This window comes from Planococcus sp. 1R117A (genome assembly GCF_051417975.1).
Classification (GTDB): domain Bacteria; phylum Bacillota; class Bacilli; order Bacillales_A; family Planococcaceae; genus Planococcus; species Planococcus shenhongbingii.
The window spans coordinates 230,687-288,357 of record NZ_JBPRLO010000005.1; the positions used below are offsets into that span (position 1 = coordinate 230,687).

The following is a 57,671-nucleotide window of genomic DNA, read 5'->3' on the forward strand; positions in this document are numbered from 1 at the left end:
GGATATCTTTGTGGACGTTCCGGGAGCAATTGCAGTATGGGAAATCAGTTACTTCTATTTACGCTTATCATATAGCTGATTGCCAATAAAATACATTGAATGCACTCGGCGAACCTTTAAAGAAATCATCGGTTGTCCATATTTCGGACACGAAAATAAAACCGGCAGCCCATAAACTGAGGCTGTCGGTTTTATTTGTATAAGTCTTTGTTCATAGGTATCAACGTGAAAAATCGAATTCCACGCCCGTCAATTTTTCAGAAACTTCCCAAAGCCTTTTGGATACAGCTGCGTCCATTGCCACAGCATGCGGTGTTTCCAAAGTCGGGTAACCTTTCCGGTAACCTTTGCCGTCAGGGCCCACGTATTCGCCTCCAACCAAAGAAAAATTGGTGGCCGCATATACAGTCGCAAGTGCACCAATTTCCGGTGGCTGAAGATAGAAATTGGCAAGCCTTCTCAGGGATTTTGGCGCGTCCCGTTTTCCGAGTTTAAAAATATTGGTAGCCGAAATGCCGGGATGGCAAGCAACGCTGATGGTCTGTTGGCCATGCTGCTTCAGCTTTTTATCGAGCTCCAGTGCAAACATCAAGTTTGCCAGCTTGCTTTGGTTATAAAATTTCTTTGCCTTATAACCTTGCGAACCATCAAGATTATTAAAATCAATGGCTCCGCGATTATGAGCTAAAGAGGCAATGGTCACAACGCGCGAACCGGCTGTTTTTGTAAGCAGCGGCAATAACAGGCCAGTCAATGCAAAATGGCCAAGATGGTTGCCGCCGAATTGCAGTTCAAAACCGTCTTTGGTTTTCGTATAGGGAGGCATCATGACGCCGGCATTATTGATCAACAAATCGAGTGAATTGTTTTCACTTTGGAATCGTTCCGTAAAAAAACGTATATTGTTGAGATCTGTCAAATCGAGCGGCATCAATTCGACTTGGGCTTCAGGATAGGCATGAATGATTTCCTGCCGAGCAGTTTTGCCTTTTTCCATATTGCGGATAGCCATGACAATCCGGGCTCCTTGACCGGCAAGAACTTTTGCTGCTTCCAAACCGATGCCGCTATTGGCTCCCGTAATGACGGCTGTTTTTCCTGTCAGTGATTTTGTTTCCACAACATCAGCTCCTGTTTCTCTGTCTGGATGATTATATTTTAAAGTCCTTTTCAACTTATCACGAGAGTGGAATCCAAGCAATCAAGGCTGAATAAGAGATTTATTTATCGGAAGGAATGTTGTAAGATGAAGGTGTTAATAATCTGATTATTTTAATAATTATACATAGCCGCTCCTTAAATACAAATTGACTTTTGGGAAGGAAGGAGAACAGCATGGCAAATAAGATTCAAAAAATCACTGCTAATTTCTGGTTTGATACACAAGCGGAAGAAGCAGCAAATTTCTATGTTTCCATCTTTAAAAATTCGAGCATCGGGCGCATTACGCATTATGTAAAAGAAGGGCAGGAAATCCACGGCAAACCGGTAGGTTCGGTCATGACGGTTGAATTCCAAATTGAAGGGCAGGAATTTTTGGCCTTAAATGGAGGTCCGGAATTCAAATTTTCAGAAGCCATCTCGTTTATCATCAATTGCGAATCTCAGGACGAGATCGATTATTACTGGGATAAACTGACCGAAGGTGGCGATGAAAAAGCGCAAATTTGCGGCTGGTTAAAAGATAAGTTTGGCGTTTCCTGGCAAGTTACGCCGATTGCTTTAAACGAAATGCTGATGGATTCTGATACCGAAAAAGTGGAGCGAGTAATGAAGTCATTCATGCAAATGAAGAAGATCGATCTTACGGAGCTGCAAAAAGTGTTCGAAGGCTAAAAAAGTTTCTGGAGTGGCTTGCTTGCATTAAAAAGTGGCGAACTATCGAGGCACTTTCAACACAGTGTTTTTAGCACAAAAAAATCAAGCTCCTTTAGAAAAAGGAGCTTGATCTGGCATTCTTATTGATTGAATCAGTCGCAATCGTCATCATATTTATGATGCTTTTTGTAATGTTTGCCGTGTTTGTGTTTTTTATGATGTTTATGGTGTTTGCCGTGTTTGTGATGTTTGTGATGTTTATGGTATTTATGGTGTTTGCGATCGTATTTGTCATCTCTGTCGTAATCATCACGGTCTTTATACTTTTTATGATGGTCTCTGTCATAGTCTTTGTCATCATCGTAATCTTTGTACTTATGATGGTAACCATCTCTGTCGTGTCCGTCGTGATCATCGCCACCTGCGAATGCTGCAGTTGAGGAGAATCCGAAGACTAAAAAGAATGCCATTAAAATCGTAAGGTATTTTTTCATGTTTTGTCTCTCCATTTCATAATTAGATTTTGTTTATCCTCTGGACATAAGTGTCATGGAGTTATAAACTTGCCTATTTATATACTTTTAGAGAGTATAACCTCCTTCTCAGGTGTATGTATTGGAGTTACAAGAAATTTCTAAAAATGTTTATTTAATAGAAATATCTTGTCCTTGAAGCTATTGTACAACAGATATCAAAAATTTACTACAATTATTCGAAAAATTTTAAAAATTTATTTAATTTAATTTATTCAGATTGGAAAACCGCAGTGTTTCAAGGTGAATTTGCATATAGAAACTCGTTCTGTTTAATAAAGATTCTTGTTTTTAGATCCATACCGGTCTGGCTCTTGGAAAAATGGTGAAAAGTGTTGTGTTTGAAAATATGCTGGGACATTTGGATACCATACTTGGTGAAATAAAGCGGTTAAGCGATGAATTTTACGACTTAGTCCGGCAGTGCAATACTCCAACGCCTTCAATAAATCAACTTGCCGAGTACACGTATGGCATCAAAGAACCGATGGCTTTCGGACAAAAGAACATTCCTCTTCGCTGGAATGCCATATACGGCATTGCCATCATCGGCCCGCCATGCAAAAAAACATCATGAAATAAAAAACAGGCTCCTCTTAGGAAGGAGCCTGTTGCTTTAAATTAGTGGCGCTTTTTGCCTTTGTCTTTCCCATGATCTTTGTCTTTTTTCTCCCATTTGCCGTGAGTTGTTTCTACATCCACGACTTTTTTATCATAATAAGTTTTTTCGTTCTTTTTGAATGTTTCTTTTTCTTTCGTTACTTCTTTTGTAGTTTTACCGTATTCTTTATCTACGAACGTTTCCGTATTCTTGCTAATGATTTTGCCATTGCTACCCGGTTTGCCTCTATGCTTAATAGTAGTTACAGTTGTTTTAGTGATTTTAACTGGGGTAGTGAATGTTGTAATTATGTGAATTGCTGTCACTTCATCCCAAGTGGTTGTTTTGGTGATTTTATAAGTGGTTTTAACGTACACGTCTCTATACCAATCGTGTTTTGGATGTTTTTCTCTTTTCTTTTCAACTTTAGTTTCATAATAAGTGTTTGTTTTGGATTTTTTCTCAGTTTTGTATTTAGTGTCTTTTTCCACTTTGACGATCTTGTCATAGCTTACTTCTTTTGTCGTTTTTACAATAGTCGTGATGCCTTTATGGAAAGTCACTTTTTCAGTTGTATTGCTATCTCCTTTATCATCATTACTGCCTGCAAATGTCATGGAGGTAAAACCGAATACCAAAATGAAAGTCAGTAAAAGCATAGCAAACTTTTTCATGTCCTATTCTCCCTTATTTAAAATTTGATTTTCTGTTAGTCTCCTCATAAAGTGACGCAAGAGATTAAAACAAACATCAGCATTTTAAGGTATTTTTTGAGAGAAAATTGACCCCCTTTTTAAGTGCCTCGCAACAGTAACGGATTCGCTTGCACGATAATTATACTATAAAGGTCAAAAAAATCATATAATTTAGAATAAAAAAATTTAATTTATTTACTTATATCAAGGAGGTAGTTAATAGGCTAAATGTTATGCTTTTCAGGGAAGTTTGGAAGTAACATAGATAAATGGGAGAGGTTTGAACAAGTCTAGAAGAAATTCTTTTCATGCATTCATTAATGAATATTGCTGTGGACGTCATTGGTATGTAAAATTTTCAGTTTCATGCGGTTTCCTCCGGCTGACAGATTTCTTTTTGATTAATACGTTTCTCCTGACTATAAAGTTTCCAGAATGCTTTCACAATTTTTAATGTAGAATGGACAGTAAGAGAGAAATTACCTCAATACAGAAAGGAGCACATACATAATGAAGCAAAATTTCCCTTTTTCTAAAGACATAGATTTGGCATTTAAAAATGATCCGCCAGGGCTGTGGATGTCGGCCGTTCCAAAAGGATGCATCCGTTTGAATTCTGGTTATCCCGAACCGGCACTCGTTCCATCAGAAGAGATAAAAGAGGCGGTTGGCCGGCTGATTGATGAAGAACAGGACTTGCCGCTCCATTATATCGGCAGCCCGAGAATCCCGGCGCTTAAGAAATTTATCCAGCAGCGGATGCTAAAACGCGAAGCCGAAATTTCAGAAGAAGAACTTTTGGTCACTTCCGGAGCTTGTCAGGCGATCGACTTGATCTCACGCATTCTGTTGGATGACGAAGCAGTTGTGGCAATCGAGTCGCCGACCTATATGGAAGCGTTGGAAGTGTTCCGGAATTATACGGAACATTTCATGAGTGTGCCAACTGACGCAAATGGACTCGACACCGACTGCTTTGAACAAATGTTGGCTGATAGAAAAGAGCAGGGACAAACTTTGCCGCGCATACTTTATACAATCCCCACTTTCCAAAATCCTACGGGGACAACGATGACGCCAGAACGAAGAGAACATGTACTGAAGTTGGCGGAACAATATGATTTTCTTATTTTAGAAGATGATGCGTACGGTGAATTGGGATTCGAAGAAAAGCCGCGATTGCTAAAAGCGACGGATGCAAATAACCGTGTACTGTATGTGGGTTCATTGTCCAAAGTTGTGGCACCAGGCATGCGTATCGGCTGGGTAGCAGGAGCAGAAAAACTGGTCACGGCAATGAAATGGTTCAAAAAGGATTTGGATCATCCGTTTGCACAGGCTACTATGGCTTCTTATATAGAAGGAATTGATTTTGACGGCCACATTAAAGAACTGACGGACGCCTATCGAAGAAAAAGCAGCACCATGATTGCAGCATTGAGAAAATTTCTGCCGACAACGGTTTCCTGGTATGCACCGGAAGGAGGGTATTTTGTCTGGGTCAATGTTCCAGGAGCCGATACAGCCAAAATGCTGCCTCAAGCTCATGCGGCCGGTGTGGCTTATGTGCCGGGCAGATACTTTTTCTTGAACCAAGAGGAAGGCACCGAATTTCTTCGTCTGTCGTTCAGCTATGCGAATGAACAGCAAATAGTGAAAGGAATCGAGTTGTTGGGACAGGTCATTGCGACGAACATTGAGCAAAAGGTTGAGTAGAATGCAAAAGGAGCGGTCAGCTTAGGCTGCTCCTTTTGCCAGCTTGTTAAGAAAGTTAAAATTTGTATTAGGTATCATCCTTAACCGATATTCCGCCAACCAGCTCCGCTTGCCGCGAGCGAGCGCCAAGCCGCTTCGTCGCTTACACTCCTGCAGGGTCTCGGCTGTCTCGCTATCCCGCAGGCGTCTCCGCTGGTTGGCTCCATATCTAGAAAGCAGGTACAAACATTAGATCGCTCCTTTTGCATTGCTCTTCATTCCACTATATATTCAGTTTCAGTGCGAAATGCCGGCCCTTGTTCCGGCGTCAGCCAAGCTTCAAGTGTATATGTGCCAGGCTCAAGATCAAGTGGCGGCACTTCGAGTTGATAACTCAATTCTTCTGCTTGTTTAATTGTTTCTTCACCCAGTGCCTGAGCATACATGCTGACAGAAGACTGCAGGAAAACCTGATCGCCCGATTCATCCAATAATGCAAAATCATAGCGCTGGCTGCTGGTAAAATCAAAAGTCAGGGGCTTTTCTGTTTGGTTTTTGACGGTATACAAATAGGTTTTGTCATCCAGCTGTTTAATTGCCGGTTCCGGTGCACCAGCTGCAATCCCTCCGGAAGTGCCTTCATTTGTTTCCGGTTTTTCGGGCGGGTTTTCCGCTGAGTTTTCGTTAGCGCCGCACGCTGCCAGCAGCAACAGGGATGAAAGTAGCAGCATTAACAGCCATATTCGTTTTTGCATACTTGTTCCTCCTTAAGGTTAGATGTTTGGCGTCATGTTTCATATATTGCTAAAAAAATAGAAAACCGATTTATTATAAGACCGTTATTGGAACAGAAAAGTTACAGTATAAAAAGGCGTCTCCAGCAACCTTGCAAAAGGTCACTGAAGACGCCTTTATTGATCATCAGCTTACGTAATGGACGCTTCGTAAATCGTCTGAATCGAATCAGCGATCGCTTCGTTGAACTCATCGTCGCTCTGATCAGCGCTGACTCCTTCGGATAAGCCACGTGAGAAGCTGGCTATCAGCCCGTTATTCGCTGCCAGTTTTTCATTGGCTTCCTGCCGTGTATAGCCGCCGGAAAGGGCTACTACCCGTACCACGCGCGGATGCTCAATCAATTCTTTATAGAAGTTATCGGCCGTTGGAATCGTCAGTTTCAGCATCACTGGCTGATCTTCGCTTAAGCCGCCCAAATGAATCAGAATTTCTTCTTTTAACAAAGCTTCGATTTTTTCTTTCTCGGCACTATGGATATCGACTTCAGGCTCGATGATTGGAACCAGTCCGGCTTCGATGATCTGCTTGGCGACTTCAAACTGTTGGACCACGACGCTTCTGATGCCTTCGGCGTTCGGTTCTTTAATGACTGAACGCATCTTCGTGCCGAAAATATTCCGTTCATTGGCTCTTGTTAATAGTTCATCTAAATTAGGGATCGGTTTCATCAATTGGACGCCGTCTTCTTCATCTGCCAAGCCTTTATCGACTTTTAGGAAAGGGACAACGCCTTTTTCCTCCCATAAATAATCAGGTGTGTATTTTCCTTCAACTTTACGGTCCATCGTTTGCTCGAATAGAATAGCTCCGAGAATTGAATCTGAATTGAATGCCGGAGCGGTCATGACGCGCGTCCGCATTTCGTGGATCAAATCGTACATTTCCTCTTCGTTGGAGTAGGCATCTTCTGAAATGCCATACAGTTTCAACGCCTTCGGTGTACTGCCGCCGCTTTGGTCAAGCGCTGCAATAAACCCTTTTCCGTTTTTCACCAGATCAAATTGCTCTTTGTTCATCTTCCCAGCTCCTTAACAAATTTTTTACACTTATACTTATACCCTTTTATCAGCGTATAAATCATCAGCCCGTGCCAGGCTTGTTCTCCTAATGAAAGTATCTCATACAATTCAGAAAAGTAGTCAAATAATTGTCGAAATTATTTATCAATAGTTCGCTTCTTTGTGTTAGAGTAATGAAATAACTAAAATCAAAAGGGTGATACAGATGACAAGAAGCAACACCACAGAGCTGGAAAGAGTATCAGAATTGGCAAAAGTGACAGTGGAGGAAATCATGGTGGCGAATCAGGCGTTAAAAGATGTTGTAGTAAAGACACCGCTTCAGCGGAATGAAATTCTGTCCACCCGTTATGGCTGCAACGTATTTTTGAAGCGGGAAGATCAGCAGATTGTCCGCTCATTTAAATTGCGGGGCGCTTATAATTTTATCCGCAGCATGACGATGGAAGAACGCAACAGAGGCGTCGTCTGTGCGAGTGCCGGCAATCATGCCCAGGGAGTAGCGTATTCCTGCAAGGCGCTCGGCATTGAAGGCAAAATTTTCATGCCGCTCACGACACCGAGCCAAAAAGTTTCCCAGGTCAAGCGCTTTGGCGGCGATCAAGTGTCCGTCGTTTTAATAGGCGATTCCTTTGATGACGCCTTTGCGGCAGCGATGGAAACATGTACGGCTGAAGGCAAAACATTTGTGCATCCTTTTAATAGCAGCCATGTCATTGCTGGACAAGGCACGGTTGCCGTAGAAGTGTTGAATGAAATGCAGGAACCGGTGGATTATCTATTCTGCGGAATTGGCGGAGGAGGATTGGCTTCCGGTGTCGGTTCTTATTTGAAAGGAATCAGTCCATCCACCAAATTGGTCGGTGTTGAACCGGCAGGAGCAGCCAGCATGAAAGCTTCGCTCAAGAACGGGGAAGTAACTCGTTTGGACGAAATCGATACATTTGTTGACGGTGCAGCTGTTAAGCAAGTCGGAGATTTGACGATGACAATCTGCCAGGAAGTCATTGATGACATTATCGTGGTGCCTGAAGGCAAAGTATGTACGACCATTTTGGAATTATACAACGAGAATGCCATTGTTGCAGAACCGGCTGGGGCGTTGTCAGTGGCCGCGCTGGATTTCTATAAAGACGAAATCAAAGGGAAAAATGTCGTCTGTGTCATCTCGGGTGGCAATAACGACATCGAGCGGATGCAGGAAATCAAAGAGAAATCCTTGATTTATGAAGGATTGAAGCATTATTTCATCGTCACGTTCCCTCAGCGGGCAGGGGCGCTTCGCAAATTTATGGAGCAAGTGCTTGGTGAAGAAGATGATATTACCCATTTTGAATACACAAAACGAACAAACCGTGAACACGGGCCGGTACTCGTCGGCATCGAACTGAAGCGCCGCGAAGACTATGAGCCATTAGTGAAACGAATGGCGGAAAATGGCTTTCCTTATAAGGACATCAACAACGATTCATTATTGTTCAATTTATTAATCTAATCAAAAACCCCTTTTGGATAAAGGGGGTTTTTACCGGCTAGAAATACGTTTGTGATCATTTGGTGATTTTTTCACTATTGCTCTTTTCTTTTGTCCTGCTTCAACTGATAATGTAAAAGGACAACATCCACTCAAGACGGATCTTATTGAATAGAAGCCCAAAAGGACGAAACTCATTGCATAAATTAATTCTACGAAAAACTTTATTGGTGCTGATGGCGGCACTTTTTGCATTTACTTTGTTTGCCGCTTACGGCATTTGGACATACGCCGCGGAAACAGAAAACATCAAAACCGATGCGGCAATAGTGCTTGGCACAAAAGTGATAGGCGATCAGCCATCCCCGATGCTGCGGGAACGCATCAATCATTCGGTATGGCTCTACGAAAATGGTTTCGTTGATAAGATCATTTTCACCGGCGGCAAAACGGACGGCGTAGACATGGCGGAATCGGAAGTATCGCGCAATTATGCGCTGAAACTGGACGTGCCAGCGGAAGACATCCTCATTGAAACCGAATCGATGATCACGGAAGAGAACTTTTTATATGCCAATGAAATTGCAGAAGAGCATGGGTTGGACAGCTTTCTTGTCGTCAGTGACCCCTTACATATGAAACGGGCATTATTGATGGCGCAAGTTGCGGGCATCGATGCGTATTCTTCGCCGACGCAAAGTTCGATTTTCCAGACGTTCAGCAGCCAATTGCCATTTTTTATCCGGGAAACGGTTTGTTATGTCGCTTATGTGCTGGCCTTAGCATTTCTCCATTAGATCATAAAAAGAAGAGCGCCCCTGTAAGCAAGGGCGCTCTTCTTTTTTTCATCGTTATACGATTCTCCGTCCGCTTTTTCCTAAGGCATAATAAATGCCGTGCTGAAGTGATTGCAGGCATTCAAATTTTTTCAGGCTTGTCAGAGTCTGTGTAATCAGCAATGCCAGTTCAGGAGAGACGCCGACTAAAATCACTTCTGTTCCCAGAAGTTTAGCAGACGCCCCCAATTTATCGATCAGTTCGGCAGTATGCGCTGAAATGTTTTTATTCAAGCCGGTCAAATCCAGCAGCAGGTAGCTGGCTTGATGCTTCGGCAGGTGGCTGAGTGTTTTATGAATTAAGTCTTCGGCCCGTTCTTCGTCATAGCTGCCAATCATCGGAACGACGATAATGCCTTCAAGGACAGGAATGATCGGAGACGAAAGTTCCCTTACAAGACTTTGCAGCGTTTTGGTATTCTCGTTGACTAACTGCTCCAATTGCCTGATTTGGTCTGCTTCTTGGCGTCTTGACAGTTCATGGATATTCCGTTGTACGGTCACATCAGAAGGAAAGTACTCAACGATGCTGTACGGATTTTCATTGTTTTGATATTGAATGATTTTGTACCAGAAATTGATGCCGAAAATGCCGGTCAATACACCCGCATAATGCGAAGGAACGAAAATCCCTTCCGTGTTTGCATCATCCAGTTGATTTAATTTATATTCCCAGTCGTTCTGGATGTGCATCGTGAAAGTATTGTTTTGTGCATCCATCTTGGTGATTTCAACTTTCCCCCATCCAGCTGGAGCGTAGGTATCAGAAATCCACTCCACAATATTAGAGGTATCGATATGCTTCATTTCCCCGAACCCTTCGCCTACAATTACACCTTGGCGAAAGCCCGTAGTTTCCAGAACCAAATTGGTTGCTTCAACGCCGGATATTTCCTTGATGGTATCAAAAAAGGTCTTCATTGCCGTAATCCAAAAAAATACGACATCTCCGCCTTCAAACAGAACCTCCCCTGTTTCAAGATCCCATTTTAATTCTATTCCGCCGACTGTTATGTCTTTCTTCTCCATAAATACCGTTCCTCCGATTTAATACAAGATAGTTTAAGTATATAAGGTCGTTGGAGTCTTGTCTCTTTTAATGGCAAAGAGAAGGACGTGGGCATTTACACAAGGAAAAATAACTGAATAAAAAGAAAATATACTGTTCTTTTTGTTGAATCCGGTATATAATATAAAGTATAAGAACGCTTGTTCTGTTAAATGTTATTCATTGCAAAAAGAAACGTACACCAAGAGGAAAGATAACTTCGGAGTGGCCGATTTTATTTTGAAATTTCGTGCCGTTTTGTTGAAGAGGACTCATCAAAATAAGGCATGGAAAATATAAAAAAGGATCAAACGAAGGGAGAGTTTAAAGTGCCAGTGCATGCGTACATGGTGTTTAACGGGAATTGCGAAGAAGCGGTCGGGTATTATGCAGAGGTTTTTGGAGCAGCGAAGCCGGAAATTATGCGTTTTGGGGATATGCCTCCGGAGGAAGGCTTTGAAATGGATGAAGACATGAAAAAGCTGGTCATGCACACCAATTTGAATATCATGGGCAGCGAAGTGATGTTTTCAGATGCCATGCCAAATTCGCCTGTAACTTTCGGACAAAATTTCAATTTGACCGTTGTTTCGGACAATATGGATGAATTGAAATCCCAGTTCAACCGTTTGGCGCAGGATGGCAAAGTGACAATGGATATGCAGGAAACTTTCTGGAGTCCTGCGTACGGAGCGCTTGAAGATAAGTTCGGAGTCGCTTGGCAATTCAGTTGTGATGATGGTTCTTACGGACAACAGCAATAAGAGAATATAACGGGGGGAATCGGGGGAAATGAAAAGCGCATGCTCAGTCGTGAGCATGCGCTTTTTTTATGCGTCTGTACAATTCAACAATGGAATGCTGCTTGCTTAAGTTTGCTTGGACAAAGGGAGCTGTAGACCATGTAGGTTTAACGTTTTGACTTGCCGGCAGTTAGGGTAACTAAAAAGAAAAAACTAAAACTGCGTACACATCGCGCTTTTTGATTTAGGAGTGGATTCTTTTTATGCCGCATATCACTATCAATCAATCTGTTTCGCTTTATTATCATCTAAAAGGCCAAGGAATGCCGATTGTCTTTATCCATCCTTTTGTCATGGCCCATAATGTATTTAAACACCAAGAACCGCTCGCTGAACAATATCAGCTTATTTTTTACGATATCGCGGGGCATGGGCACAGCACAAGAGGAGACCAGCCCTTGACTATCAGCCTTCTGGCGGAACATTTAAAAAAACTTCTTGATGAAATAGGGATTGAAAAAGTCGTGCTTTGCGGTTATTCGCATGGTGGTTTGATTGCCCAGGAATTTGCGCTGAACTATCCGGAACGGACAATCGCTTTGATCATGTCCGGTGGTTTTTCAGAAATAAACAACTTCACCCCAAAATTCTTTATCAAGTCGGTGATGTATATGGCCAAGTTCCGGCAACTGCCGATGGCTGCAAAATTACAGGCGAAATTGAACCGGAAACTTCCCGGCGATGAACAGGCCATCTACAGTTTGGCCCGAAAGTCGGATGCGCAGGCTGCCTATGAATTTTGCAGAACGGGCCTGGACTATGTCTCTACGCATTCTCTTTATCGCTTGAAAATGCCGATACTGCTTGTCTATGGGACGCTTGAAAAACCGATGCATCATTACCAGGTCCCATTTTTAAAGGCTGCTCCCCAAACTCAAGTAGCTTATATCGATAAAGGGACGCATCAATTGCCGCCGCGCTCTTTCTGGGAATTTAATGCAGTCGTGAACCAGTATTTACAGCCGATCAAGAAACAACATTGGCTGGAAGCAACCGAGCTGGAATCTGGAAGGCTACTATGAATAATTTTTTACTAATGATCGGTCCGACGGCAATGATTTTTATTGGATTGCAATTGCTTGAAAACGTCGCCATCACGTTTTTGCTGTTCTATAGCTGGCTGCTTTTTGTGCCGCTGGCTGACAAGGCGTTTCCAAAAGAGCAACTGAAGTTGGACAAGCAGGGAGTAATATTGGGGATTGGCAGCGGCTTGCTTTTTTTCGTTTTTATCTTCGGTGGGTTGAGTTGGCTGCATATCTATTTATTGGATATCGAATATCTTCGCGCGCTGCTGCTTGATTGGGGATTTTCAGGTCCAGGAGAAGTAGGGCTGGTACTCGTACTGCTATTGGCGAATCCGCTGCTTGAGGAATTGTACTGGAGAGGTTACATCTATAACAAGCTGAGAGCGAAACGGAGAGCACTGTATGCCATCGGGATATCTGCTGCTTTTTATACGCTGTACCACTTGCTGTCGATTATCCCGATTTTTGAAACAGGATTTAGTTTTGTCGCGGTGCTGCCTGTTTTTATTGCAGGATTATTTTGGGGATATATCCGGGAAAAAACAGGTTCCATTACTGCGACGATTATCAGCCACGCGCTGTCGGACTTCGGAATTGTTTGCGTCTATTGGTTTATTGTGAGGTAAATGAAGGTCTTTTGGGAATCGGATGATTTTCAAAAAGGCTTTTTTCTGTGGACTCAATCCGATGGGCAGCTTGTGAAACCATTCCATAAATGAGATAGTCAGCATTGGTGAAATTGAACAATACAATTCTGTGCAGAACCTGACACAAGAATGGGGCTTGTAAACAGTATTTTTCGAATATTGGATACGGTATCGTATAAGAAGGGAGAGGATAAAAGATGTTATTGGATGAGAGAAGCGCAGCTTTACTGATACTTCTTCAACATTCACCTATATCTAAAATGAGTGACTTGGAAATTCAGACAGGTTTGACGAGAAGGCAGATTCAATATGCTATCGGGAAAGCCAATGATTGGCTTGAATTTAACAGCTACTCCGCAATTCAATTCGATCGGCAAAAAGGTTATTTTTTAACTCAACCGATCAATGAAGAAGCCTTAGATGTCAAGATGACCAAGAATACATATACTTTTTCCGAAAAAGAAAGGGAGAGTTTATTCTACCTGATGATTTTATTAGGGCGGGAAGAATTATCCGTCTATCATTTTCAATCCATAACCGGGCTGTCCCGCAATACAGTATTGACGGATCTGCGGCGGCTTAAGAAAAAAACACAGCAGCTCGACTTAACACTCGAGTATTCGAAGCAAAAAGGTTATGTGATTTCAGGAAATAGCCTGGCAAAGAGGTATGCAGCTGAATACTTGGTCAGTGAGGTATTTAGTAATCCGAATAGCCGGGCCATTGTTGAGTGTATTTGGAAAGACGATGAGCAGCAAATCAAAGCCATTAAAGTTCAACTTGAACAAATAGAGCAGAAGCTGGGTGTAACATTCACCGATGAACGGCTTAATGAGTTAAGTTATTTATTTCTTTGCGCCGATTTGCTGATCCGAAGAGGCGAGGGCTTGCAGAATGATGATAGTTGGAATCAACTGGTAGCTACGGATGAATATCGGATGGTTGAACAAATGGCTAAAACATCGGCTTTTCAAGCTCATTGGAGCCAGACGGAAAAACAGTATGCTACGTTGCATTTGTTAAGTATGAACCGGACAAAGGATCTGTCTCCTTTAAAAGAAGACGAAACCATTCAAGTGCTGCTGCAACAGATAGTGAAAGAATTTGAACGGCTGGCTTTTGTTCATTTACAAGATAAGGAATTATTGTACGAACAGCTTTATATCCATTTCAAACCGGCATACCACCGGTTGAAATATGGTCTTCCACAAGTCAATCCCATCACCGGCCGGGTACAAAAAGTTTATCCTGAATTGCATCATCTCGTCAGAAAAACTCTTCAAATACTGGAGAGAAAACTGGGGAAGGCCGTGCCTGAAGATGAAGTGGCCTATTTTACCATTCATTTTGGCGGCTGGCTGCGAAGGCAAGGAACGGCACTTGATGACCGGAAGCGGGCGATCGTCGTATGCCCAAATGGGGTAGGGATCAGCAATATCCTTATCTACACCTTAAGGGAATTGTTCCCGGACATTTTGTTTTTGGATGTCCTGTCTGTCCGTTCAGCCGCAAATTATCAGCTGCCTTATGATCTGGTTTTTTCGACTGTTCACATGAGGACCGATGCCCTTCTTTTTGTCGTACCGCCCATTTTGGAAGTGCAGGAAAAGCATGTGCTGCGTCAGCAAGTGATGCAGGAATTGTATGGCTATACAACTGGAAATATTGATGTCGGTTCTTTTTTAAAAATTATTTCCAAGTATGCCACTATTCACAATGCATCTGAGCTTGAAAAGGCATTGCAATCCAATTTGTACAGCCCTTCACGAAAGCAAACAAAATTTTCATTAAAGGAGGCTGAAAAACCAGTGTTAGGAGAATTACTCACTTTGCAGACGATTCAATTGCAACCCTCTGCGGCGTCTTGGCAGCAGGCCATTCAATCTGCAGCGCAGCCGCTTGTTGAATCAGGAACAGTTGAAGAATGTTATGTTAAGGCAATGATTGAAAGCATCGAAGCGAATGGCCCATATGTCGTCATCACTCCAGGCGTGGCTATTCCACACGCAAGGCCGGAACAAGGAGTCAACTCCTTGTCGATGAGCTTATTGAAATTGGAAGAGCCTGTGGAATTTGCATCGGACAAGCCAGTGCAGTTGATTATCGTATTGGCAGCATCTGACAGTGACTCGCATTTACGTGCACTGATCCAGCTGACGCAGTTACTTAATGAACCCGCTAATATTAAGCGGATGCTTGAAATCTCAGATAAAACCGAACTTATGGAATTCATTCATGAAAATTCAAAGGAGGAAACACAATGAAGAAAATTATGGTAGTATGCGGAAACGGTTTAGGAAGCAGTTTTATCATGGAGTTGAATGTCAAGAAAGCCTTGAAAGAAATGGAACATACAGCAGAAGTGGACCACACGGATCTAGCTTCTGCCAAATCGGAGCAGGCAGATATCTTTATTGGAGCAGGAGACATCATCGGTCAGCTTGATGATGGAAAACGGACGCTTGTATCACTGGAGAATATGATGAGTATTCCCGAGATTAAATCTAAATTAGAACCGCATTTCCAATAAAATTCATTTCAAAGGGATGAGAATCAATGCTTGAGCTAATTATGACAGACATTTTAGGGACACCTTCCATTCTCGTCGGGCTGTTTGCGCTCGTCGGGCTGCTGTTGCAAAAGAAGTCCAGTGCGGACGTAGTCTCCGGAACGTTAAAAACAGTGATGGGTTTTATCATTATTGGCGCAGGGGCGGCAGTATTAATCGGGGCACTTGATATATTCGGCAAAATGTTCGACCATGCCTTTAATGTGCAGGGAGTTATTCCAAATAACGAAGCCATCGTAGCGACAGCCCAAGGCAGCTATGGAACATCAACTGCTATGATCATGGTTTTTGGGATGATCTTCAATATTATTTTGGCTCGTATCACGCCATTTAAGTATATTTTCCTGACAGGCCACCATACGCTGTTTATGGCTTGCTTATTGGCTGTTACCTTGTCAATCGGTGGATTATCCGGCATACCGCTTATTGCAGTCGGATCCGTTTTGCTGGGGGCGTGTATGGTTCTGTTTCCTGCCTTGCTGCAGCCATTCGTACGCCAAATCACAGGAAGCGATGATTTTGCCATCGGCCATTTTGGATCTGTCGGCTACTTCATTTCTGCAACAGTCGGAAAATGGGTAGGCAATAAGGAAAAGACGACCGAGCAAATCAAAGTGCCGAAATCATTAGGGTTTTTACGGGATACATCGGTTGCGGTATCTTTGACGATGACAGTGTTCTTTGTAATCGTGGCATTATTTGCCGGACAGGAATATATTGAAACCAATCTTTCCGGCGGTTCCAATTTCATTGTATTTTCTTTCATTCAGGCCATTACATTTGCTGCAGGTGTATACATAATTCTTGCTGGAGTACGGATGCTAATCGCTGAAATCGTTCCAGCATTCCAAGGAATTGCCGATAAACTAGTGCCGAATACCAAACCGGCATTAGATTGCCCGACAATTTTCCCATTTGCTCCAAACGCTGTAATCATCGGATTCCTATTCAGTTTCTTAGCCGGTCTTTTGGCGATGTTCGTTCTTCCTTCGCTTAGTCTGAGTGTGATTGTTCCGGGACTCGTTCCGCATTTCTTCACGGGTGCCGCTGCGGGTGTGTTCGGAAATATCACAGGCGGCCGACGAGGCGCTATGGCCGGGGCCTTTGCGAATGGGCTCTTGATCAGTTTTATCCCAGCAATCCTGCTGGTATTAATGGGAGACATCGGCTTCGAAGGAACAACATTCGGAGATTCTGATTTTGGCGTTATTGGGATAATGATTCTCAGCATTATGAATTTTTTAGGACTCTCTTAATTTCACAAAAAACCACCAACTTCGTTTTTGAAGGTGGTGGTTTTTATTATGAGTGGCAGCGGGCTATTTGGGTATAATAAAATAAAGAGATTTACTGAAAAGGAGTTTTAGAATGGGCTACGTCGAGGAATTGAGAGAAATGATCGGGCGACGGCCGGTGATATTTACAGGGGCTGTGACGGTCATTACGGATGATAAGGGAAGAATGCTGCTGCAGGAACGGAGATTTCCAGAAGGGACTTGGGGGCTGCCTGGCGGATTGATGGAACTGGGTGAATCGACTGAACAGGCAGCACGTCGAGAAGTTCTGGAAGAGACGGGATTGACAGTCAACGGACTGCACCTCATCAATGTCTACTCCGGTCCGGATCATTTTGTTGTGGCTGAAAACGGGGACGAATTTTATCTCGTTACCATAGCGTATTATTCAGAAGGCTATGAAGGCGAATTGGTAATTGAAGAATCGGAATCGGTGAGTTTTGAGTTCTTTTTTCCAGATCAATTGCCGAAAAAGATGATTGGCAGCCACCGGGTGATTGTGAAAGAATTTCTGGATAAGCATTATTCAGTTGAGGAGCATAAGAAATAATAAACGGCACTAAAAAAACTTTTATTGAGAGGTATTTCTTGTACATTCCTTTGGATTAAGTTTACGATTTAACCAAATCATACTTTTAGAAGGAGGAAGAATTTATGGTGACTGTTGAAAAAAGCATCTTGATTGAGCGTCCGATTGATGAAGTTTATCAATATGCAGCAGATCCAACCCGGTGGTATCAGTGGTATGTGGGTTTGTCTGAACCACGCAATTTAAAAGGGCAAGGCGAAACAGGAACTACCATGGATTTGGACTTCAACATTCTTGGAATGCAGCTGCCTGTTATTGTTGCCGTCACGGAAAACTCACAGAACGGCAACGGATATACCTGGAAAGGCATGGTTAAAGGTTCAATTGATTCCCTTCAAAACTGGACTTATACGCCTGAAGGAAACGGGACGAGAGTCGACTATTTTGAAGAATACGAAGTCCCGCATAGTTTATTGATGAAAATGGCTGATAAGCTGATTATTAAAAAGCTGATGAGTAATGCCATGGACCAATCATTGAAAAATTTGAAAGATGTTTGCGAATCATCAAAGACGACAGCTTTATAAACTATCAGCTGCTCCTGCCAGTAAGTTTGAGGGGCGGCTGTTTCCTTTTCAACGAATAAAATCCGGGGGTTAGGTATATGTTTAACAATTTAGGAAGTAGGCGAGGCGATTAAATGATCAAAGAGAATACAAAAGTCGGCATCACCGTCTTGCTGCTGGGTCTCGGTCTTGGGATTGCGGCTCTGTTCCTTGTCATATTTACAGAATTGGCTGAAGAAGTTATGGAAAATGAAATGAGAAGATTCGACGGAGCGATTATCGGTTATTTTAAAGCGATTGATCATCCTATTTTAGACAATGCGATGATTTTTATTACCGAGATGGGGTCGGTGTGGTTTTTGACGACTTTGTCGGCAGTAACGGTTTTGGTCCTGTGGGTTAAGTATAAAGATAAATGGGGCATCCTTTTTTTTCTGGTGGCAGTCGGAATCGGTGGTTTATTAACCACTATGCTTAAAGAGCTTTACGAGAGAGGGCGTCCTTCCATCAATCCCGAGATTGATGCAGTTGGCTTTAGTTTTCCAAGCGGCCATTCCATGGGCTCCCTTATTTTTTACGGATTTATCATGTATCTGGTAATGCGCGGCAATGGAACCACTCTCTTCAAACGGATGTCCGTCTTTTTAATGGCTATTTTGGTATTGTTGATCGGCATGAGCCGGGTTTACCTGGGGGCACATTTTCCGAGCGACGTGCTGGCCGGTTTTATAGCAGGCGCCATTTGGCTGATCCTGTGTTTGATTGCGCTGGAGTGGATTCAGTGGCAAAGCAAAAGCAGCGTGCGGCCAGTGCACGCCATCCGTAATATGCTGGGATCCATATTAAAGGCAGTTAGAAAGAGGGTTGCTGCGAATAAATGAGAAAAAAGGGAGAGGTTCCGGCACTCGTCTTTTTTGTTGTAAAGAGTCATTGCTTCCTCTACTCTTAATGTAGCAAGAGATTACAAAGGAGGAGTTGGATGAAAGCTTTATCAAAAAAACGTTCTAAAGCAATGTTTATCGATTTTATTGCGGCGACTGCAGCGCTAGCTGCTCTGGAAGCCGCGGTGCCAAAGAAAATTAAAAGCAATCCTGTATACTCTGTAGTAGTGCCGACGCTTGTGGTTTGGGGACTGGAGTATGCGCAATTAGCCAGATCTGGTCAGACGCTCGGATACAAAGCACAAGGGCTGATACTGGAAAGTGAAGATGGCCATAAACCGAGCGGCAAACAAATCGCCAAGCGTTTTCTTTATCGGGATATCAAAAGCCCGATCGATTTGATCAAAAATCGTGAAGGCTTTGAAAAACTGGAAGGTGCGAAACTTCCGCATGATGTCTATGCCCATACTGTGGTCAAGGTACGACAGTCTATTTGAACATTGAACGGTTTTGCCTCTGATTTTGAGATTTATCAAAATCAGCGGCATTTTTTTATTTGCAGAGACAAGTCATCGGTTCGGCGGGCGGCAACAACCTGGAAGTCGCGTTCCGGGTATGAATTTGCCCCGTTCGTCAAGTAAACGAAATAAACAGGAGCGGCTTTGTTCTGCAGTAATTCATCAATCATTGCCATACCTCCTAAAGAATAATTTTATTAACAGACTCACGTCAGCTTTCAGCTCTTATAACAATAAGAAAAATCAAACTGTGCCAGCCAAAATAGAGGGTCAGAAGATGTTCTGGGAATATCGGCTAAAGTAAGCGGGAAGAAGGAATTAGCTGATTAAAATGAAAAAAAGAATTAAAAACACAGGATAAAAGATTAAAAGACGAACGATAATTAGTTAATTATTATTAATAGTTCGTATTTAGGTTGACCACATCTTCTCTTACTGCTATATTAACAAAGTATTAAAATACATAATAATTCTCGTATATGCTCGGTAATATGGTCTGAGCGTTTCTACCAAGTTCCCAAAAATGAACTGGACTACGAGTTGAAGTAGTTGGCATTCCTTCGGGTTACCAAGCCATTATACTTTGACTTTGCGGGTCCGGAAGGTAGAGCATATGCAGCCTGTTTCGGCCTTTTTCTATTGGTCCAGACACGAGAGTAATTGACAACTAGGAGGAAGACAGCGTGAAAAAAGTAAAAGCCCATCAGATTTTAGCCATGATCATGGCCGTATTGCTGGTTCTTGCAGGATGCAATACAACTGCCGAAACTGAAGCAAAAGAAAAGCCACAGCGCCCTATTTTAATCCAAGGCCCGATGCCGATTGAAGCGGAAAAATTTGCGGAACGGCTGGAAAATGTGAAAGTAGAAGAATCGGGGTCCACTTTTGAATTTTACATCGGTACAGTGGAAGATTATCCGGTAATTGTAACGAAGACAGGAAAAGGTTTTGCAAACACAGGTGCCGCTACAGCTATGGCAATCGAAAAGTACAATCCAGCTGCAATCATCAACCAAGGAACATCAGGTGGACACGATCCGGCATTAAACGTCTTTGATATTGTCCTCGGTGAGCGTTCTGTAAATATAGGGGCTTTGAAAACAGGTGAGTTGGCAAAAGGCCAAGGCATTGAGCCGACGGAATGGAAGCCTATGGACTTGATGGCATCAGAAGGCAGTGCAGGAGAAGATCCAGATGCTGAAAATATCCGTTACTACGAAGGTGACGAAGGATTATTGGCTGCAGCCAATGCAGTGAAAGATACGTATACAAAAGGAAAAGTTGTAGAAGGCACAATCGGTTCTGCTGATTTTTGGAACAATGAAGTGGACCGCATCAACTGGATTCATGAGAAATATGGCACTTCTGTAGAAGAAATGGAAACTGCAGCTGCTGCCCAAATTTCTGCAGCATATGACATTCCGTTTCTCGGAATCCGGGTTTTATCGAATAACAAAACAAACAACGGGGCCTACAATCCGGATACAGCTGCAGCTAATCAGGATTATGTTTATGAAGTTGTGAAAGAATACATCTCCGTTCTCTCGAACAAATAATACTCACATTCCATGGCTAATTGTTACGGTTACTGTCCTTTCGGTTCCATTTGCAACATGATTTACCTATCACTCTAAGAGCCTAATAGAGTACCATAAATAAAGGCAAAAGCCTTCCAAGGATGAGTATCCATTGGAAGGCTTTTTCAGTTAGTATTTTTGGAAGAAAAGGAAAGCCCTTTTTCAGCCAGTGCCTCGCGTATAATGCCGGCTGCTTTCGGGCCGACGCCGTGCAGCTTTAAAATATCTTTTCTGAAACAGTGGTGAATTGCTCCAAACGCGCAAAACCGGCTAGCAAAAAGGCACGTGTTGCAGGTTTCCCTATTCCGTGCGGTAAGCTATGTTCGATTTCTGTTTGATTGTCTGCCATTCTCTATCCCTCCATTTAAATTATTAACAAAAAGCGAAAGACTACGTCCCTAGCTATGGCTTTCTATTTAATATTCTTATGAAGATTCAACTGTGCGGCTTGAATGCGTACGCTGGCTCTTTCTGCTTAGCACATTGACAATCAGCACACCGGAAATCGCGATGACTCCGCCAATCAATGATAGGGAAGTTGGAAGTTCATGCAGCCATATCCAAGCTACAAGTATTGCGACTGCAGGCTCCAGGTAAATCATGCTTGCAACGGAACTGGCGTTGCTCAAAGACAAAGCCATTGACCAAGTTACGTAAGCGATGGCAGCCGGAAAAATACCGACATACAATGTTGATAAATGAGCTTCCAGTGAAGCGTTTTGCAGCGTTGTGAAGATTCCCGGTGAAAAAATAAAGAACGGCAAAGTCCCAGCCCACGTAAAATAGGCAGTCAACTCAATAGCTGTATAGCGAGTCAATAGATTCTTTTGGAAAACGAAGAATACGGACGTGGCAAAAGCGGCGATCAAGACGAGCAGCGCGCCCTTGTTAAGTGTCAACGAAGCTCCGGCAGCTCCAAAAGCGATCAGCACAATTCCGATAAATCCGATGCCGAGGCCAAGCCAGCCAAGCGGAGTCAAACGTTCTTTTAAAACAATAACTGCAATCAATGCAGTGAAAATAGGACCCGAACCGATCAGCATGCCGGCTGTACCTGCTGATATTGTTTCCATTCCGAACGTGACACAAAGGTGGTATACGCTGATGCCAATCCAGCCCAGTGTTAGAATGCTGACAATATCGCCTTTACGCGGCAGCCGGAATTTTGTTCCTGGCCACAAGGCATAGACAAGAAATAACGCTGAGGCAATTACAAAACGTACGAGCACTAATTGACCAGCACCATATCCCTCTTGGAGGCTGACGCGAATGGCCGCAAAAGATGAACCCCATATTAAAACTGTGAATAAGGCCAAAGAAAAAGCTTTTGTATTCAAGAAAATTCCTCCATTGATTATTAGGTGGCTACTTATTCAGCTTTCCCAACTGCATAAGAAAAACAGCCGACTATTTAAAAACAATAGCTTTTATTATAGTCTCAATCTGACCGAATGTCTTTCATTTCAAATGAAGTTTCCCGTAAAAAATCACCTTCACCAGTAATATATTCCAATAGTTCTATTTTTTTATCCTGCCTTTTCCTCTATACTTTAAAGGGAATTGAGAGATATGCCAAAGGGGATGGGAATCGATGACAAAAGAATTTACAGATACAGAGACCAAAAAATTCATCGATGAATTATTGGAAAAGACCAATCATCAAACGGCTGCGAACTGGGCATCGGATTGTGCCGAACGTGTGCTTTCCTATTACGAACAGCAGCGTCCGCAAGACGAACGGTTAAAAAGAGCCATTGAAGCTTCCAGGCGATGGGCTAGAGGCGAAATCCGGGTAGGCGATGCCCGAAAAGCAGCGTTTCCTGCGCATGCGGCAGCGCGAGAAGCAATCGGTGAAGCGGCAATAGCTGCTGCCCGAGCAGCGGGACAAGCCAGTTCCACTCCTCATATGATTGGCCATGCCATTCATGCTTCAACATATGCAGTCAAAGCTGTAGCTTTTGAAACAAATTTTGAAGAAGCGGCAATTGCGGAAGAAAGAAATTGGCAATATGAACGCCTTAAGGAATTGGTACGTCCTTAAAATTAAAATTCCAAAGAACGGCATCCTTCAGAAGCGCAATGAAGGATGCCGTTCTTTTTATAGTTCGTGCAAAATTTTTAAACCTGCCATCCTTATCGTGTTACAAGCTGTTTGTGGCTTTCGAAGGCGGGTATTTTAAAGAAAAACAGCATACTGTGCTTGAGTCTTCAATCTTTGGCAGCTAAGCTTTGCATCATAGAGTTATCCCGAAAATAAAACAAAGGAGGAGAAATATGGACACAAGCAAATATTTAATAAAACAAGATGAGCAAGTCGAATTATCAAATTACCATTCTAATGAAAAAGAATGTCCATCCGAAGAGGAGTTGCGTGAGCAGCTGATTCCTGAAAGCGTTGAGAAATTAAGAGAGCTATACACGAAGCTGCGTGCAGAGGAGGAAAAAGGCATTGTTGTTGCTTTGCAGGCAATGGACGCCGCAGGAAAAGACGAAGCGATCAGTTATATTTTTTCGAATTTGTCCGCACAGGGCCTAAGAACGACTTCTTTTAAAAAACCGACAGAAGAAGAGCTGAAACATGATTACCTCTGGAGATTCCATAAAGGCTTGCCCGCAAGAGGAGAAATCGGCATATTTAACCGTTCTTATTATGAAGAAGTAATTGCTCCAAGAGTTCACGATTTGCTGGAGGAAACGCCGCTTCCGAACGAATTGATCCATGAAAATATTTGGAGGGGACGCTATCGCCAAATCAATGAATTCGAAAGATACTTAGTGGAAAATGGTTTTTCTGTTGTGAAATTCTTCTTTAATATGTCGAAGGAAGAGCAGAAAAAAAGATTGCTTGAACGGATGAAAAATCCAGATAAAAATTGGGAATTCTCGTTTAACGATGTAAAAGAGCGTCAGCATTGGGAAGGATATCAGGACATCTTTGAAGACATTATCAATTATACTTCTACTGAGTATGCGCCATGGTACATTCTGCCGGCAGATAACGAATGGTATTCACGCTATATCATTTCAGAAGTAATGGTCGAAATGCTTGAAAAAATCAATCCGCAATATCCGGCAATTTCTGGCGAGGAAAAGAAAAAGCTGGAAGAAGCGATAGCGGCATTGGAAAATGAATAAGTGCGAAAAATTCACCGCTTTAGCAGTTACATATACGGCTAAAGCGGTTTCTTTTTTTAGATAAAAGCCTTAAAATAATGAAAAAGATTGAATAATTAGACTCTATTCCTTTGCAGGAATATTCCTCTAGAAGTATAATAGGGTTATGAAAACACTATTGAATTCACTGGCAGAACCGAACCGTTGGAACATCGTCGAACTATTGAAACAAGGTCCGCTTACCGTCGGAGAAATTGCTGAGAAACTTGGACTCCGGCAGCCGCAGGTATCAAAGCATCTGCGCGTGCTCAGCGAGGCTGGCATCGTGGTTGTCCATCCGATCGCAAACCGGCGTGTCTATCAATTGAATCCGCAGCCGTTTCAGGAATTGCAGGAATGGACGGATACGTACCGCCATCTTTGGGAAGACCGCTTCGATCGATTGGATGATTATTTAAAAGAAGTCCAGAAAAAAGGAGAGGAGGAAGAAAAGCTGTAATTGCCGGGAACTAGAGCCAAAAAGATTAAACAAATCATAAGGAGGAGTTCCAATGTCAGTCAACAAAGGATCAAATGATGCCTTTACAAGAGTTGAAGGACTGGAAATGGTAATGGAACGGTTTTTCATGGCCCCGCGAGAGCTTGTTTTTACGATGCATACTGAACCTGAACACGTTAAAAATTGGTGGGGGCCGGTCGGCTGGACAACGACTACTTATCAAATGGATGTCCGGCCGGGAGGGATTTGGCATTATTGCATGCGTTCAGCAGGAGGAGAAGAAGCATGGGGAAAAAGCGTCTATCAGGAAGTGGAAAAACCAGAGCGGCTCATCTATGAGGATATTTTTTCCGATGAAAAGGGAAATAATGCTGAAGGTTTTCCGATCATGAAAATCACGGTTGAGTTTGTGGAAGAAGGCAATGGAACACGGGTTATCAGCCGGACATTATTTGAAACCGAAGAAGATTTGAAACAAGTAATGGATATGGGCGCAGTGGAAGGCATGACAGAAACCTTTGACCGTCTGGAACAGTATTTAAATCAGATGTAATAATAAAATTAAGCAATGCAGTAAAACAGCCGGTTTTGAAATGAACATTTCAAAGCCGGCTGTTTTGTCTATTTTAAAGGAAAATTAAATTAATAAGGATGGTCAAAATTATTGAGATAATAATCGAAATAAGAATGCTCCCCATACATGACATACGCATATTGATCCCACCTTCTTTTATGTTAATGTCTCTTTTCCTGATTTACCTGTTTGTTAAACAATTTTTCTATTCTAAAGACCGCTTTCTTCATTGCATTCTGTTTTTGAAAGCTTTCCATTCCGGCACATTATGTTTGATTAGCGCTGCAGAAAGGGAAAAGATGAACATTCATCGCAAAACGAAACAAACGGAGGAATGTTCATGTCTATTTTTTCGAGTGAGGCATTAAAACATAAACATGTTCTAATTACGGGTGCCACTGGAGGCATCGGCTACGAAACTGCAAAGGTGCTAGCTGGAATGGGAGCAAGGCTGACCATTACGGGCAGAAACGAAGAGAAGCTGAATGAGTTGAAACAGCAGCTGATTTCGGTTGTTGGAGAGGAAAATGTCTTCGTTAAAACTGCGGACCTTACAGTTGAAAAAGAACGGGAAGAACTTGTGTTAAGCGCTGATAAAGCACTTGGATTTATAAATGGACTTGTCAATTCTGCCGGCATTGGCGGTGGCGGGGTAGTAGAGGAACTGGATGAGGCTACGGTTGAACGAGTCATGAATGTGAATTTCAAATCCACGCTCTTTTTAACTCAGCTGGTGTATAGCAGAATGCTGGAGAAGAAAGAAGGCGATATCGTCAATTTGTCTTCGCTGTCAGGGCTGAGGGGGACGCATGGAAATACGGCTTATGCCGCCAGCAAATTTGCAGTCATCGGCTGGACGCAATCGATGGCATTGGAAGCAATTGAACATAATATCCGGGTCAATGCGGTATGCCCTGGATATGTAAACACGGAAATGGCCTGGAACAGCATCAGGAAGAAAGCGGAAAAGAAAGGTGTTTCTTTTGAGGAAGGAATGGACGAAGCAGCTGCCGCTATTCCATCGGGCCGTATATCAACAACAGAAGAAGTGGCGAACATGATCGCTTTCTTGCTGACGGACGCTGCCCGCAATATTGTAGGCGAAGCAATGAAAATTTCAGGCGGAAACTTTATGAGGTGACGAATTTCCAGGAATTTTGGCCAACAGATGATAGGGAAATAATATTTAGTAGACGGTGCAGCTTCTTGAATTTTGATATGGAAAAGAAGCTGCTCCTTTGCCGTCCGCCTTGCTCCTTATTGGCAGTTCTGACTGTGCAGTGTTAAATATGATCTCTCAGACTTAGGACTCTTTCCGAATAGTAAAAAGGGCTCTTAAATTTATTGGCAGCCACTTAATATTTCACAGAAAATTCTAAAATCAATTTGACAGAAAGTGCTATCTATTATATGTTTTAACCAAAAGCAGAAGTAATATTAAGCTGAATGCGAATTTAATAAAGGTATCCTTTTTTGGGTCACAAGTACTTCAGAATTGGAGGTACCCATGGAACGTATAAGAGAACGGCTTTTTTCTATCTATAATAATCAGAATGTTGAAATTACTTATTCCTATATAATGAAAGCCATTCATCAGACCAAGCAGAAGCCTTTGAAAATGAGGAAACAGTATTGGGATGAAAAAGATGTTGTCTTAATCACGTATGGTGACCAATTTAAAGAACAGCAGCAGCCAGCCTTACAGACTTTAAAAAAGATATATGACCATTATTTTTCCACTGTATTTGAAATCGTCCATATTCTTCCGTTTTATCCCTACTCTTCAGATGATGGTTTTTCTGTTATTGACTATAAAGAAGTAAGTCCTGTAATGGGAAACTGGGAAGATATCCAGCAACTCTCTGCGTCGGCCCGCCTTATGGTCGATTTGGTATGCAACCATGTGTCTGCAAAAAGCGAATGGTTTCAGGGGTATTTGAAAGGAAATCCTGTCTACCGGGACTATTTTATAGAAGTGGATCCAACAGTGGATTTAAGTGGAGTGACACGCCCAAGGACGCATCCGCTATTGACCAAATTTACTTTATCGACAAGGGAAGAAAAACATATTTGGACGACGTTCAGCGAAGACCAGATCGACTTGAATTTTTCCAACCCTGCCGTCCTGGCAGAAATAATCGATGTCCTTCTCTTTTATATAGAACAAGGGGCAGAATATATCCGGTTAGATGCTGTCGGTTTTATCTGGAAAGAAATTGGGACTTCATCAATTCATCTTGAAAAGGCACATAACATCATAAAATTGTTCAGAGAAGTAGTAGACGAAGCGGCAAAAGGAACGCTGCTGATTACGGAAACAAATGTGCCTCATGAAGACAATATTTCCTATTTTGGAAATGGCCATGACGAAGCCCATTTGGTTTATCAATTCCCTTTGCCGCCTTTGATTTTATACTCTATCCATTATGGGGATGCAAGTGCTTTGAGCAAGTGGGCGAAAAGCTTTCCACATATGGGCAAAGAAACGGCTTTCTACAACTTTTTGGCTTCTCATGATGGAATCGGCTTAAATCCGATCCGCGGAATTATTCCCGAAAATAAAATCATTAAGATGGCAGAGGCATTGAAAAAAGAAGGGGCTTTAATTTCGTATAAGAAAAACGAAGACGGAAAAGATGTCCCCTATGAAATTAATGCTACTTATTTTGATGCATTGAGTAGAAAAAGCGATGAAGAAGCGCTTCGCATTAAACGTTTTTTGGCTGCGCATTCAATTTTACTCGGATTGCCCGGAATTCCTGCCATTTATATTCAAAGTATACTAGGGTCACGCAATGACTATGATGGAGTGAAAAAGACAGGTGCAGCCCGTTCCATCAATCGCGAGAAATACTGGTTGGGTGACATAGAGCAGGAGCTTCATCAAACCGGAACCATAACAAATCAAGTTTTTCAAGAAATGATTAAAATGATTGGAATAAGGAAAGCCGAACCACTTTTTCACCCGAATGCCGCAATGAAAGTGCTGGATTACGGGGAATCAATTTTTGCTTTTTACCGAATCAATGAAAACAAAGAACAAATTCTGCTTCTGCACAACCTGGCAAATCAATCAATTGTTTTGCCGGTAGTTGGGCATTACTGCAATATACTCACGCAACAAAATATGGAATTTGAAGAAGGAGTTGAACTGGAGCCGTATCAATTTTTCTGGTTAAAACCAATCGATTAGGAGGAGAGAAAATGAATCGAAAATACTTACTGTTTTTTGCAATCTTACTGACTGGCCTTTTGGCTGCCTGCGGCGGTGAGGAAGCGGGCGATGCGGAAAGTGCTACGATTGAATTTATGCATTCATCTGTAGAGCAAGAGCGTTTGGCTGTCATTACTGAATTGATTGAACGGTTCCAGAAAGAAAACCCGGATATTGTTATAGAGCAAGTACCAGTAGAAGAAGATGCTTATAATACGAAAATTGTAACGTTAGCCAGCGCTGGCCAATTGCCGGAAATTGTAGAAGTAGGACAAGACTACGCAAAGGTAATGGACAAGGATCAGTTGATTGATAGAGAAGTCGTCCAATCTGTTATTGAAGAGGCGGGTGAAGATAATTTTTATGAAGGGGCATTGAAGCTGCTTGCCACTGAAGACGGTAAAAGTTATACCGGTTTGCCAGTCAGTGGATGGGTCCAAGGAATTTGGTATAACAAGCAGATGCTTGAATCCAAAGGATTTGAAGAACCGGAAAATTGGCAGGAAGTCATGGAAGTGGCAGAGGCCTTTACTGATGCAGCAAACAAGAAATATGGAATCGCCATACCGACTGTAGAAGGCGGATTCTCCGAGCAAGTATTCTCTCAGTTTGCCTTGTCAAACAATGCCAATGTGTTGAATGGAGAGGGAGAACTAACATTGAATACACCGGAAATGAAAGAAGCGCTGCAATATTACAAAGACTTGGCTCAATATACAATGCCGGGTTCGAATGACACAACTGAAGTGAACGATGCTTTCATGAACGAATCGGTCCCGATGGCGATTTACTCTACTTATATTCTGCCAGGAGTTTTTGAACAAGGAAAAGCGGAAAATATCGGATTTGCGATTCCGGAAAATGAAACGAAAGCCGTTTATGGATCCGCTTCGGCATTAACTGTTACATCAGGTTTAGAAGACGCACAAAAAGAAGCAGCACAAAAATTCCTCGCTTTCATGGCACAGCCGGAAAATATGACAGACTGGGTTTTAATGTCCCCGGGAGGAGCACAGCCGGTCAGCGATTTGGTTACTGAAAATGAAGACTATCAAGCGAATGAAGTGGTCAATGCATTTGGCGACCTTTCAACTGAAATTGCGTCTTCTTTCAATGATATTCAAATTTTTGGGCTGGTTGATGGAAAAAACTTTTTGAAGATGGGGGATATTACAAGTTCGGGTGAGATTCCGAAAATGGTGAATGGTGTTACTGTTGGCAATCAAAATGTCGACGACGCCATTGCAAATGCTGAAACTTCTTTAGAAGGCATTTTGAAATAAGAGAAAGCAGGGGATGCCTTCGAGCAATCCCCTGCTTATTGTGGCATAAGAGTTGAATGGATTGATTCTGAAAGACTTGCTTAGGCTGATTTAGAAGACGCCGGAAATGGAGGGAAACTATGAAAAGAAAGGCTAAAAGAAAAACCGATACAAAACTTGCAGCCGTTCTGCTTTTTCCAAGCATTTTCTTAATTTTATTGCTTGTCGCTTATCCGATGCTCTCTAATATACAAATCAGTTTTTTTGAGCAATCCATTAATCCAAACCTGGATCCAACTTTCATCGGTTTTGAAAACTACAAACAAATTTTGACAGACGAGGTCTTTCTAAAATCACTGGGAATTACTTTTTTATATACATTACTGACAGTAGTAGGCAGTACGGTAGTTGGACTGGCTGTCGCAATCTTCTTTAACCGGCCCTTTAAATTCCGGAAGATATCGCGTTCTTTGATCATTGCTTCTTATGTAGCTCCTTCGATTTCTCTCGTATTTGCCTGGAAATATATGTTCAACAATAACTATGGAATTGTGAATTATTTAACAGTGGATGTTCTCCATCTATTCGATCAGGCACCGCTTTGGTTTGACCGGCCAGCCAGCAGCTTTGTACTGGTTGTGATATTTGCCATTTGGAGGTATTTTCCATACGCATTCATTTCGTTTTTAGCAATTTTGCAAACCATTGACAACACCTTGTATGAAGCAGCTGAAATAGATGGAGCTTCAGCGTGGGAGAAATTTAAAGTTGTGACGCTGCCTGCTATTATGCCGGTTTTGATCATTGTCGTCACTCTCCGGGCAATCTGGATGTTCTATATGTTTGAAGACGTCTACCTATTGACCAACCAAGTTAATACACTGGGCATCTATTTGTATGAAACTGCATTTGCATTTAACGATCTTGGAAAGGCCGCTTCAATTTCAGTTATTCTCTTTATCATTTTGTTCGCAGTCATATTATTAATGAGAAAGCGGGTGAATGCTGATGGCAATGGCTAGCAGTAAGAAAGATAAAATGACAAGGAAAGTTGTATTTTATATCGGATTGGCCATTGTTTTAATATTGTCCCTTTTCCCGTTCTTCATCATGCTTATGGTGTCTTTGAAAAGCTCGGCTGAAGCGATTGCACAAGTGCCCACTTTGCTCCCTAAACAATGGACAATCGAACATTATCTGGATATTTTTAATCCGGTTCTCTTTCCATATATCACTTATTTCAATAATAGTTTGATTGTTTCTCTGATTGTGGCAGCGATATCCGTGTTGTTTTCTATTTTTGGCGCTTACGCTTTGTCGAAACTAAAGTTTTTTGGACGTACTACCATTAATTCAAGTTTTTATGTCGTTTATATGTTTTCCGGTCTTTTGCTGGTTGTTCCTTTGTTCAAAATCATTTCAAGCCTTGGATTATACAACACAAGAACCGCATTAGTCATTACGCTTATTGTTCAGACATTGCCAGCCGCCATATATATGTTGAAGAGTTATTTTGATACGATACCCGATGATTTGGAAGAAGCTGCGATGATTGACGGCTTAAACCGGGTGCAGATTATCTTTTACATTATTATCCCGTTATCCATTTCAGGAATCATATCTGTTTTTGTCTATTCATTCATGATTGCCTGGAATGACTTTTTATTCGCCTCCATTTTCCTGTCGAGCTCAGAGAATTTCACACTTCCGATCGGGTTAAATGCTTTGTTCAGTACGCCGGATTATGTTTGGGGCAGAATGATGGCAGCTTCCATTGTTACCGCTTTGCCTGTTGTCATCATGTATGGGATCACCGAGCGGTTCATTAAAGGAGGAGCAACTGAAGGTGGGGTTAAAGGTTAAAAAATAAAAGGAGAGTTACGTGCAGATGAAAAAGCTTGTAGCAATCAAACCAAGAGTCGCTGCATTGATTGATTATGAGGATCGGCCGGTTCTTCCTAATGAAGTGAAAATTGCAGTAGAGATTGCTTCCCCGAAGCATGGGACAGAAGTGGCTGATTTTAGAGGGCAGTCGCCTTTCATGGAAGAAGAGTTTTCAGAGGAATGGCGGATGTTTATGCCAAGAAAAGAAGGTTCCGCTAAAGGAATTGTGTTCGGTGAATTTCCATTAGGAAATATGATTGTCGGATGTATTATTGAAACAGGGCCAAATGTCACCAAATATGAAATTGGGGATTTGGTTTGTACATACGGCCCTATTATGGAAACTTTAATTGTCGATGGCATAAATAATCCGCGGTTGCGTAAAATGCCGGAAGGAGCCAAATGGCAGAATGCCATTTGTTATGACCCGGCCCAGTTTGCGCTTAGCGGAGTGCGCGATGCCCATGTCCGTGCCGGCGACTACGCCGTGGTTGTCGGGCTCGGGGCCATTGGCCAGATTGCGGTTCAATTAGCGAAGAGAGCAGGGGCTATTTTGGTTATCGCTGTTGATCCGCTTGCTCATCGTCGAAAAGTGGCTCTTCGCAATGGTGCTGATGCAGCTTTAGATCCCCAAATGGTGGATGCTGGCTTTGAAATTAAAAAGCTGACGAATAAACTGGGAGCAGATGCCATCATTGAAACGAGCGGCAATGCAGCAGCGCTACAAGGCGCACTCAAAGGCATTGGTTATGGCGGCATCATTTCCTACGTAGCTTTCGGCAAAACTTTTCCGGAAGGATTAAATTTTGGCCGGGAAGCCCATTTCAATAATGCGAAAATCGTATTTTCAAGAGCAGCCAGTGAACCGAATCCAGATTATCCTAGATGGAACCGGAAACGCATTGAAGACACGTGCTGGGAATTGCTGATGTCCGGCCACCTTAATTGCGAAGACATCATCGACCCAATTATTCCTTTCCAGGATAGCGCAGAGGCGTATATTCGTTTTGTCGATCAGCATCCCGAATTGAGCATTAAAATGGCGATTGATTTGAAACAAGAATCTTTCCATAACTTCAAAGTAGTGCCGGAAGCATAAGGTCGTTGACAGGAGGAAACTTCAATGAAAATCGGTACACAAAACCAGCCGTTCTTTCCTGAAGCGATCAATGAAAAGTTTCGCTATATTAAACAGATGGGGTTCGACAGTTATGAAATCGACGGTAAGTTACTGGTGGGAAATATCGAAGAAATAAAAAGAGCACAACAGGATACTGGTCTCCATGTAACCACTGCTTGCGGGGGATATGATGGATGGATCGGTGATTTTAATGAAGAAAAGAGACTTAACGGCTTAAAGGAAATAACGGGGATATTAAAAGCGCTGCAGCAGATAGGAGGGAAAGGCATTGTCGTACCTGCTGCGTGGGGGATGTTCACTTACCGGTTGCCGCCAATGATTTCTCCGCGCAGCAAAGAGAACGATCGGGAAACCGTCACAGCATCTTTGGTTTATCTGAACCATGCAGCCAAAGAAACGGGAACCCTGATATTTTTAGAGCCGCTGAACCGCTACCAGGACCATATGATTAATACGATTGCGGAAGCGAGAAGCTATATTGAAGAAAATAGCTTTGAATATGTGAAAATCATTGCGGACTTCTATCATATGAATATAGAAGAAGACGATACGGCTGCTACGCTGCATGATCACCGCGACGTGATCGGGCATATCCATTTGGCAGACAACCAGCGGTTCCAGCCTGGCAGCGGAGCCATTGATTTTAAACGGCTATTTTCAGTATTGAAAAAGGATGGCTATCAAGGGGAGTTAATGCTTGAATGCAGAGTCCGTGGCGCAAATCCTGAGCAAGCCTATCTCAACTCACTCCACTACCTGAGAGAATCGATTAGGTGATTTAGGCAAATATTCCAAGTGCATCCATGCATCGTTATATATACGGCAGAAAAGCAGGCAGCAAAAAAATGGCTTTGGCGCAGATTGTGCCAAAGCCGTTTTTTGTTTTATGCCCACCACATCTGAGCAACAGACTCTTTGACCAAAACCGGCTTCAAGTTCTCAACGGCTTTTGTAAATCCTTCTTCAATGGACATTAAGCCATCTTCATGTTCGATGCTGACCACATAGTCGTAATTGTAAAGCCGCAGTGCGCTGATGATGTCTGCCCAGGTTTTCTGGTCGTGCCCAAAGCCGACGGTTCTGAAATACCATGCCCGGTCACGCATCTGCGAATATTCCGTCATATCCGTCAAGCCGTTTCGATTCACATTTTGCTGATCGAAGATGGTGTCTTTCGCATGAAAATGATGAATGGCGTTATCGCGGCCGAGAATTTTGATGGCTTCGACCGGATCAATGCCTTGCCACCACATATGGCTCGGATCTAAATTGGCTCCAATCGCAGTACCGCAGGCTTCACGCAGCCGCAGCAAAGTGGCGGGGGTATGTACCGAAAATCCGCCGTGGAGTTCCAAACCGATTTTTACATTGAGCGATTCTGCCAGATCGTTTTTCTCTTTCCAATAAGGAATCAGTTTTTCTTCCCATTGCCATTTCAATACTTCCTGAAAATCATGTGGCCAGGCAGCAACGGGCCAATTCGGATAAAGAGCATTCTCATGATCGCCTGGACAACCTGAAAACGTGTTTACTATCGGGACATCCAATCTGGAAGCTAATTGCAATGTCTTTACCAATAATTCATTTGCCGGTTCAGCAATTTGTTTTTGCGGATGGAGCGGATTCGAGTGGCAGCTTAACGCACTGATGATTAAGCCATAGTCGCTGATTTGCTGCTTAAAGCGCTGCAATTTTTGCTCATCATCCAGCAATTCATCCACTTTGCAATGGGCGTCTCCAGGATAGCCGCCGGTGCCGAGTTCAATGGCTTCAATTCCTTTGGCTGACACATAACTCAGCATATCTTCAAAATTTCTGTCGGAGAATAAAACAGTAAAGACCCCTAGTTTCAATTAAAAAACCTCCTTTTATAAAAGTCAGAAAATACAGAAATGTAATCCGTTACATAATTAACATATATAAATTCATGCAGTAAATCAACAAAAATATTTAACTAAAAAATATATTGACAGATAATTCTGAACAATTTACTATGGAAATGTAATCGATTTCATTTACTATGTATGGGAATTGTGGAAAGTAGGAAAAACAATATGGCAAATATCCAGCAGGTAGCAAAACAAGCAGGAGTATCGGTAGCAACCGTTTCAAGAGTCTTAAATGGACAAAATTCGGTTTCGACGAAAACGAAATCCAAAGTAGAAGAGGCCATAAAGACATTGAATTATGAGCCAAGCATATTGGGAAGAAATCTCCGGAATTCTGAAAGCCGGATCTTGTTGGTTTTAATCCCAAATATATCGAACCCTTTTTACTTGGAAATCATTAAAGGCATTGAAAACATGGCGCTTAGCCAAGGCTATAACATTTTACTGTGTGAAACGGATTCAAATCCGGAAAAAGAGAATATTTACTTTGATCTCGTTCGTAAGAAAATGGCAGATGGCATTATTTCGATGGATCCTGCTGTCAATGTCGAGACATTAAAACAATTGGCAGAAACATATCCAATCATTCAATGCAGCGAATATGGAGGTGGTATTGGAATTCCTTATGTAACCATCAATAGCGAAGAAGCCTCTTATCGGGCAGTAAAGCATTTGATTCAGATAGGCCATCAGAAAATCGCTCTCATAAATTCAGATGAAAAGTTCCTGTACGCAAGAGAGCGGAAAATGGGATATCAACGGGCTTTGCAGGAAAACGGCATTTCCTTGAACAAAGATTATATGATTTATACCTCAGAACTAAGTTTTGAACATGGACAGCAAGCCATGAGGAAGATATTAGCGCTGGCGGATCGGCCGACTGCTGTTTTTGCGGTATCCGATATGCTTGCAATCGGAGCGTTAAAAGAGATAAATGCTTCAAGTCTGCATGTGCCGAATGATATTGCGGTAGTCGGCTTTGACAAGATTGATTTTTCAAATATGACAAATCCAACATTGACAACTGTCGCTCAGCCAATGTATAAAATGGGCACAATTGCAGCAGATATGGTGATCGATAAGATTAAAGGAGAAAAAGTGGACAATATTATATTGGAGCATGAATTGGTCATACGTGGATCGACATCGGGATAAAGCAGCTAAGGCCGGCGCTCTGTTATTAATGAACCTTGATGATAGAGCGCTGGCCTTAGTTTTGGATGTGACCGCTTACATTCGAAGGAAAGCTGTTTTAAAAAAATAAAGGGGTGAATTGAATGAAAAAATTGTTGATTTTATCGCTGGCTGCAGTCCTTGGTTTAGCGGGCTGCGGAGGAAATGAAGAAGCAGGTTCAGGAGGAAGCGGAGCAGAAGACGACACGCTGACAATAGGCATATCTTTGCCTTCTGCAACGCACGGATGGATGGGAGCGTTGATTGACAGTGCGGAAAAACAAGCACAGGCATTAAAAGAAAGTGAAGGCATAGATTATGTAATGACTAATGCAGCAGATCCGAACAAGCAAGCAAACGACGTGGATGATTTAATCGCCCAAGATGTTGATGTGATTGTCATGCTGCCGATTGAATCTGCTGCTTTAACGCCAGTCGGACAAAAAATAAAAGATGCAGGCATTCCGCTGGTCATTGTTGACCGGGAACTTGAAAACGACGCGGCGACAGTGGTAGTAAAAGGCGACAATGAAGGAATCGGCGTCAATGCCGGAAAATATTTCATCGAACAATTGAATGGCCAAGGAAAAATCGTGGAAATTACTGGACCCCCAAGTTCAGTTACTGAGCAGCGTGGATCTGGCTTCCAAGAAGCAGTGGCAAGCCAGGAAGGAATGGAAATCATCGCTTCACAAAGCGGCGACTTCTCGACTGAAAAATCATTGGAAGTGATGCAGAATATTTTACAGGCTAATCCACAGATTGACGCAGTTTTCACACAAGATGACGGAATGGCATTAGGTGTATTACAGGCGATCAAAGAAGCAGGGCGCACCGATATCAAGTTTGTAACAGGTGCAGGCGGTGCAAAAGAAGTGTTTGAAGATATGAAAAATGACGGTTTGATGAAAGCGACATTCCTGTATTCCCCGAAAATGGTTGAAGATGCCGTGAAAATTGCTGCAGATATAGCACAAGGCGAGGAACCGGCGGAAAAAATGGTTGTGAAAGAAGCAACACAAGTAACGAAAGAAAATGTCGATGAATATTACGATCCGGAATCTAAATTCTAAAGGAATCTATGGAAATACAATGGTGGCCATTGTATTTCCTCTTTTCCTATATAAGGAGTCTAAGCCATGGCTACACATCCTTTTTTGCTTATGAAGAATATCGAAAAGTCGTTTAATGGTGTGCCTGTCTTAAAAGGTGTAACGCTGCAAGTCGAAAAAGGGGAAATTCATGCATTGTTGGGAGAGAACGGCGCCGGGAAGTCGACTTTGATGAACATTTTAGGCGGGGTCCACCAACCTGATAATGGTTCACTTTTCATAGACGGCCAAGAAGTTAATATGTTGAATCCACGGGTTTCGCAAGAACAGGGCATCAGTTTTATTCACCAGGAATTGAATATGGTTTCTGATCTCCGGGTTTATGAAAACATGTTTTTAGGATCTGAACTTCGAAATAAAGTCGGATTTCTAAAAGTGGAGGAAATGTGCGAGAAAACGCATGACATCATGACAAAGCTTGGTGTGGATATCGATCCAAAGGAATATGTCCGAAATCTGGCTACTTCATACAAACAATTGATTGAGATATCAAAGGCATTGCTCCATAATTCCAGATTGATCATTATGGATGAACCTACAACGTCATTAGCTGAACATGAAGTAAATCGCCTGTTTGAATTAATGAAGAATCTAAAACAATCAGGAGTTTCGATTATCTATATCTCCCATAAGCTAAAGGAAATTAAAGAAGTATGTGACCGTTTTACAGTCTTGCGGGATGGTGAGCGAGTTAAAAGCGGCAGCGTTGAAGAAGAAGATATTGAAACGATTACGAAACTAATGGTCGGCAAATCAATTTCACAAGACCGCTTTATACATGAGCACCAATTTGGTCCCGTATCTTTGGAAGTGGTGAATTTAACAAGTCCCGGATTGTTCAGAAACATCAATTTTACTGTTAAGCAAGGAGAAGTCCTGGGCTTTACAGGCCTTAGCGGCGACGGCAGAACTGAGCTTTTTGAAAGCCTGTTTGGCTACCGGAAAAAATACACCGGTGAGGTGCGGGTCCATGGCCGAACTGTAAAAATAGATCATCCGAGAAAAGCGGTCAAAGCTGGGATAGGGCTTGTACCGAAAGACCGCAAAGAAAACGCCATTATCAAAGATTTAAGCGTTATTCACAATATGAGTTTGTCTTCAATGGGGAATTTTGAGAAAAGCGGATTTATACGGGAGCAGACGGAAAAAGCGAAGTTCCAGAAGTACAAGGAAATGCTGAATATCAAAGTGCATAATCCCCGGATTACCATCGACAAACTAAGTGGAGGAAATCAGCAGAAGGTGATTATTGCCAAATGGCTTGAAGTCGGCGCAGATATCTTGATTTTTGATAACCCGACACAAGGAATTGACGTTGGAGCAAAGCAGGAAATTTATCATGAAATCACCGCATTAGCCAAAATGGGGAAAACGGTCATTATTTTATCATCTGAAGCGCCGGAAGTGCTGAGAATTTGCCATAACATCAACGTGATGTACCAAGGTGAAATAACTGCCAGATTTACCGGTGAAGAAGCTACGGAAGAAGAAATCATGAATTATGCCACTGGCTCGAAAAGGGAGGCTGCAAAAATTGGCTAATATCAATGTGAAAGAATACAAGCCTCAAAAGTCAACTGCGAAAAGCCGGCTTTCCTGGCTTTGGTCGGAATATAGCGTCATTATCGCTTTTGTTGTTATTTTTATTGCCTCATCTATTATGAACCCCAGATTTCTGGACATGAACAACCAGCTGAATATTTTGATGCAAGTTTCGATTATCGGAATTATAGCGATGGGAATGACCGTTGTTATGCTTTCCGGTGGCATTGATTTGTCAGTCGGATCTGTCCTGGCTTTAGCTGGAGTCATATCTGTTCTGGCATTGAATGCTTCGGGCAGTGTTTTAGTGGGCGTATTCACTGCATTGCTGGTCGGTTCATTTGCGGGATTCCTGAATGGGTTGATGGTGGCAAAAGGCAGGATTGCCTCATTCATTGCGACGCTTGGAATGATGGCAGGTGCCCGTTCCATTGCGCTCTATATTGCGGACGGGGGCAGCGTATCCGGGGAAGTTACGGGATTTACAGCTATTGCAAATAGTGATTTATGGATATTTGATGTTCCTGTTATCATTTTCATTGTGATGACGGCAGTTGTCTATCTCTTGATGCATAAAACCCGTTTTGGCCGTTATGTCTATGCGCTTGGCAGCAATGAAAAAGCGGCTTTGCTGTCAGCGATCCGTGTAGACCGCATTAAAATTGGTGTATATACCTTAATTGGAACATTGGTTGGCGTGGCGGCTGTGATTGAGACATCCCGTTTGAATTCGATTTCTTCTTCCAGCTCTGGTGCGCAATACGAATTGGATGCCATCGCAGCTGTCATTATCGGCGGGACCCGGATGACAGGCGGCCGCGGCAAAATAATCGGCACGCTTTTTGGCGTTCTGATTTTGGGCATTTTGAATAATATGATGAATCTTATGAACGTTTCACCGCATTTGCAAGGCTTTGTAAAAGGGTTGATCATCATTATTGCGGTAGTATTCCAAAAAAGAGAGTAGGGGGCCAAAAAATGGGATATCGAGTAGGCATCATCGGGTGCGGTTCCATTACCAAACTGCGCCATGCACCAGAATATACCGCGAATCCGTACGTAGATGAAATTGTTTTCTATGACCGCAATCTGGACCGTTCGGAAGCTTTAGCGGCGTTATTCGGTGGGAAAGTTGCAAAAACAGTTGAAGAATTACTGGAGGATCCGACTATCGAGATTATCAGTGATTGTTCATCAAATGAACACCATCACATTTTTTCGTCCAAAGCATTACTGAGCGGCAAGCATGTGTTATGCGAAAAGCCCATATCGCTGACAATCGAGCATGCTAAAGAGATCCTCAACGCCGAAAAAGCGTCAGGAAAGAAATTGATGCTCGATCATAACCAGCGCTTTACCCGTGCCCATCAAAAAGCAAAAGAAATCATTGCGAATGGAGAATTAGGGAAGGTGCTGACTTTTCGGACGACGTTCGGGCATTCGGGCCCTGAACAATGGGGCCATAACAAAACCAATTCTACCTGGTTTTTTAAAAAAGAACGCTCCGGCCTTGGTGTGGCAGGGGATTTGGGAATCCATAAAGTGGATCTGCTGCATTACCTGCTGGATGACGAAATTGAGCAAGTCAGCGCTTTTCAAGGAGCACTGGATAAAGTCAATGAACACGGTGAACCGATCGAAGTATGCGATAACATCGTTTGCAGCCTAAAAACAAAAAAAGGGCGGTTAGGGACAGCTTCTTTTTCCTGGACCCATTACGGGCAAGAAGACAATAGCACCGTCATTTATTGTGAAAAAGGCATTTTGAAAATATACAATAGCGATCAATACCAGTTGGAAGTGCTGACGAAAGATGGCGAGAAAGTCAATTATGAATTAGAGAGCATCCAGACCAATGACAATCAGACCAGCACAGGCATGATTGACGCCTTTATTGAAAGCATCCGCTTGGATCAACCGCCGATGGTTACAGGCCAGGAAGCTTTATCGTCATTAGCCGTGATTTTGGCCATTTTAGAAGCAGCTGAGACCCGGCGTGTGGTAACTGTTGAAAGCGAGTCTCTCCAGTATTTTTAAGGAGGGGCTTTTTTCGTTTTCTGTGATTCTTTCAATTAATGAAAAATAGAATTTATATATGGTGAACTAAAGAATTGTCCTTTACTATCCCGCTTCGGCCGCTTTGCGGCGAACTTGCGGAATATCCACAGCCGAAAACTATGGGTTCAATTTATCTAGAAGATATGATTTGAATAAAAAGGAGGAAAATCATGTGAAGTTCCGGGAGGCTTCTGCACACGAGTATATAAAAGTCTACGAACAAGGTTACCGGGAATGGGCAAAAGGCCGCTCACTTGAGCAATACATAAAAGATAATAAAAAAGAGGAGGAGTATGGAAGGCGTTTTATAGTAGTGGACGGCAATGAAGAAATTATTGCTTCACTTATTTTGTTGCAGTTCACCCCTTATTTATTTGGCATCGGCTCCATTGTAGTGAACCCAGCTTTTCGCAGCCGGGGATTTGGAGAAAGAATCATAGAAGAGTGTCTGAAACAGTATCCTCATGCTGCTTTCATGCTGTACAGCGAAATTGGCATTGCTTATTACGCACGCTTCGGTTTCTGTGCCTTGCCTGCAGAGCATCAGCATGCCAGTCAAGGAGTCTGTATGATACGGGCAAGTAAGGAATTATACGACCGAGTAATAAATGAGCCGATTCCTGCTTATTTTTAAAGCTGCGTATGCATAAAAGAAGAACCGGGAAAGAGAGCTTCCGGTTCTTCTTTTATGCGCCTTCGTTTTTCTTCCTTTTGAAAGGCCCGTGGAATGAAGAGAAACCTTACTGATTGTGGTTACTCTTAAGCCGCCCGGTTCCGTACAATATCCAAGGAGAAGAAAGTTCAAAGTCATGGTTTTGAGGAAGAGCAGAAGCTTGAACTTTCTTCAAATCCATCCAAATTAAAGTATCTTCTCCAACTTCCTGGCACAGCCTCTGATAAGCGGCATCAATGGTTTCCCACAAGCCTGGTTGTTCCGCCAAATCATTCCATGGATAAATGGCATGCAAATAATGATGTTTTTTAATATCTTTTTTGACAATCAGGAATCGTGTCGCCTTTTTATTTTCAAAAAAAGACCATTTTTTCAGCTCATCTTCTGTAAACAGTTCTTTAGAAGCTGGGAAAGAAAAATAGCATTCATATGGAAAAATAGCGCCAGTCTTTACATATAATTTATCGACCCATATTTTCTTTCGCTCAAGGTCTGTAATTTCATGCCAAACCGGAGCACCTGTTGCGAGCTTCGACACATCTTTCGTGGTCGCTCCGTAAATGGCCGCATGAGGCGTGAGTTCAAGCTTTTCTAAAACGCGCCGCGCAGGAAGATTTTTTTCTTGTGTATTCGCTCCGACCCATTGGACTTCCGGAAGTTTGAATGCTTCATCCATAACGCGGGCAGTCAGCACCGTAGCCAAATCTTTGCCTCTATAACGGATATCACTGCGGATTCTGCCGAGCATCACATAATGTTTGGCAAATAATGAGTAGCCGCATACACTCGCCAATTGATTGTCTAAAAATAAACCGAACAGGCGATTGCTGTCGGAAGTGACAAGCCGCCCAAAGATCCGTTTAACATAATCATCTTCTATACCTGTTTCCATTGCTTCTAAATAAGGCAAATCTTCAAGATTTAATACACGGATTGTTTTTTCCATTGCCGGCACTCCTTGCTCCTGGCGAATTGTATGCTTTTCATGACCATTATAACTGCGGACAAGGGAAGATTGCATTCAATTAGATGCAGCAGGAGCCATAATGAAAAGCCATTGTGGAATCATTGATTTCACTAATGGCTTATTAAACGGATTTTTTAATTTTACTTTATGCTGCACGAATTTGGTGACCATTCCGTGTGTGTGGAGCCCGTGCTCACCCAATTAATTTGGTTCAGGATTTTATAACTTCCAGCTGGAAGGCTTTTGAATGAAGTAAAGTTCAACTTTCCGTCATTCGAAGTATTGCGCCAGCCCGGTTTAGTATCTGGGTTAAATCCATATAGTGTGACGTAGGCATAGCCTGGCCAATCTGCAATCGATTTATACTGTTCATATTTTGATCCATTGTATCGGTAAAGGACCGGTTTCCAAAAAACTGTATCCATTTCGCGTCCTTTCCAAGCGGTTACATAGCGGGGAGGTGCCGCCTTAACCATTTTTCCGGCACACGACATCGAACCGACCGCATGCGAAGGCCAATTGCCCTCTCCATTATGGGCTTCGGCAGGTTCTGGAGTGAAACCGATTGCTAAAAATATAGAAGCAGATGCTAGCAGTTTTGTGGCAATAGACAGTTTTTTCTTGGCCATTGGAATTCCTCCTCTAAATAGGTGCAGACAGCACTGGAATAATACAATATGATTCTATCGGTTGAACCGCATATGTGAGTTGAGAACTGAAAATGTTGTAAATAAAACATTATTGGAAAATTCAGATATTGTTTATGATATCATATTTTTATCAATAAACCTAGGGGAACAAGAGAAATGTAATGAAAAATTTAAATGTCTGCGGTTCAGAATGAGAACCATTAAAAAATATTTCTTGATACTTAGACGGAGATGTTAAATAATATGACTAATTATGAGTGCAATAACGGGAGGTGAAGGGATGAGTTTTAATAAGACCAGAGGAATATTATATAAAATTGATCGGCTTACAGGTGATTTTAAAGCAGTGCGAAATGGAACAATTGGAAGCCGAATCGGCAAAAGGATGATTAGGAAAATGATTAACCGGCTCTTGTGGAGGTTATTTAAAATATAAAACATTTTGCGAAAACCACTATCCAACAAACTCGTGTTGGATAGTGGTTTTTTGTATAAGCCCTATTATTTTTTCTTTAAAACACCAAGGTAATTTGCCCAAGGACCGACGTCTTCCCGATATCTTTCAGCCATAATCCTGACAATTTGTGAAATATGCGTCATGTCGTGAACTACCCATGTAGAAAGCAGCTCGCGTAATTTGACAGGACCAAATTCAGGGTGTATACCGGTCAACTCGAAAGGCGTCCCGGAATCGATGATCTCTTTCAACTTCTCAATATTTTGCATCCGGATTGTCTTAAATTCCTCGAGTTTTTCTTTGATTGAATTGCTGGACTGGTTTTTCAAATGTGCAAAGCGGTCAAATGGCGGAAACAGCACATTTTCTCCTTTTTGAAGAATTGTTTCTGCACGGGGAAGCCAATTGGTTTTCTCTGCTTCAATTAAATGGCCAACTACTTCTTCCGCATTCCAGGTTCCGGCCCCTTCGTTGGCAAGCAGCCATCCGTTCGATAAACCAGATAAAAAACATATCAGCGTGTCTGGCGTACGTTCTAAAATTTCTATTGCTTCCTGAAGTTTAAATTCCATGTATTTGCTCCTTTCCTAATGATGAATAGAAGTTAATAATTTGTTATCATCATAACGCATTCTGAATAATTAGAAAATATTTGGTTTTTAGAGCTGTAAAGGCGTATAATGGTTACGAATTTAATCATGGAATTATGTTTTGCTTTAAGAAACTAACTGAAAGGAAGGAGCAGAAAAAGGAAAAGAGTAATAGCGCATGTTTTTCACCTAAACCCGGTCACTCGAAAAGTTAGCGAAGCCAATCTTTTGATGACTTAACTGGAGAAGAGGAAGAACAAAATGCTGTACAATGTTGTATTGTTTCTCCATATATTGGGCGCTGTTACCATCTTTATGGCAATTAGCATACTTGCCTTATCAATGATTTCGATGCTGCATGCGAAAGGAACAGAGGACATTAAGCTATGGTCGGGGGTGGCTGTAAAAACGGATGCTTTGTTTCCATTAAGCTCATTGCTGATTTTGCTGCCTGCTTTCTATTTGGTTTTTTCAGCTTGGGGCTGGGGCCATGCCTGGATCAATGTATCTTTAGTTGCGCTTCTTGGAAACAGTTTCTTGGGGCCGGTTATTAACCTCCGCCGGCTAAAAGGAATTCTGGCTGCTGCCAATATAGAAACAGATGCTGTGCCTTCCGTTGGGCTGTTGAATAAAGTGAGAGATCCGGTTCTTTGGAATTCAGTTTCAATCATGTTCATGCTGGTTGTCGGCATTCTTTTTTTGATGGCCGTTAAGCTCACTTTATGGGGATCCTTAATCACGATGGCAATCGCTGTAGTTGCTGGTCTTGCCTTGGCGCATTTTATGCGGGCAAAAACCAAAGCGGAAACTACTTCTGATACTGTTTCGTTCAGATAAGCCCAAGCTGTTTGTGAATTTTTCAGTCAATTTCATAATCGAAAAGCCACTTTTGAAATAAAGCCGATTATTTCTAAAGTGGCTTTTTAAAATTAAGACATTACGGGAAAAAGGGAATTTGCCGGAGAATTGAAAACTCTGCTATTATACCCGGAACTTGAACACAAAAGGAGAATGAGGACATGCTTTATAATATCGTGCTGTTTTTTCACATTTTAGGAGCGGTATTGATTTTTATGGCCATCGGACTGCTTTTTACCGCCATGATTTCTATGCTCCATGCAAAGGATGTAAAAGGGATACGCCAATGGTCCAGTCTTGCTATAAAGTTGGACATCTTATTCCCGATCAGTACGATTCTTACTTTAGCTTCTGCTTTTTATCTCGTGTTCTCCGCTTGGGGATGGGGATATGCCTGGATAAATGTGTCTGTGGCAGCACTTATCGGCAACAGTATTTTAGGGATTTTATTTAATTTGATGCGACTGAAAGGAATTGGGGAAGCTGCTAATCGTGAAACCGAAAATGTTCCATCAAGTGCTTTGCTTAATAAAGTGCGGGACCGCATTCTCTGGACTGCAATTTCTATTATGACGCTCGTGACGATTGGAATTCTCTTTTTGATGGTTATGAAGCTTGAAACGGCTGGTTCATTGATGGCCATGGGCATTGCAGTTGCAGCAGGTTTTCTCTTAGCGAAATTTATATTGAGAACGGTGAAAAATGAAACTCCCAAAGACGCTTTGATCTCCCCGGAAAAATAGCGATACCAAATTAAACCTTCTTATCAATTTTTATTCTTATATTAAAATATTGTGAATAATCAGAACAATATGTTGTTATCCCAGATTCTGCTAAGTATAATGAAAAAGTAAGCGCTTTTCATTTACGAGAGGAGAGTGAAGAAATGTGAAGGAAAACCCTCAAAAAGGAAGAGTTGCGGTAATGGACGAACCGGAAAAATTGAGCTATCGGGAATATGACTTGCCGCTTCCAGGACCGGGAGCGGTTCTTCTGAAGGTGTTGCGTTCCAATATTTGCGGATCGGAACTGCATATTTGGAGAGGCCAGCATCCGACGAAAAAAAAGGGCGTGCTGGGCCATGAAATGGTCGGGGAAGTCCATTCGCTCGGAGAAGGGGTTGAGACGGATTATGCAGGAACTCCAATCAAAGAAGGAGATCGAATCGTTTCAGCTTACTACATTACATGCAGAAAATGTGCGGCATGCAGAGAAGGGCATTTTCATTTATGTGAACATGCCTACGATTTTTGGAATCAGCCACCGGAAGTAAGCCCTCATTTTCACGGAACCTTTGCTTCACATTATTACATCCACCCAGACCAATATTTTTACAAAGTCCCCGACAATGTATCAGAAGCTTCTGCAGCCAGTGCCAATTGCGCTTTGTCACAGGTTTATTTTGGTTTGGATAAAGCCGGCGTGACTTACGGGCAAACCATTGTGATTCAAGGTGCGGGAGGACTCGGCTTGAATGCTACTGCGGTAGCCAAGGAAAAAGGGGCGACGGTGATAGTGGTCGATGGCGTGGAAAGCCGGCTGCAGCAAGCCAAGCAATTTGGCGCAGATCATACGCTTAATTTAAATGACTATGCAACTGTTGAAGAACGGGTAAAAGCAGTGCTCAATTTAACGGATGGAAAAGGAGCCGAATTTGCCATGGAAGTGGCGGGTGTCCCTGCAGCTTTCGCTGAAGGAATCCACTATATCCGGCCAGGCGGAAAATATGTCACCATCGGGAATATCACACCAGGCAAACTCGTTGAATTCGATCCGGGGCTGCTTACCAGAAAATCCATTCAAATCATCCCGGTGGTCCGCTATAACCCGTGGTATTTGTATAAAGCGTTGAAATTTCTTTCGGATACTCAAGGCAAATACCCGTTTGACGGAATGATAGACGCCGAGTTTTCTATGGATGATATTAAATTGGCATTGGATAAATCCGCTGCAAGAGAAGTGACGAGAGCCACCATCATTATGGAGAAATAGTCTGGTTTTGTATTCATGAAAGGTTTAGAGAAATGTGGGTCTAATTCGGGTTGGGAAAATAACAACTAAATGGAGGTCATACAATGGATAAACCAAAATTATACGTATTGGATACAGGAACAATGAAAATGGACAAGAACTTTATGGTGGCTGCCCACAATCCGGCAAGCATCGACAATCCAAATCCCCCGGCAGAATTCGTAGAGTTCCCGGTATATGCTGTTTTAATAGACCACCCGGATGGGAAAATCTTATTTGATACGGGCTGTAATCCGGAAGGCATGGGGAAAGAAGGAAGATGGCCGGAAGGCGTCCAGAAATTATTCCCGGCTTTCCAAGACGAATCCTGTTATCTGATCAACCGGTTGGAACAGTTGAATGTGCGTCCGGACGATATTAAATACGTAGTGGCATCTCACTTGCATCTGGATCATGCAGGCTGTCTGGAGCTGTTTACAAATGCTACTATCATCGTGCACGATTCGGAATTGAAAAATACGATGAAGCAATACGCGATGACGAAAGATATGGGCGCCTACATATGGGCGGATATTAATGCGTGGATCGGCAAAGATTTAAAATGGAAAACCGTCATGCCTCATGAAGATGAACTCGAGCTTGCGAAAGGCGTTAAAATTTTAAACTTTGGTCCAGGCCATGCTTGGGGATTGCTTGGACTGCATATCGATCTACCGGGAGAAGGCGGTGTCATTTTAGCATCAGATGCTGTCTACTCTGCCGAGAATTATGGGCCGCCCGTTAAAATTCCGGGAATCATTTATGACTCACTGGGCTATTTGAGTGCAGTGGAAAAAATTAAAAAGTATGCCGAGCGCACCAACTCACAAGTCTGGTACGGCCATGATTCCAATCAATTCCGGAATTTCATCAAATCCACCGAGGGCTTCTATGAATAAGTCCGCCTAAATGAACCAGCCCTGACAACTGAATTCCGGATGTTGCAGGGCTGGTTTTTTAATATGAAGGAGGAACAACGAATGATTGAAGTTGAGAATCTTTATTTTGGCTCCATTATCAATGGCACCGAAATCAGCAAAGACGGAAGAAAAGACCTTGAAGTCTTTAACCCTTATACCAATGAAGTGATCGGCAAGATCTCCTGTGCTACTCCGAAAGATGTTGAAGACGCTATTGAAACGGCCCAGCGTGTCTATAACAACACAACCAAAAAGATGCCAGCCCATAAACGGTCAGAGATATTGCGGAAAGCCGCAGATTTGTTGGAGCAAAGAACGGATGAGTTTGCCCGAATACTTGTGCTGGAAGCCGGAAAGCCCATCAGAGAAAGCAGAGTGGAAGTGCAGCGTGCCGTCCAAGTCCTGCGCTTTGCTTCAGAAGGAGCGAAAGCGATTTACGGAGAAACAATTCCACTCGACAGCGCCATTGGCGGAGAAAATCAAATTGGCATAGCCAAGCGAGTGCCGTTAGGTGTTGTAGCGGCCATCACTCCATTTAACTTCCCTTTGAACCTGGCTCTTCATAAAGTAGCGCCTGCCCTTGCAGTAGGCAATACCGTTGTTCTGAAGCCTGCTGAAAAAACGCCGTTTTCATCGGTGCTGCTGCATCGATTATTGGAAGATGCCGGATTGCCGAAAGGCGCTTTGAATATTGTTATGGGACGAGGGCAGGAGCTTGTGGAAACATTGGTGACCCATCCAGACGTCAAAAAAGTTTCTTTTACCGGAAGCAGTGCCGTAGGATGGAAAATCCATGAAATGGCGAAACGGAAAAAAGTGACGCTGGAACTGGGATCAAATGCACCGAATATTGTTTTTGAAGACGGGGATATCGATGTCGCGGTCAATGCGATTGTGCTCGGCGGCTATACATACGCCGGACAAGCATGCGTTTCCGCACAGCGGATTTACGTCCATGAAACGATTTACGAAAAGTTCCTGGACAAGCTTGTTGAAAAAGTGAGCGCGCTTAAAACGGGAGACCCGTTGGATGAAGCCACAGATATGGGGCCGATGATTACGGAAGAAGCTGCACAGCGCGCGGAGTCATGGGTGAAAGAAGCGGAAGAACAAGGAGCGGAAATCCTGACTGGTGGAAACCGGAAAGGTTCACTGCTTGAACCTACAGTCCTCAGCAATGCGACTCCTGAAATGAAAGTGGTCTGTGTGGAAGTATTCGCACCAATTGTCAGCGTCATGCCGTTTTCAACGGAAGAAGAAGTTGTGGCCCATGCCAATAACACGGATTTCGGCCTGCATGCCGGCGTCTTCACCACTGACATTAACCGGGCGATGCGCATGGCCGATGCAATTGAGACAGGAGGAGTCTGGATCAATGAAGTGTCAGTCCGCCGCTACGACCATATTCCATACGGAGGCATAAAAAGCAGCGGCATCGGCAAAGAAGGCGTCAAATATGCCATCGAGGAAATGACGGATTTGAAATTTGTCGGGATTAAGCTTTATTGATGGATGCTGCAGGGCTTTAGATAAACCGTGAAAATTCTAATAGGGAGAGGATCAGATGAAAGTAAAATCAGCTGTATTGCGTGAAATAGGAGCACAGACTCCATATGAAGAAAGCCAGCCGATCCAGATTGAAGAATTGGAATTAGATTCTCCGGAACGGGGAGAAGTGCTGATTCAAATTAAAGCTGCCAGTCTTTGCCATTCAGATTTGTCAGTGATGAATGGCAGCCGGCCGCGTCCGTTGCCGATGGCTTTAGGGCATGAAGCAGCAGGGGTTGTTGTGGAAGTCGGAGAAGGCGTGGTGGATTTGGAGGCTGGAGACCATGTTGCCTGCGTTTTCGTTCCGAGCTGCGGTCAATGCGGGCCGTGCAGAGAAGGACGTCCAGCTTTATGTGAGCCGGGAGCTGCCGCGAATACGGCGGGCACATTGCTTGGCGGTGGCAAACGCCTGCATAATGAGGATGAAGTGGTGAACCACCATGTTGGGGTTTCGGCTTTCTCGGAATATGCCGTAGTTTCCCGAAACTCAGTGGTAAAAGTAAGCAAAGACATCCCTTTTGAAAAAGCGGCTTTATTCGGCTGTGCGGTCATTACGGGGGTTGGAGCAGTCGTCAATACGGCAGGTGTGAAATTGGGCAGCACGGTAGCCATTGTTGGCCTTGGCGGTGTCGGTCTTAGTGCTTTGCTCGGCGCTCTTGCTGCAGGTGCCAGCCGAATCGTTGCCGTTGATATCAATGAAACCAAACTTAAGCAGGCAAAGGAATTAGGGGCGACCGACACCTTCAACTCCAAAAATCCGGATGTAGTGGAGCAGATTCGAGCCGCTACCGGAGGCGGCCTAGATTTTGCGTTTGAGACAGCAGGAGTGGTTCCTGCGATGGAAGTGGCATATGCCGTCACTAAGAGGGGGGGAACTACTGTCACAACAGGGCTTCCTCATCCGGAACATAAGTTTTCCTTCCCTTACCTCTCGCTGACTGCTGAAGAGCGGACTTTAAAGGGATCCTACATCGGCAGTTGTGTACCGAGCAGGGATATTCCAAGATATATGAATTTGTTCCAGGAAGACCGCTTGCCAGTCGATAAACTGATAACGGATTTTATCACTTTGGATGAAGTGAACAAAGGATTCGATATTCTGGCAAAAGGAGAATCGTCGCGCATCATCATAAAGTTTTAATGTCGCCGCGTCCACGTGTCGGCAAGTTAAACGGCTGAACAGGATAATAATTGAGGTTTATCAGAATTTCCAACTAAAAAAGAAACCGCTTCTTATGAAATCCAAAGATTTCTAGGACAGCGGTTTCTTTGCTTTTTCACGTTCTATTCGATCAATAAATAATCATGGTCAAAAATAAACGAGTAACTGATATCGATAAAAAGGAAGTACTTTTCGGAAAGTGGGAAGCTGAAAGTCCGAATCATTTCTGCTGTTTCAATATCTGCGTACGAATCTGAAAGGATGCCTTTATGCCAAGTGCGCATATGCAAAATATTTTCCAAAAAATAAGGACGGAAACCCCAGTGAGATCCGACTTGCCCTTTTTCTATTTTCCAATGCTCATCCTGTTTTCTAAAGTTTGAAGACATTTGCTGGCCGTCGCTATTGCAAATATAAATCCGGAAACTTTCCTCGTCAAAAGAACGGGTGACAACTTCAATGAAAGAGTCTGCCGTTTCGGGACCATTCCATTTACTCATCAATTTTTTTATTTTCTCTTCACAGCTCAAGGCAAAAGCGAGGCGTTCTTTGACAAGTGATTTTTCACGCTGTATAAAGCCGATCACTTTTTCACCCACATCAATCAATAAACAATCATCCATTAAAGGAGTGAAATCAGGCTTCGCCAAATAAAAACCTTGATAATAATGACCGCCATGTTTCCAGGCGAAATTTAATTGGTAATCATCTTCAATATTCTCAAAAGAAAGCTTAGCTCCAATCCGATGCGCTAATAATGATAAGGAATAAAGGATATCCTGAAAAACATCTGGATTACTTTGACGGATGATACCGGTATCAATTTTTAGGATATGGGGTTTGATTTGCCGAATGCGATCAATATTTGAGCTTTTTGCGCCAACATGGTCGACGGCGATCTGGATGCCGTAGGTTTTATAATAGATTAGCAAATGATTCAGGACGTCAAAACCTTCTTCAAAATCATGCTCTGTAATTTCCAGTACCAAGCGGTCCATTGAAAAGCCTTTTTTCTCGAACTCCATCAAGGTCTGCAAAAAATCTTCGCCGCCGTTTACCAGTAACTGCCTGGCATTGCGGTTGATGAACAGGGAACCTTTATTGTCCGATTCAAGCATTTCATCAATCGCTTGTTTGAGCAGGTGATGATCGACTTCGGCTTTGTATTCATCCGGTACATCCAAATCATGAAAAAAATCGGCCAGGCTTATCCAGTCGCCATCGGATTGAAAACGGCCAAAAATCTCATAGCCAATAATGGAATGTTTAACGGCGCTGACAATCGGTTGGAAAACCGGTTTTACTTTGTCCAGATTTTCAAGAATATCTAAAGGGTCCAAATGGGATGCCTCCTTTACTGGAGCTTATATTTTAATGATTAAACGATTAAGTATTCTTTTAACGCTTGCTGAAGCGTGCCAAGTGTTTTTGTTTTTTGGTCAAACGATAAATCCAGCTGAATCATCTTTCTGACCACTTCAGTCCGTAAACCGGTAATGATGGATTTGCAGCCCATCATAGCAGTGCCGTCGATAATTTTCATCAAGTGATGGATGGCTTCGATTTCCATGTCAGCGATGCCCGACAAATCGATAATCAATGTTTGGATGCGGGATCTTCCGATTTCTGTCAATACCTTTTCTTCCAGGATGTTAGTCCGGAAAGAGTCGACTGAACCTATTAAAGGCAGGATGCAGACCGATGCATTGATCGGAATGATTGGAACTGACAAATTTTCAACCAGCTGGCGATGGGCCAGAATCAATGAATCTTTATATGTAGAGTAGTTTATGAAAAAAGTATTTAAAAACGTATCAATTCCGGAATTGAGCCCTTCTTCCAGACGGAAAAAATCCATCGGCATTTTTTTAGCCAAGGTTAAGTTGTAATGCTCGATAAATTTCCAGAGAGTGCGTCGAATTGCCTGAATCCATTCCAACTTGAAGGTTAAGGCGATGGAATGTGTAGCCCAAGCGATTCCTTCTTGCTTGGCAAATAAATTCAGTTGTTCTTCTTGGCCATCAATAATAAAAACAACTAATTTATGGGCATTTGAAATAAGATCAATATTTCCAATAGCCAGAATTTCATCGATTTTCTCTTTTACATTAACAGCTTCCGATAACAGATGCTCCTCGAAATCTTCTCTATTATTTTCGAAAAAAGTTTTTAGTTCTTCTGAGTTCTCTAATGCTTGTGCCACGTCTGTTTCTCCTTTTCGATGATATTTAAGAAAAATTCACTTTAATTCAATCACATTACTTCATAAATTCAAAATGGCGTAATCGGGATACTTTATTATGGAACAAAAAGAATCCGTATGAGTCTATTGTATGCTTCAGGACCGCCTTTGAGTAGTGTTATGTCTTAACGTGACGTGATGCGGGTTGCTCAGTAACTTGAAGATATTGACTATTCCGAATATTAAATTTATAATTACGGATGTGCAAGCTTTTAAGTCTATCCAGTATTGTTGAATTTTACATGGTTAGATGGGAGTGAAGTTAAACACCGAGATAAATACATACGGCAAAATCTGAATAGCTGATATCAGCAACAGCCAGAAATAATAAATGGCTCTATTACCTGAAGTAAAACTCATTCAGCTTTAAGCCATTTACCATAACTTTAAAAAAACTTAATTTTGGGTGTGATAAAACGGATTTTCGTTTTATTTACTATAGCAGTCAAACTTTAAAAGGGGGAATTTGCGTGAGGTTCCAAAAAAGTATATGGAGTGCTTTAGTGCTGGCATTTGTGCTGCTGATTTTAGCTGCGTGCAGTGGAGGCGGCGAAGAGGGAAGTGAGGGCAGTGGCAGTGATACAGGAGGTTCCGGAGAGTCAGAAGGCCAAAAAATTACGGTTTTTAACCGGAAAGTTGAAATTTCAGATCAGCTGGCTGCGATGGCCAAAGAATATACAGAAGAAACAGGCGTTGAAGTGGAAGTTCTCGGCACAACTGGCGACGATTATCTTCAGCAGCTGCAGATCCGGTTGAACAGTAACCAGGGGCCATCTATTTTCACGCTTCAAAATGAAACCGAAGCTGAACAGCTGAAATCATATGCTTATGATTTGAGCAAGGAAGAATACGTACAGCACATAGCGCCAAATATGGAGTTGAAAGTCGACGACAAAACAGTAGGTGTTCCATACGGAGTAGAAGGATTTGGAATTGTATACAACAAAGACCTTGTGAAACCCGAAGACATAGCCGACTATAAATCTTTTGTCAGCACGCTGGAAAAATTCAAAGGTCAAGGCATCAATGGTTTCGGCCTGGCTCAAGATGCGTATTTTTTGATCGGGCACATGAGCAACTATCCTTTTGCCCTTCAAGAAGATCATTTTGATTTTATTGATCGATTGAATGCTGGAGAAGTAACCATGGCAGAAACACCTGAATTCCAGGAGTTTGGAAAGTTCATGGAAGCGATAAAAGCGAATACACCGAATCCGCTCAGCATCACATATGACCAGGAAATCGGTGATTTTGCGTCGGGGAAAACAGCGATGATCCACCAAGGAAACTGGGCGTTCGGTATGCTTTCAGAATTTGAAGTTGATTTTGAGGTCGGCATGATGCCGTTTCCGCTGATGGGCAATGATAAATTGGCGGTTGGCGTGGGCAACAACTGGGTGATCAATAGCCAAAAAGAAGAAGCGGAAATTCAAGCGGCAAACGACTTCCTAAACTGGATGGCTACTAGTGAAACAGGGCACCGCTACATTGTAGAAGAGTTCGGGTTTGTTCCGGCTCTGACAAATATCGAGGCGGGCGAGTTGGATCCATTATCAAAAGCTGTTCTGGATGCCAGCAATAGTGGAGAGACCATTCCTTGGGCCATCAACTATTATCCGGCTAATATCGTTCCAAACGATTTAACGCCACTCGCACAACAATTCTTCTCGGAAGATATGACCGGTGAAGAATTTATTGCAGGCATGGATGAAGCATGGAAAGGCGCTCAATAAAAATTAAATAAAAGTGGATCTGGACACGCCTTTACAGGTGTGTCCACAGCTTGTTGAGAAAGTTGAAATTTGTATTAGGTATCATCCCTTAACCGATATTCCGCCAACCAGCTGCGAAGACATTGGCCGAGGTTTGTGAGGCCAAGTCTTTGCGACGAAGCGCACAGCGCTGCAGGAGCATAGGTTTTTAGCCGTGGGCGAGCGCCAAGCCGCTTCGTCGCTTACGCTCCTGCAGGGTCTCGGCTGGTTGGCTCCATATCTAGAAAGCGGGTACAAAAATTAGGGAGCTTTCCGAATCAGCTCCCTATTCCAGAGAATCTCTAAAGGTAACAAAAGGAAGCTGAATGCAGCGGAAGGTGGGCGACTCCTGCGGAAATAACATGAGCTGAAGGCCCCGCAGGAGCGAAGCGACGAGGAGACTGAAGCCATGTCCGCGGAAAGCGTCCCACCTGGAGCGAAATGAAAAATCGCTAAGAGTTTCTCATCAGCATTTATGGACACGCCTGTACAGGCGTGTCCACTATTCCTTTATCAGGTCCCTGCTTATCAATCACAGGAAAGAAGGGGTGGACGTGACAAAAAGAAGCAATATCAAATGGTTTGTATTATTCACTGTGCCCTTGCTCTTTATTTTTACGATAGTGGTAATTATCCCTTTTCTCATCGGCATCTATTATTCGTTTTTTGAATGGGACGGAATCGGAGCAAATCCGAAAGTTTTTGTAGGCATGGATAACTTCATCGAATTATGGAAAGATGAACAATTTCTTCGGTCGACTTGGCTGACGACTTTGTTTACTGTACTATCGGTTATCACCATCAATATCATCGGGCTTGCTTTTGCCATGCTGGTCACGTCCAAGGTCCGGTCTGCCAATGCGGCACGGACTTTGCTATTCATGCCGTATTTGATTGGTGGACTGATTTTAGGCTACATTTGGCAATTTGTATTTTTGGACGTTTTTACGTTCTTCGGAGAAATTACCGGATTTGATCAAGTATTTTTTAATTGGCTTGTAGATCCGGAGTTTGCTTTATACAGCTTAGTTTTTGTCTTTACCTGGCAAATGGCCGGTTATATCATGATCATTTACATTGCGGGAATTCAAGCTATTCCGAATGATGTCATCGAAGCTTCCAAAATAGATGGAGCCAGTAAATGGCAAAGGTTTACCAGAATTACGCTGCCTTTGTTGATGCCTGCCCTGACCATCAGTTTATTTTTGACTCTTTCATCCGCTTTTAAAATCTACGATGTCAATTTGTCTCTGACTGGCGGCGGACCGGCAAATGCCACTGAATTATTTGCTATGAACATCTACCAGGAAATTTTCGGAAGCAGTAATTATGGCTTTGGCCAAGCGAAAGCCATTGTCTTTTTCTTGATAGTCGCTGCTATTACGCTGACCCAAGTATATATGACGAAAAAACGGGAGGTCGAGATGTGATGAGGAAAACCATGAATGCCTTGAAAGCGGTTTTGCTGATTCTGCTAGCGCTTTTCTTCCTGTCTCCAATTTACATCATTTTTGTCAACTCGTTTAAAGATCGCCAAGAGCTATACGATAATGCCTTATCCCTGCCGGAGAATTTTAGTTTTCAATATTATATAGAAGCGATTGAGAAAATGAATTTTCTAAGCGCACTCGGCAACTCACTTTATATTACGATTATTTCAGTTTTACTGATTGTCGTCTTATCCTCTATGACCGCCTGGATGCTGGTCAGAACTGAAAGCAAAATAAGTACTGTCATTTTCATGACTTTAATCGCGACGATGCTGATTCCTTTTCAGACCTTGATGATGCCGCTCATGCAATTGATGAGTTCCATTACTGAAAACTTGAATATCCCTATGTACAATACCCGGGAAGGGCTAATCTTCATGAATATCGGTTTTCATGCCAGTCTTTCTGTTTTTTTATACCACGGATTCATCAAGTCTATCCCCATCACCTTAGAAGAAGCAGCTACGATAGACGGGGCTTCGAAATTCGGGGTTTTTTGGCGAATTATCTTTCCGATGCTGAAACCCATTACAGCTACAGTCATGATTTTGAACGTGATCAGTATTTGGAATGATTTTCTATTGCCTTCCCTTACATTGATTGATACGAACTTGCGGACAATTCCTTTATCGACATTCTTTTTCTTTGGTGAATTTACTATCCAATGGAATTTAGCGATGGCGGGACTGACTTTAACCATTATTCCGGTAATTATTTTCTATGCATTGGCGCAAAAACACATCATTAAAGGCATCGGAGAAGGGGCAGTAAAGTAAGATGGGATTTCAACTTAAGAGTTACTGATGCAGGGAGGGCGTATCATGCGTGATTTGCCAGGTTTGACAGGCGCCTTATATGTTTTTGCAGAATGGATCATGCGATTTTCGACTGCAAACATCTTGTGGATTATCGTTAATCTGCCTTTGCTGTTTGTTTTGCTGAGTGTTTACATTAATGGATTCGGCCCTGGGTTTGTGGTGTATTTACTGCCGCTTGTCTTGTTAATTCCAACAGTGACAATTCCAAGTACCGTTGCCTTATTTGCAACAGCTCGGGAATGGATTCTGCAAAAAGACCAGTCTTCGATTACAAAAACGTATTTTTTTCACATGAAAGCGAATTACCGGAAGAATTTTTTAGCGGGATTAGCCCTATTGGCATTATGGTTGGTCTGGCTGGTGGATTTTTATTTTTTTAAACAGTCAAACAAGTTTATTGCTTTGCTATTTATGCTGATTGGGCTTTGTTTGTTTGTGTATACGCTTAATTTCTTTTCACTCTGTGTGCATTACCGAATGAAAACAAGAACTCTATTGAAAAATGCATTTTTTATCACTCTTGGCAATCCGTTATTAAGTTTGTTCATCCTGGCAAGCAATATGTCGCTGTTTTATGTAAGTGCTACAAGACTATACTTCCTGATTCCACTATTTACAGTATCAATCAGTGCGTATCTTTCTTTTCTTGCTTTTTACCGATTTTCTTTGAAAATGCAAAAAAAAGCAGAATCGTCGATTTGAACGGCATTGGTCTAGAAGAAAGAAAAGCAAGGAGAGAAGGATGACTATGGAAAAACTTCCACAAGCTTTTATTTATGATTTGGATGGCGTGATTACGGATACAGCAGAATTTCATTTTTTGGCATGGCAGAAAATTGCGAGTGAGCTCGGCATTCCAATTGACCGGCATTTCAATGAACAGCTTAAAGGAGTAGGTAGGATGGATTCGCTGAATATGATCTTAAAACTAAATCCCGCTCTTTCTGAGCTCTCGGAAAAAGAAAAACAAAATTGGGCCAGCAAAAAAAATGAGCATTATTTAAAGTTGGTTGAAACGATAGATCCATCTCATATTCTTCCCGGGATTATTGAGCTGCTGAGCGCCAATAAAGAAAAAAACATTAAAATCGCTCTCGGTTCAGCTAGCAAGAATGCCCGCCATATCCTTGGAAAGCTGGGGTTAAC

At 42.6% G+C, this 57,671-nt stretch carries 59 protein-coding genes and 1 riboswitch (1 of these 60 cut by a window edge); of the genes, 44 read left to right on the forward strand and 15 right to left on the reverse strand.

Features of this window, described 5'->3' with window-relative positions:
- Positions 1–220 precede the first annotated feature (220 nt).
- A complete protein-coding gene (locus tag ACSFXN_RS15765) occupies positions 221–1,120 on the reverse strand; it encodes an oxidoreductase (protein WP_437151035.1) in 900 nt (299 codons plus the stop codon).
- Between the two features lie 215 nt (positions 1,121–1,335).
- On the opposite strand from ACSFXN_RS15765, the gene ACSFXN_RS15770 reads away from it, so the two are divergent.
- On the forward strand, positions 1,336–1,836 hold the full coding sequence (locus tag ACSFXN_RS15770) for a VOC family protein (protein WP_437151037.1): 501 nt from the start codon (positions 1,336–1,338) through the stop codon (positions 1,834–1,836).
- 134 nt (positions 1,837–1,970) lie between these two features.
- Here the strand turns inward: ACSFXN_RS15770 and ACSFXN_RS15775 are convergent, their stop codons facing one another.
- Positions 1,971–2,312 (reverse strand): hypothetical protein, encoded by a 342-nt coding sequence (locus ACSFXN_RS15775; protein ID WP_437151039.1) that lies wholly within the window; start codon positions 2,310–2,312, stop codon positions 1,971–1,973.
- A 376-nt stretch (positions 2,313–2,688) separates the two neighbouring features.
- On the opposite strand from ACSFXN_RS15775, the gene ACSFXN_RS15780 reads away from it, so the two are divergent.
- Entirely contained in the window at positions 2,689–2,928 is a 240-nt protein-coding gene (locus ACSFXN_RS15780) for a hypothetical protein (RefSeq protein ID WP_437151040.1), read from the forward strand.
- 44 nt (positions 2,929–2,972) lie between these two features.
- Here the strand turns inward: ACSFXN_RS15780 and ACSFXN_RS15785 are convergent, their stop codons facing one another.
- Positions 2,973–3,626 (reverse strand): hypothetical protein, encoded by a 654-nt coding sequence (locus ACSFXN_RS15785; protein WP_437151042.1) that lies wholly within the window; start codon positions 3,624–3,626, stop codon positions 2,973–2,975.
- A gap of 531 nt (positions 3,627–4,157) precedes the next feature.
- On the opposite strand from ACSFXN_RS15785, the gene ACSFXN_RS15790 reads away from it, so the two are divergent.
- Positions 4,158–5,363 (forward strand): PLP-dependent aminotransferase family protein, encoded by a 1,206-nt coding sequence (locus ACSFXN_RS15790; RefSeq protein WP_437151043.1) that lies wholly within the window; start codon positions 4,158–4,160, stop codon positions 5,361–5,363.
- Positions 5,364–5,617: 254 nt separating this feature from the next.
- On the opposite strand, the gene ACSFXN_RS15795 is transcribed toward ACSFXN_RS15790, so the two are convergent.
- Complete coding sequence (locus ACSFXN_RS15795; protein WP_437151044.1) at positions 5,618–6,097, reverse strand: BsuPI-related putative proteinase inhibitor; 480 nt, start codon at positions 6,095–6,097, stop codon at positions 5,618–5,620.
- A 171-nt stretch (positions 6,098–6,268) separates the two neighbouring features.
- A complete protein-coding gene (locus ACSFXN_RS15800; protein WP_437151045.1) occupies positions 6,269–7,156 on the reverse strand; it encodes a fructose bisphosphate aldolase in 888 nt (295 codons plus the stop codon).
- A gap of 208 nt (positions 7,157–7,364) precedes the next feature.
- Between ACSFXN_RS15800 and ilvA the strand changes: the two genes are divergently transcribed.
- Positions 7,365–8,654, forward strand: a complete 1,290-nt coding sequence (gene ilvA, locus ACSFXN_RS15805; RefSeq protein WP_437151046.1) for a threonine ammonia-lyase IlvA — start codon at positions 7,365–7,367, stop codon at positions 8,652–8,654.
- A 176-nt stretch (positions 8,655–8,830) separates the two neighbouring features.
- The gene (locus ACSFXN_RS15810) at positions 8,831–9,430 is read left to right on the forward strand and encodes a YdcF family protein (protein ID WP_437151047.1); all 600 of its coding nucleotides are present in this window, start codon (positions 8,831–8,833) and stop codon (positions 9,428–9,430) included.
- A 54-nt stretch (positions 9,431–9,484) separates the two neighbouring features.
- On the opposite strand, the gene ACSFXN_RS15815 is transcribed toward ACSFXN_RS15810, so the two are convergent.
- Complete coding sequence (locus ACSFXN_RS15815; protein WP_437151048.1) at positions 9,485–10,498, reverse strand: STAS domain-containing protein; 1,014 nt, start codon at positions 10,496–10,498, stop codon at positions 9,485–9,487.
- 348 nt (positions 10,499–10,846) lie between these two features.
- Between ACSFXN_RS15815 and ACSFXN_RS15820 the strand changes: the two genes are divergently transcribed.
- The 10 genes from ACSFXN_RS15820 (at position 10,847) to ACSFXN_RS15865 (ending at position 19,329) form a co-directional block, all read left to right on the forward strand.
- On the forward strand, positions 10,847–11,281 hold the full coding sequence (locus ACSFXN_RS15820) for a VOC family protein (RefSeq protein WP_437151049.1): 435 nt from the start codon (positions 10,847–10,849) through the stop codon (positions 11,279–11,281).
- Positions 11,282–11,523: 242 nt separating this feature from the next.
- Complete coding sequence (locus ACSFXN_RS15825; protein WP_437151050.1) at positions 11,524–12,342, forward strand: alpha/beta fold hydrolase; 819 nt, start codon at positions 11,524–11,526, stop codon at positions 12,340–12,342.
- Entirely contained in the window at positions 12,339–12,971 is a 633-nt protein-coding gene (locus ACSFXN_RS15830; RefSeq protein ID WP_437151051.1) for a CPBP family intramembrane glutamic endopeptidase, read from the forward strand. The genes ACSFXN_RS15825 and ACSFXN_RS15830 overlap by 4 nt, the downstream gene beginning before the upstream one ends.
- Positions 12,972–13,189: 218 nt before the next feature.
- A complete protein-coding gene (locus tag ACSFXN_RS15835) occupies positions 13,190–15,256 on the forward strand; it encodes a BglG family transcription antiterminator (RefSeq protein ID WP_437151052.1) in 2,067 nt (688 codons plus the stop codon).
- Positions 15,253–15,522, forward strand: coding sequence for a PTS sugar transporter subunit IIB (locus ACSFXN_RS15840; RefSeq protein ID WP_437151053.1), 270 nt, complete (start codon positions 15,253–15,255; stop codon positions 15,520–15,522). Before ACSFXN_RS15835 ends, ACSFXN_RS15840 begins: the two co-directional genes overlap by 4 nt.
- 26 nt (positions 15,523–15,548) lie before the next feature.
- Complete coding sequence (locus ACSFXN_RS15845; RefSeq protein ID WP_437151054.1) at positions 15,549–16,817, forward strand: PTS ascorbate transporter subunit IIC; 1,269 nt, start codon at positions 15,549–15,551, stop codon at positions 16,815–16,817.
- A 112-nt stretch (positions 16,818–16,929) separates the two neighbouring features.
- Positions 16,930–17,406: an NUDIX hydrolase gene (locus ACSFXN_RS15850; RefSeq protein ID WP_437151055.1), complete on the forward strand. Its 477-nt coding sequence runs from the start codon at positions 16,930–16,932 to the stop codon at positions 17,404–17,406.
- Positions 17,407–17,510: 104 nt separating this feature from the next.
- Complete coding sequence (locus ACSFXN_RS15855) at positions 17,511–17,972, forward strand: SRPBCC family protein (RefSeq protein ID WP_437151056.1); 462 nt, start codon at positions 17,511–17,513, stop codon at positions 17,970–17,972.
- A gap of 113 nt (positions 17,973–18,085) precedes the next feature.
- Positions 18,086–18,832 (forward strand): phosphatase PAP2 family protein, encoded by a 747-nt coding sequence (locus ACSFXN_RS15860; RefSeq protein ID WP_437151057.1) that lies wholly within the window; start codon positions 18,086–18,088, stop codon positions 18,830–18,832.
- Between the two features lie 98 nt (positions 18,833–18,930).
- Positions 18,931–19,329 (forward strand): RDD family protein, encoded by a 399-nt coding sequence (locus tag ACSFXN_RS15865; protein ID WP_437151058.1) that lies wholly within the window; start codon positions 18,931–18,933, stop codon positions 19,327–19,329.
- Between the two features lie 41 nt (positions 19,330–19,370).
- Here the strand turns inward: ACSFXN_RS15865 and ACSFXN_RS15870 are convergent, their stop codons facing one another.
- Entirely contained in the window at positions 19,371–19,520 is a 150-nt protein-coding gene (locus tag ACSFXN_RS15870) for a hypothetical protein (protein WP_437151059.1), read from the reverse strand.
- A gap of 283 nt (positions 19,521–19,803) precedes the next feature.
- Positions 19,804–19,906: riboswitch (purine riboswitch) on the forward strand.
- A 160-nt stretch (positions 19,907–20,066) separates the two neighbouring features.
- On the opposite strand from ACSFXN_RS15870, the gene ACSFXN_RS15875 reads away from it, so the two are divergent.
- A complete protein-coding gene (locus ACSFXN_RS15875) occupies positions 20,067–20,906 on the forward strand; it encodes a 5'-methylthioadenosine/S-adenosylhomocysteine nucleosidase (protein ID WP_437151163.1) in 840 nt (279 codons plus the stop codon).
- Positions 20,907–21,144: 238 nt separating this feature from the next.
- On the opposite strand, the gene ACSFXN_RS15880 is transcribed toward ACSFXN_RS15875, so the two are convergent.
- A complete protein-coding gene (locus tag ACSFXN_RS15880) occupies positions 21,145–21,276 on the reverse strand; it encodes a hypothetical protein (protein WP_437151060.1) in 132 nt (43 codons plus the stop codon).
- A gap of 76 nt (positions 21,277–21,352) precedes the next feature.
- Positions 21,353–22,264: a DMT family transporter gene (locus tag ACSFXN_RS15885; RefSeq protein ID WP_437151061.1), complete on the reverse strand. Its 912-nt coding sequence runs from the start codon at positions 22,262–22,264 to the stop codon at positions 21,353–21,355.
- A gap of 254 nt (positions 22,265–22,518) precedes the next feature.
- Between ACSFXN_RS15885 and ACSFXN_RS15890 the strand changes: the two genes are divergently transcribed.
- The 11 genes from ACSFXN_RS15890 (at position 22,519) to ACSFXN_RS15940 (ending at position 33,392) form a co-directional block, all read left to right on the forward strand.
- On the forward strand, positions 22,519–22,968 hold the full coding sequence (locus ACSFXN_RS15890; protein WP_437151062.1) for a putative immunity protein: 450 nt from the start codon (positions 22,519–22,521) through the stop codon (positions 22,966–22,968).
- A 233-nt stretch (positions 22,969–23,201) separates the two neighbouring features.
- Positions 23,202–24,062, forward strand: a complete 861-nt coding sequence (locus ACSFXN_RS15895) for a PPK2 family polyphosphate kinase (RefSeq protein ID WP_437151063.1) — start codon at positions 23,202–23,204, stop codon at positions 24,060–24,062.
- A gap of 145 nt (positions 24,063–24,207) precedes the next feature.
- Positions 24,208–24,540: an ArsR/SmtB family transcription factor gene (locus tag ACSFXN_RS15900; protein ID WP_437151065.1), complete on the forward strand. Its 333-nt coding sequence runs from the start codon at positions 24,208–24,210 to the stop codon at positions 24,538–24,540.
- A gap of 52 nt (positions 24,541–24,592) precedes the next feature.
- Positions 24,593–25,093 (forward strand): SRPBCC domain-containing protein, encoded by a 501-nt coding sequence (locus ACSFXN_RS15905; protein WP_437151066.1) that lies wholly within the window; start codon positions 24,593–24,595, stop codon positions 25,091–25,093.
- A 361-nt stretch (positions 25,094–25,454) separates the two neighbouring features.
- The gene (locus tag ACSFXN_RS15910) at positions 25,455–26,255 is read left to right on the forward strand and encodes an SDR family NAD(P)-dependent oxidoreductase (RefSeq protein WP_437151067.1); all 801 of its coding nucleotides are present in this window, start codon (positions 25,455–25,457) and stop codon (positions 26,253–26,255) included.
- Positions 26,256–26,621: 366 nt separating this feature from the next.
- On the forward strand, positions 26,622–28,307 hold the full coding sequence (locus tag ACSFXN_RS15915) for a sugar phosphorylase (RefSeq protein WP_437151068.1): 1,686 nt from the start codon (positions 26,622–26,624) through the stop codon (positions 28,305–28,307).
- An 11-nt stretch (positions 28,308–28,318) separates the two neighbouring features.
- On the forward strand, positions 28,319–29,611 hold the full coding sequence (locus ACSFXN_RS15920; RefSeq protein ID WP_437151069.1) for an ABC transporter substrate-binding protein: 1,293 nt from the start codon (positions 28,319–28,321) through the stop codon (positions 29,609–29,611).
- Between the two features lie 119 nt (positions 29,612–29,730).
- On the forward strand, positions 29,731–30,612 hold the full coding sequence (locus ACSFXN_RS15925; protein WP_437151070.1) for a carbohydrate ABC transporter permease: 882 nt from the start codon (positions 29,731–29,733) through the stop codon (positions 30,610–30,612).
- Positions 30,605–31,453 (forward strand): carbohydrate ABC transporter permease, encoded by an 849-nt coding sequence (locus ACSFXN_RS15930; protein WP_437151164.1) that lies wholly within the window; start codon positions 30,605–30,607, stop codon positions 31,451–31,453. Before ACSFXN_RS15925 ends, ACSFXN_RS15930 begins: the two co-directional genes overlap by 8 nt.
- 25 nt (positions 31,454–31,478) lie before the next feature.
- Positions 31,479–32,573, forward strand: coding sequence for a zinc-dependent alcohol dehydrogenase (locus ACSFXN_RS15935; RefSeq protein ID WP_300991738.1), 1,095 nt, complete (start codon positions 31,479–31,481; stop codon positions 32,571–32,573).
- A gap of 24 nt (positions 32,574–32,597) precedes the next feature.
- Entirely contained in the window at positions 32,598–33,392 is a 795-nt protein-coding gene (locus tag ACSFXN_RS15940) for a sugar phosphate isomerase/epimerase family protein (protein WP_437151071.1), read from the forward strand.
- 107 nt (positions 33,393–33,499) lie between these two features.
- Here ACSFXN_RS15940 and ACSFXN_RS15945 read toward each other — a convergent pair whose 3' ends face one another.
- Positions 33,500–34,468: a sugar phosphate isomerase/epimerase family protein gene (locus ACSFXN_RS15945; RefSeq protein WP_437151072.1), complete on the reverse strand. Its 969-nt coding sequence runs from the start codon at positions 34,466–34,468 to the stop codon at positions 33,500–33,502.
- 201 nt (positions 34,469–34,669) lie between these two features.
- Between ACSFXN_RS15945 and ACSFXN_RS15950 the strand changes: the two genes are divergently transcribed.
- The 6 genes from ACSFXN_RS15950 to ACSFXN_RS15975 all read left to right on the forward strand — a co-directional run bounded on the left by ACSFXN_RS15950 (position 34,670) and on the right by ACSFXN_RS15975 (position 41,023).
- Positions 34,670–35,659, forward strand: a complete 990-nt coding sequence (locus ACSFXN_RS15950) for a LacI family DNA-binding transcriptional regulator (RefSeq protein ID WP_437151074.1) — start codon at positions 34,670–34,672, stop codon at positions 35,657–35,659.
- A 122-nt stretch (positions 35,660–35,781) separates the two neighbouring features.
- Positions 35,782–36,750: a substrate-binding domain-containing protein gene (locus ACSFXN_RS15955; protein WP_437151075.1), complete on the forward strand. Its 969-nt coding sequence runs from the start codon at positions 35,782–35,784 to the stop codon at positions 36,748–36,750.
- A gap of 66 nt (positions 36,751–36,816) precedes the next feature.
- A complete protein-coding gene (locus tag ACSFXN_RS15960; protein ID WP_437151076.1) occupies positions 36,817–38,331 on the forward strand; it encodes a sugar ABC transporter ATP-binding protein in 1,515 nt (504 codons plus the stop codon).
- Positions 38,324–39,298, forward strand: coding sequence for an ABC transporter permease (locus ACSFXN_RS15965; RefSeq protein ID WP_437151077.1), 975 nt, complete (start codon positions 38,324–38,326; stop codon positions 39,296–39,298). The genes ACSFXN_RS15960 and ACSFXN_RS15965 overlap by 8 nt, the downstream gene beginning before the upstream one ends.
- Positions 39,299–39,309: 11 nt before the next feature.
- Positions 39,310–40,368: a Gfo/Idh/MocA family protein gene (locus ACSFXN_RS15970; protein WP_437151078.1), complete on the forward strand. Its 1,059-nt coding sequence runs from the start codon at positions 39,310–39,312 to the stop codon at positions 40,366–40,368.
- Positions 40,369–40,561: 193 nt separating this feature from the next.
- The gene (locus ACSFXN_RS15975) at positions 40,562–41,023 is read left to right on the forward strand and encodes a GNAT family N-acetyltransferase (RefSeq protein WP_437151079.1); all 462 of its coding nucleotides are present in this window, start codon (positions 40,562–40,564) and stop codon (positions 41,021–41,023) included.
- Positions 41,024–41,129: 106 nt separating this feature from the next.
- Here the strand turns inward: ACSFXN_RS15975 and ACSFXN_RS15980 are convergent, their stop codons facing one another.
- From ACSFXN_RS15980 to ACSFXN_RS15990, 3 genes are all read right to left on the reverse strand, one after another.
- Complete coding sequence (locus tag ACSFXN_RS15980) at positions 41,130–42,008, reverse strand: GNAT family N-acetyltransferase (protein ID WP_437151080.1); 879 nt, start codon at positions 42,006–42,008, stop codon at positions 41,130–41,132.
- Positions 42,009–42,169: 161 nt separating this feature from the next.
- Complete coding sequence (locus ACSFXN_RS15985) at positions 42,170–42,658, reverse strand: hypothetical protein (RefSeq protein ID WP_437151081.1); 489 nt, start codon at positions 42,656–42,658, stop codon at positions 42,170–42,172.
- A gap of 522 nt (positions 42,659–43,180) precedes the next feature.
- Entirely contained in the window at positions 43,181–43,708 is a 528-nt protein-coding gene (locus ACSFXN_RS15990; protein ID WP_437151082.1) for a DinB family protein, read from the reverse strand.
- Between the two features lie 279 nt (positions 43,709–43,987).
- On the opposite strand from ACSFXN_RS15990, the gene ACSFXN_RS15995 reads away from it, so the two are divergent.
- The 6 genes from ACSFXN_RS15995 (at position 43,988) to ACSFXN_RS16020 (ending at position 50,203) form a co-directional block, all read left to right on the forward strand.
- A complete protein-coding gene (locus ACSFXN_RS15995; RefSeq protein WP_437151083.1) occupies positions 43,988–44,563 on the forward strand; it encodes a hypothetical protein in 576 nt (191 codons plus the stop codon).
- Between the two features lie 182 nt (positions 44,564–44,745).
- On the forward strand, positions 44,746–45,327 hold the full coding sequence (locus tag ACSFXN_RS16000; RefSeq protein WP_437151084.1) for a hypothetical protein: 582 nt from the start codon (positions 44,746–44,748) through the stop codon (positions 45,325–45,327).
- Between the two features lie 145 nt (positions 45,328–45,472).
- Positions 45,473–46,576 (forward strand): zinc-binding dehydrogenase, encoded by a 1,104-nt coding sequence (locus tag ACSFXN_RS16005; RefSeq protein WP_437151085.1) that lies wholly within the window; start codon positions 45,473–45,475, stop codon positions 46,574–46,576.
- 83 nt (positions 46,577–46,659) lie between these two features.
- Positions 46,660–47,493, forward strand: coding sequence for an AhlS family quorum-quenching N-acyl homoserine lactonase (ahlS, locus tag ACSFXN_RS16010; RefSeq protein WP_437151087.1), 834 nt, complete (start codon positions 46,660–46,662; stop codon positions 47,491–47,493).
- A gap of 81 nt (positions 47,494–47,574) precedes the next feature.
- A complete protein-coding gene (locus tag ACSFXN_RS16015) occupies positions 47,575–49,023 on the forward strand; it encodes an aldehyde dehydrogenase family protein (protein ID WP_437151088.1) in 1,449 nt (482 codons plus the stop codon).
- 55 nt (positions 49,024–49,078) lie between these two features.
- A complete protein-coding gene (locus tag ACSFXN_RS16020; RefSeq protein ID WP_437151089.1) occupies positions 49,079–50,203 on the forward strand; it encodes a zinc-dependent alcohol dehydrogenase family protein in 1,125 nt (374 codons plus the stop codon).
- 143 nt (positions 50,204–50,346) lie between these two features.
- Here the strand turns inward: ACSFXN_RS16020 and ACSFXN_RS16025 are convergent, their stop codons facing one another.
- Together ACSFXN_RS16025 and ACSFXN_RS16030 are read right to left on the reverse strand one after the other, a co-directional pair.
- The gene (locus tag ACSFXN_RS16025; protein WP_437151090.1) at positions 50,347–51,564 is read right to left on the reverse strand and encodes an EAL-associated domain-containing protein; all 1,218 of its coding nucleotides are present in this window, start codon (positions 51,562–51,564) and stop codon (positions 50,347–50,349) included.
- 38 nt (positions 51,565–51,602) lie between these two features.
- Complete coding sequence (locus ACSFXN_RS16030) at positions 51,603–52,427, reverse strand: STAS domain-containing protein (protein ID WP_437151092.1); 825 nt, start codon at positions 52,425–52,427, stop codon at positions 51,603–51,605.
- A 509-nt stretch (positions 52,428–52,936) separates the two neighbouring features.
- Between ACSFXN_RS16030 and ACSFXN_RS16035 the strand changes: the two genes are divergently transcribed.
- From ACSFXN_RS16035 to pgmB, 5 genes are all read left to right on the forward strand, one after another.
- Positions 52,937–54,199 (forward strand): sugar ABC transporter substrate-binding protein, encoded by a 1,263-nt coding sequence (locus ACSFXN_RS16035; RefSeq protein WP_437151094.1) that lies wholly within the window; start codon positions 52,937–52,939, stop codon positions 54,197–54,199.
- Between the two features lie 572 nt (positions 54,200–54,771).
- The gene (locus ACSFXN_RS16040; RefSeq protein ID WP_437151095.1) at positions 54,772–55,647 is read left to right on the forward strand and encodes a carbohydrate ABC transporter permease; all 876 of its coding nucleotides are present in this window, start codon (positions 54,772–54,774) and stop codon (positions 55,645–55,647) included.
- The gene (locus tag ACSFXN_RS16045; RefSeq protein ID WP_437151097.1) at positions 55,647–56,483 is read left to right on the forward strand and encodes a carbohydrate ABC transporter permease; all 837 of its coding nucleotides are present in this window, start codon (positions 55,647–55,649) and stop codon (positions 56,481–56,483) included. The genes ACSFXN_RS16040 and ACSFXN_RS16045 overlap by 1 nt, the downstream gene beginning before the upstream one ends.
- 45 nt (positions 56,484–56,528) lie before the next feature.
- A complete protein-coding gene (locus ACSFXN_RS16050; protein WP_437151098.1) occupies positions 56,529–57,227 on the forward strand; it encodes a YesL family protein in 699 nt (232 codons plus the stop codon).
- A 46-nt stretch (positions 57,228–57,273) separates the two neighbouring features.
- A protein-coding gene (gene pgmB, locus ACSFXN_RS16055; protein WP_437151165.1) for a beta-phosphoglucomutase crosses the window boundary here: on the forward strand, positions 57,274–57,671 show its 5' portion. Its footprint extends 286 nt past the window's final position; 398 of the gene's 684 nt are visible here — the first part of the coding sequence; the start codon lies at positions 57,274–57,276; its stop codon lies off the right edge, out of view.

Bases quoted from the DNA above. Each gene is read 5' to 3' on its own strand.
- ACSFXN_RS15770 (WP_437151037.1), top strand. From the start codon at position 1,336: ATGGCAAATAAGATTCAAAAAATCACTGCTAATTTCTGGTTTGATACA.
- ACSFXN_RS15775 (WP_437151039.1), bottom strand. From the start codon at position 2,312: ATGAAAAAATACCTTACGATTTTAATGGCATTCTTTTTAGTCTTCGGA.
- ACSFXN_RS15785 (WP_437151042.1), bottom strand. From the start codon at position 3,626: ATGAAAAAGTTTGCTATGCTTTTACTGACTTTCATTTTGGTATTCGGT.
- ACSFXN_RS15790 (WP_437151043.1), top strand. From the start codon at position 4,158: ATGAAGCAAAATTTCCCTTTTTCTAAAGACATAGATTTGGCATTTAAA.
- ACSFXN_RS15795 (WP_437151044.1), bottom strand. From the start codon at position 6,097: ATGCAAAAACGAATATGGCTGTTAATGCTGCTACTTTCATCCCTGTTG.
- ACSFXN_RS15800 (WP_437151045.1), bottom strand. From the start codon at position 7,156: ATGAACAAAGAGCAATTTGATCTGGTGAAAAACGGAAAAGGGTTTATT.
- ilvA (WP_437151046.1), top strand. From the start codon at position 7,365: ATGACAAGAAGCAACACCACAGAGCTGGAAAGAGTATCAGAATTGGCA.
- ACSFXN_RS15815 (WP_437151048.1), bottom strand. From the start codon at position 10,498: ATGGAGAAGAAAGACATAACAGTCGGCGGAATAGAATTAAAATGGGAT.
- ACSFXN_RS15825 (WP_437151050.1), top strand. From the start codon at position 11,524: ATGCCGCATATCACTATCAATCAATCTGTTTCGCTTTATTATCATCTA.
- ACSFXN_RS15830 (WP_437151051.1), top strand. From the start codon at position 12,339: ATGAATAATTTTTTACTAATGATCGGTCCGACGGCAATGATTTTTATT.
- ACSFXN_RS15835 (WP_437151052.1), top strand. From the start codon at position 13,190: ATGTTATTGGATGAGAGAAGCGCAGCTTTACTGATACTTCTTCAACAT.
- ACSFXN_RS15840 (WP_437151053.1), top strand. From the start codon at position 15,253: ATGAAGAAAATTATGGTAGTATGCGGAAACGGTTTAGGAAGCAGTTTT.
- ACSFXN_RS15845 (WP_437151054.1), top strand. From the start codon at position 15,549: ATGCTTGAGCTAATTATGACAGACATTTTAGGGACACCTTCCATTCTC.
- ACSFXN_RS15850 (WP_437151055.1), top strand. From the start codon at position 16,930: ATGGGCTACGTCGAGGAATTGAGAGAAATGATCGGGCGACGGCCGGTG.
- ACSFXN_RS15855 (WP_437151056.1), top strand. From the start codon at position 17,511: ATGGTGACTGTTGAAAAAAGCATCTTGATTGAGCGTCCGATTGATGAA.
- ACSFXN_RS15860 (WP_437151057.1), top strand. From the start codon at position 18,086: ATGATCAAAGAGAATACAAAAGTCGGCATCACCGTCTTGCTGCTGGGT.
- ACSFXN_RS15865 (WP_437151058.1), top strand. From the start codon at position 18,931: ATGAAAGCTTTATCAAAAAAACGTTCTAAAGCAATGTTTATCGATTTT.
- ACSFXN_RS15870 (WP_437151059.1), bottom strand. From the start codon at position 19,520: ATGATTGATGAATTACTGCAGAACAAAGCCGCTCCTGTTTATTTCGTT.
- ACSFXN_RS15875 (WP_437151163.1), top strand. From the start codon at position 20,067: ATGATCATGGCCGTATTGCTGGTTCTTGCAGGATGCAATACAACTGCC.
- ACSFXN_RS15880 (WP_437151060.1), bottom strand. From the start codon at position 21,276: ATGGCAGACAATCAAACAGAAATCGAACATAGCTTACCGCACGGAATA.
- ACSFXN_RS15890 (WP_437151062.1), top strand. From the start codon at position 22,519: ATGACAAAAGAATTTACAGATACAGAGACCAAAAAATTCATCGATGAA.
- ACSFXN_RS15895 (WP_437151063.1), top strand. From the start codon at position 23,202: ATGGACACAAGCAAATATTTAATAAAACAAGATGAGCAAGTCGAATTA.
- ACSFXN_RS15900 (WP_437151065.1), top strand. From the start codon at position 24,208: ATGAAAACACTATTGAATTCACTGGCAGAACCGAACCGTTGGAACATC.
- ACSFXN_RS15905 (WP_437151066.1), top strand. From the start codon at position 24,593: ATGTCAGTCAACAAAGGATCAAATGATGCCTTTACAAGAGTTGAAGGA.
- ACSFXN_RS15910 (WP_437151067.1), top strand. From the start codon at position 25,455: ATGTCTATTTTTTCGAGTGAGGCATTAAAACATAAACATGTTCTAATT.
- ACSFXN_RS15915 (WP_437151068.1), top strand. From the start codon at position 26,622: ATGGAACGTATAAGAGAACGGCTTTTTTCTATCTATAATAATCAGAAT.
- ACSFXN_RS15920 (WP_437151069.1), top strand. From the start codon at position 28,319: ATGAATCGAAAATACTTACTGTTTTTTGCAATCTTACTGACTGGCCTT.
- ACSFXN_RS15925 (WP_437151070.1), top strand. From the start codon at position 29,731: ATGAAAAGAAAGGCTAAAAGAAAAACCGATACAAAACTTGCAGCCGTT.
- ACSFXN_RS15930 (WP_437151164.1), top strand. From the start codon at position 30,605: ATGGCTAGCAGTAAGAAAGATAAAATGACAAGGAAAGTTGTATTTTAT.
- ACSFXN_RS15935 (WP_300991738.1), top strand. From the start codon at position 31,479: ATGAAAAAGCTTGTAGCAATCAAACCAAGAGTCGCTGCATTGATTGAT.
- ACSFXN_RS15940 (WP_437151071.1), top strand. From the start codon at position 32,598: ATGAAAATCGGTACACAAAACCAGCCGTTCTTTCCTGAAGCGATCAAT.
- ACSFXN_RS15950 (WP_437151074.1), top strand. From the start codon at position 34,670: ATGGCAAATATCCAGCAGGTAGCAAAACAAGCAGGAGTATCGGTAGCA.
- ACSFXN_RS15955 (WP_437151075.1), top strand. From the start codon at position 35,782: ATGAAAAAATTGTTGATTTTATCGCTGGCTGCAGTCCTTGGTTTAGCG.
- ACSFXN_RS15960 (WP_437151076.1), top strand. From the start codon at position 36,817: ATGGCTACACATCCTTTTTTGCTTATGAAGAATATCGAAAAGTCGTTT.
- ACSFXN_RS15970 (WP_437151078.1), top strand. From the start codon at position 39,310: ATGGGATATCGAGTAGGCATCATCGGGTGCGGTTCCATTACCAAACTG.
- ACSFXN_RS15980 (WP_437151080.1), bottom strand. From the start codon at position 42,008: ATGGAAAAAACAATCCGTGTATTAAATCTTGAAGATTTGCCTTATTTA.
- ACSFXN_RS15985 (WP_437151081.1), bottom strand. From the start codon at position 42,658: ATGGCCAAGAAAAAACTGTCTATTGCCACAAAACTGCTAGCATCTGCT.
- ACSFXN_RS15990 (WP_437151082.1), bottom strand. From the start codon at position 43,708: ATGGAATTTAAACTTCAGGAAGCAATAGAAATTTTAGAACGTACGCCA.
- ACSFXN_RS15995 (WP_437151083.1), top strand. From the start codon at position 43,988: ATGCTGTACAATGTTGTATTGTTTCTCCATATATTGGGCGCTGTTACC.
- ACSFXN_RS16000 (WP_437151084.1), top strand. From the start codon at position 44,746: ATGCTTTATAATATCGTGCTGTTTTTTCACATTTTAGGAGCGGTATTG.
- ahlS (WP_437151087.1), top strand. From the start codon at position 46,660: ATGGATAAACCAAAATTATACGTATTGGATACAGGAACAATGAAAATG.
- ACSFXN_RS16015 (WP_437151088.1), top strand. From the start codon at position 47,575: ATGATTGAAGTTGAGAATCTTTATTTTGGCTCCATTATCAATGGCACC.
- ACSFXN_RS16020 (WP_437151089.1), top strand. From the start codon at position 49,079: ATGAAAGTAAAATCAGCTGTATTGCGTGAAATAGGAGCACAGACTCCA.
- ACSFXN_RS16045 (WP_437151097.1), top strand. From the start codon at position 55,647: ATGAGGAAAACCATGAATGCCTTGAAAGCGGTTTTGCTGATTCTGCTA.
- ACSFXN_RS16050 (WP_437151098.1), top strand. From the start codon at position 56,529: ATGCGTGATTTGCCAGGTTTGACAGGCGCCTTATATGTTTTTGCAGAA.